The 57671-nt window shown below is 70.9% G+C and carries 44 protein-coding genes, 1 other RNA gene and 1 pseudogene (2 of these 46 only partly in view); 26 read left to right on the top strand and 20 right to left on the bottom strand.

Going from position 1 to position 57671, the window contains the following annotated elements; translation table 11 throughout:
• From efeB to ACFYWG_RS14525, 3 genes are all read left to right on the top strand, one after another.
• On the top strand, nucleotides 1-210 hold the final stretch of the coding sequence (gene efeB, locus ACFYWG_RS14535) for an iron uptake transporter deferrochelatase/peroxidase subunit (RefSeq protein ID WP_389201487.1). It extends 1029 nt beyond the left edge of the window; only the last 210 of its 1239 coding nucleotides appear in the window; its start codon lies beyond the left edge, outside the window; its stop codon occupies nucleotides 208-210.
• A 3-nt stretch (nucleotides 211-213) separates the two neighbouring features.
• The gene (gene efeU / locus ACFYWG_RS14530) at nucleotides 214-1053 is read left to right on the top strand and encodes an iron uptake transporter permease EfeU (RefSeq protein WP_385413019.1); all 840 of its coding nucleotides are present in this window, start codon (nucleotides 214-216) and stop codon (nucleotides 1051-1053) included.
• Between the two features lie 124 nt (nucleotides 1054-1177).
• Entirely contained in the window at nucleotides 1178-2170 is a 993-nt protein-coding gene (locus ACFYWG_RS14525; RefSeq protein WP_389201484.1) for a hypothetical protein, read from the top strand.
• Between the two features lie 53 nt (nucleotides 2171-2223).
• On the opposite strand, the gene ACFYWG_RS14520 is transcribed toward ACFYWG_RS14525, so the two are convergent.
• Nucleotides 2224-2958 (bottom strand): bifunctional DNA primase/polymerase, encoded by a 735-nt coding sequence (locus tag ACFYWG_RS14520; protein WP_376323455.1) that lies wholly within the window; start codon nucleotides 2956-2958, stop codon nucleotides 2224-2226.
• A gap of 209 nt (nucleotides 2959-3167) precedes the next feature.
• Between ACFYWG_RS14520 and ACFYWG_RS14515 the strand changes: the two genes are divergently transcribed.
• A complete protein-coding gene (locus ACFYWG_RS14515) occupies nucleotides 3168-4100 on the top strand; it encodes a glycerophosphodiester phosphodiesterase (RefSeq protein WP_389201482.1) in 933 nt (310 codons plus the stop codon).
• Here ACFYWG_RS14515 and ACFYWG_RS14510 read toward each other — a convergent pair whose 3' ends face one another.
• Nucleotides 4101-4742: a TetR/AcrR family transcriptional regulator gene (locus ACFYWG_RS14510; RefSeq protein ID WP_383502260.1), complete on the bottom strand. Its 642-nt coding sequence runs from the start codon at nucleotides 4740-4742 to the stop codon at nucleotides 4101-4103.
• A gap of 107 nt (nucleotides 4743-4849) precedes the next feature.
• Here ACFYWG_RS14510 and ACFYWG_RS14505 point away from each other — a divergent pair, with 107 nt between their 5' ends.
• The gene (locus tag ACFYWG_RS14505; protein ID WP_383502257.1) at nucleotides 4850-5056 is read left to right on the top strand and encodes a DUF6243 family protein; all 207 of its coding nucleotides are present in this window, start codon (nucleotides 4850-4852) and stop codon (nucleotides 5054-5056) included.
• A 251-nt stretch (nucleotides 5057-5307) separates the two neighbouring features.
• On the opposite strand, the gene ACFYWG_RS14500 is transcribed toward ACFYWG_RS14505, so the two are convergent.
• From ACFYWG_RS14500 to ACFYWG_RS14490, 3 genes are all read right to left on the bottom strand, one after another.
• Nucleotides 5308-6327: a small ribosomal subunit Rsm22 family protein gene (locus tag ACFYWG_RS14500; protein WP_389201479.1), complete on the bottom strand. Its 1020-nt coding sequence runs from the start codon at nucleotides 6325-6327 to the stop codon at nucleotides 5308-5310.
• A 405-nt stretch (nucleotides 6328-6732) separates the two neighbouring features.
• Nucleotides 6733-7926, bottom strand: coding sequence for a serine hydrolase domain-containing protein (locus ACFYWG_RS14495; protein ID WP_389201826.1), 1194 nt, complete (start codon nucleotides 7924-7926; stop codon nucleotides 6733-6735).
• Nucleotides 7854-9185, bottom strand: coding sequence for a multidrug effflux MFS transporter (locus tag ACFYWG_RS14490; RefSeq protein ID WP_389201477.1), 1332 nt, complete (start codon nucleotides 9183-9185; stop codon nucleotides 7854-7856). Before ACFYWG_RS14490 ends, ACFYWG_RS14495 begins: the two co-directional genes overlap by 73 nt.
• A gap of 85 nt (nucleotides 9186-9270) precedes the next feature.
• Here ACFYWG_RS14490 and ACFYWG_RS14485 point away from each other — a divergent pair, with 85 nt between their 5' ends.
• Nucleotides 9271-10305 carry a Gfo/Idh/MocA family protein gene (locus ACFYWG_RS14485; RefSeq protein WP_383502248.1) on the top strand — a complete coding sequence of 345 codons (1035 nt, stop codon included), beginning with the start codon at nucleotides 9271-9273 and terminating at the stop codon, nucleotides 10303-10305.
• On the opposite strand, the gene ACFYWG_RS14480 is transcribed toward ACFYWG_RS14485, so the two are convergent.
• Nucleotides 10292-11932, bottom strand: a complete 1641-nt coding sequence (locus tag ACFYWG_RS14480) for an alkaline phosphatase D family protein (protein ID WP_383502245.1) — start codon at nucleotides 11930-11932, stop codon at nucleotides 10292-10294. The genes ACFYWG_RS14485 and ACFYWG_RS14480 overlap by 14 nt on opposite strands.
• Nucleotides 11933-12066: 134 nt before the next feature.
• Between ACFYWG_RS14480 and ACFYWG_RS14475 the strand changes: the two genes are divergently transcribed.
• A complete protein-coding gene (locus tag ACFYWG_RS14475) occupies nucleotides 12067-12825 on the top strand; it encodes an SDR family oxidoreductase (RefSeq protein ID WP_385413040.1) in 759 nt (252 codons plus the stop codon).
• A gap of 363 nt (nucleotides 12826-13188) precedes the next feature.
• Here the strand turns inward: ACFYWG_RS14475 and ACFYWG_RS14470 are convergent, their stop codons facing one another.
• Complete coding sequence (locus ACFYWG_RS14470; protein WP_383502239.1) at nucleotides 13189-13515, bottom strand: nuclear transport factor 2 family protein; 327 nt, start codon at nucleotides 13513-13515, stop codon at nucleotides 13189-13191.
• A 189-nt stretch (nucleotides 13516-13704) separates the two neighbouring features.
• Between ACFYWG_RS14470 and ACFYWG_RS14465 the strand changes: the two genes are divergently transcribed.
• Together ACFYWG_RS14465 and ACFYWG_RS14460 are read left to right on the top strand one after the other, a co-directional pair.
• On the top strand, nucleotides 13705-14262 hold the full coding sequence (locus ACFYWG_RS14465; protein WP_389201474.1) for a DoxX family membrane protein: 558 nt from the start codon (nucleotides 13705-13707) through the stop codon (nucleotides 14260-14262).
• Between the two features lie 44 nt (nucleotides 14263-14306).
• A complete protein-coding gene (locus ACFYWG_RS14460) occupies nucleotides 14307-14675 on the top strand; it encodes a MazG-like family protein (RefSeq protein ID WP_389201472.1) in 369 nt (122 codons plus the stop codon).
• Between the two features lie 105 nt (nucleotides 14676-14780).
• Here the strand turns inward: ACFYWG_RS14460 and ACFYWG_RS14455 are convergent, their stop codons facing one another.
• A complete protein-coding gene (locus ACFYWG_RS14455) occupies nucleotides 14781-16370 on the bottom strand; it encodes an HNH endonuclease (RefSeq protein ID WP_389201471.1) in 1590 nt (529 codons plus the stop codon).
• Between the two features lie 221 nt (nucleotides 16371-16591).
• On the opposite strand from ACFYWG_RS14455, the gene pglW reads away from it, so the two are divergent.
• Together pglW and pglX are read left to right on the top strand one after the other, a co-directional pair.
• The gene (gene pglW, locus ACFYWG_RS14450; RefSeq protein WP_389201469.1) at nucleotides 16592-21286 is read left to right on the top strand and encodes a BREX system serine/threonine kinase PglW; all 4695 of its coding nucleotides are present in this window, start codon (nucleotides 16592-16594) and stop codon (nucleotides 21284-21286) included.
• A gap of 72 nt (nucleotides 21287-21358) precedes the next feature.
• Nucleotides 21359-25087: a BREX-2 system adenine-specific DNA-methyltransferase PglX gene (gene pglX, locus ACFYWG_RS14445; RefSeq protein WP_389201467.1), complete on the top strand. Its 3729-nt coding sequence runs from the start codon at nucleotides 21359-21361 to the stop codon at nucleotides 25085-25087.
• On the opposite strand, the gene ACFYWG_RS14440 is transcribed toward pglX, so the two are convergent.
• Nucleotides 25088-25741 carry an ATP-binding protein gene (locus ACFYWG_RS14440; protein ID WP_389201465.1) on the bottom strand — a complete coding sequence of 218 codons (654 nt, stop codon included), beginning with the start codon at nucleotides 25739-25741 and terminating at the stop codon, nucleotides 25088-25090.
• 196 nt (nucleotides 25742-25937) lie between these two features.
• Here ACFYWG_RS14440 and ACFYWG_RS14435 point away from each other — a divergent pair, with 196 nt between their 5' ends.
• The 5 genes from ACFYWG_RS14435 to pglZ all read left to right on the top strand — a co-directional run bounded on the left by ACFYWG_RS14435 (nucleotide 25938) and on the right by pglZ (nucleotide 35655).
• Nucleotides 25938-26822, top strand: a complete 885-nt coding sequence (locus ACFYWG_RS14435; RefSeq protein WP_389201463.1) for a helix-turn-helix domain-containing protein — start codon at nucleotides 25938-25940, stop codon at nucleotides 26820-26822.
• A complete protein-coding gene (locus ACFYWG_RS14430) occupies nucleotides 26819-27022 on the top strand; it encodes a DUF397 domain-containing protein (protein ID WP_389201461.1) in 204 nt (67 codons plus the stop codon). The genes ACFYWG_RS14435 and ACFYWG_RS14430 overlap by 4 nt, the downstream gene beginning before the upstream one ends.
• Before the next feature lie 139 nt (nucleotides 27023-27161).
• Nucleotides 27162-28607, top strand: a complete 1446-nt coding sequence (locus ACFYWG_RS14425) for an ATP-binding protein (RefSeq protein WP_389201459.1) — start codon at nucleotides 27162-27164, stop codon at nucleotides 28605-28607.
• A gap of 192 nt (nucleotides 28608-28799) precedes the next feature.
• Nucleotides 28800-32726 (top strand): phage resistance protein, encoded by a 3927-nt coding sequence (locus tag ACFYWG_RS14420; protein ID WP_389201457.1) that lies wholly within the window; start codon nucleotides 28800-28802, stop codon nucleotides 32724-32726.
• A gap of 49 nt (nucleotides 32727-32775) precedes the next feature.
• The gene (gene pglZ / locus ACFYWG_RS14415; RefSeq protein WP_389201455.1) at nucleotides 32776-35655 is read left to right on the top strand and encodes a BREX-2 system phosphatase PglZ; all 2880 of its coding nucleotides are present in this window, start codon (nucleotides 32776-32778) and stop codon (nucleotides 35653-35655) included.
• A gap of 53 nt (nucleotides 35656-35708) precedes the next feature.
• On the opposite strand, the gene ACFYWG_RS14410 is transcribed toward pglZ, so the two are convergent.
• On the bottom strand, nucleotides 35709-36761 hold the full coding sequence (locus ACFYWG_RS14410) for a CBS domain-containing protein (RefSeq protein ID WP_389201453.1): 1053 nt from the start codon (nucleotides 36759-36761) through the stop codon (nucleotides 35709-35711).
• 7 nt (nucleotides 36762-36768) lie between these two features.
• On the bottom strand, nucleotides 36769-38577 hold the full coding sequence (locus ACFYWG_RS14405; RefSeq protein WP_389201451.1) for a DUF262 domain-containing protein: 1809 nt from the start codon (nucleotides 38575-38577) through the stop codon (nucleotides 36769-36771).
• Between the two features lie 158 nt (nucleotides 38578-38735).
• Between ACFYWG_RS14405 and brxD the strand changes: the two genes are divergently transcribed.
• Nucleotides 38736-40073 (top strand): BREX system ATP-binding protein BrxD, encoded by a 1338-nt coding sequence (gene brxD, locus ACFYWG_RS14400; RefSeq protein WP_389201448.1) that lies wholly within the window; start codon nucleotides 38736-38738, stop codon nucleotides 40071-40073.
• Nucleotides 40074-40093: 20 nt separating this feature from the next.
• Nucleotides 40094-42208, top strand: a complete 2115-nt coding sequence (locus tag ACFYWG_RS14395) for a DEAD/DEAH box helicase (RefSeq protein ID WP_389201824.1) — start codon at nucleotides 40094-40096, stop codon at nucleotides 42206-42208.
• Between the two features lie 71 nt (nucleotides 42209-42279).
• Here ACFYWG_RS14395 and rnpB read toward each other — a convergent pair.
• The 4 genes and pseudogenes from rnpB to ACFYWG_RS14375 form a co-directional block, all read right to left on the bottom strand.
• Nucleotides 42280-42687, bottom strand: an RNA gene (gene rnpB, locus ACFYWG_RS14390) — RNase P RNA component class A.
• Nucleotides 42688-42802: 115 nt separating this feature from the next.
• A pseudogene (locus tag ACFYWG_RS14385) lies at nucleotides 42803-43519 on the bottom strand (DMT family transporter); the annotation flags it as partial.
• An 82-nt stretch (nucleotides 43520-43601) separates the two neighbouring features.
• The gene (locus ACFYWG_RS14380) at nucleotides 43602-44432 is read right to left on the bottom strand and encodes an AraC family transcriptional regulator (protein ID WP_389201446.1); all 831 of its coding nucleotides are present in this window, start codon (nucleotides 44430-44432) and stop codon (nucleotides 43602-43604) included.
• Between the two features lie 24 nt (nucleotides 44433-44456).
• Nucleotides 44457-44591: a hypothetical protein gene (locus tag ACFYWG_RS14375; protein ID WP_376323408.1), complete on the bottom strand. Its 135-nt coding sequence runs from the start codon at nucleotides 44589-44591 to the stop codon at nucleotides 44457-44459.
• Here ACFYWG_RS14375 and ACFYWG_RS14370 point away from each other — a divergent pair.
• The 4 genes from ACFYWG_RS14370 (at nucleotide 44590) to eda (ending at nucleotide 47474) form a co-directional block, all read left to right on the top strand.
• The gene (locus ACFYWG_RS14370) at nucleotides 44590-45345 is read left to right on the top strand and encodes a MerR family transcriptional regulator (protein ID WP_389201444.1); all 756 of its coding nucleotides are present in this window, start codon (nucleotides 44590-44592) and stop codon (nucleotides 45343-45345) included. The genes ACFYWG_RS14375 and ACFYWG_RS14370 overlap by 2 nt on opposite strands.
• On the top strand, nucleotides 45342-45917 hold the full coding sequence (locus ACFYWG_RS14365) for a hypothetical protein (protein ID WP_389201442.1): 576 nt from the start codon (nucleotides 45342-45344) through the stop codon (nucleotides 45915-45917). The genes ACFYWG_RS14370 and ACFYWG_RS14365 overlap by 4 nt, the downstream gene beginning before the upstream one ends.
• Before the next feature lie 46 nt (nucleotides 45918-45963).
• A complete protein-coding gene (gene yaaA, locus ACFYWG_RS14360) occupies nucleotides 45964-46746 on the top strand; it encodes a peroxide stress protein YaaA (RefSeq protein WP_385413080.1) in 783 nt (260 codons plus the stop codon).
• Between the two features lie 74 nt (nucleotides 46747-46820).
• Nucleotides 46821-47474: a bifunctional 4-hydroxy-2-oxoglutarate aldolase/2-dehydro-3-deoxy-phosphogluconate aldolase gene (gene eda / locus ACFYWG_RS14355; protein WP_389201440.1), complete on the top strand. Its 654-nt coding sequence runs from the start codon at nucleotides 46821-46823 to the stop codon at nucleotides 47472-47474.
• Here eda and ACFYWG_RS14350 read toward each other — a convergent pair.
• From ACFYWG_RS14350 to ACFYWG_RS14340, 3 genes are read right to left on the bottom strand one after another with little or no spacing between them, the layout of a single operon-like run.
• Nucleotides 47449-48954 (bottom strand): bifunctional RNase H/acid phosphatase, encoded by a 1506-nt coding sequence (locus tag ACFYWG_RS14350; RefSeq protein WP_389201438.1) that lies wholly within the window; start codon nucleotides 48952-48954, stop codon nucleotides 47449-47451. The two genes, eda and ACFYWG_RS14350, sit on opposite strands and share 26 nt — an antisense overlap.
• A gap of 18 nt (nucleotides 48955-48972) precedes the next feature.
• Nucleotides 48973-49716, bottom strand: a complete 744-nt coding sequence (locus ACFYWG_RS14345) for a zinc ribbon domain-containing protein (RefSeq protein ID WP_376323909.1) — start codon at nucleotides 49714-49716, stop codon at nucleotides 48973-48975.
• Nucleotides 49713-50576: a Nif3-like dinuclear metal center hexameric protein gene (locus ACFYWG_RS14340; RefSeq protein ID WP_385413088.1), complete on the bottom strand. Its 864-nt coding sequence runs from the start codon at nucleotides 50574-50576 to the stop codon at nucleotides 49713-49715. The genes ACFYWG_RS14345 and ACFYWG_RS14340 overlap by 4 nt, the downstream gene beginning before the upstream one ends.
• Nucleotides 50577-50774: 198 nt before the next feature.
• Here ACFYWG_RS14340 and ACFYWG_RS14335 point away from each other — a divergent pair, with 198 nt between their 5' ends.
• From ACFYWG_RS14335 to ACFYWG_RS14325, 3 genes are all read left to right on the top strand, one after another.
• Nucleotides 50775-52013 (top strand): hypothetical protein, encoded by a 1239-nt coding sequence (locus tag ACFYWG_RS14335; protein WP_389201435.1) that lies wholly within the window; start codon nucleotides 50775-50777, stop codon nucleotides 52011-52013.
• Nucleotides 52014-52110: 97 nt separating this feature from the next.
• Nucleotides 52111-52275 carry a hypothetical protein gene (locus tag ACFYWG_RS14330; RefSeq protein ID WP_376323394.1) on the top strand — a complete coding sequence of 55 codons (165 nt, stop codon included), beginning with the start codon at nucleotides 52111-52113 and terminating at the stop codon, nucleotides 52273-52275.
• 323 nt (nucleotides 52276-52598) lie between these two features.
• Complete coding sequence (locus tag ACFYWG_RS14325) at nucleotides 52599-53807, top strand: hypothetical protein (protein ID WP_389201433.1); 1209 nt, start codon at nucleotides 52599-52601, stop codon at nucleotides 53805-53807.
• Between the two features lie 25 nt (nucleotides 53808-53832).
• On the opposite strand, the gene ACFYWG_RS14320 is transcribed toward ACFYWG_RS14325, so the two are convergent.
• Complete coding sequence (locus ACFYWG_RS14320) at nucleotides 53833-54579, bottom strand: class I SAM-dependent methyltransferase (protein WP_383502206.1); 747 nt, start codon at nucleotides 54577-54579, stop codon at nucleotides 53833-53835.
• A 262-nt stretch (nucleotides 54580-54841) separates the two neighbouring features.
• Nucleotides 54842-56302 carry an MFS transporter gene (locus tag ACFYWG_RS14315; RefSeq protein ID WP_383502203.1) on the bottom strand — a complete coding sequence of 487 codons (1461 nt, stop codon included), beginning with the start codon at nucleotides 56300-56302 and terminating at the stop codon, nucleotides 54842-54844.
• A 235-nt stretch (nucleotides 56303-56537) separates the two neighbouring features.
• Here ACFYWG_RS14315 and ACFYWG_RS14310 point away from each other — a divergent pair, with 235 nt between their 5' ends.
• On the top strand, nucleotides 56538-57671 hold the 5' portion of the coding sequence (locus tag ACFYWG_RS14310) for an MFS transporter (RefSeq protein WP_383502200.1). It continues 606 nt past the right edge of the window; only the first 1134 of its 1740 coding nucleotides appear in the window; its start codon is at nucleotides 56538-56540; its stop codon lies beyond the right edge, outside the window.

Raw genomic sequence — 57671 nt, 5'->3', positions numbered from 1 at the left:
GACGGACTGGGCCGCCTGGACGCGGGCCTGTTCTTCCTGGCCTACCAGCGCGACGTGCGCGAGGGCTTCATCCCGATCCAGCGCAACCTGGCCGCGGACGCGCTCAACGAGTACATCCAGCACGTGGGTTCGGCGCTGTTCGCCGTTCCGCCGGGCGTCCGCGACCGGGACGACTGGTGGGGCCGGGCGCTGTTCTCCGAGGAGGCGTAGGGCATGTTCTCCAACTACCTGATCGGTCTGCGCGAGGGGCTGGAGGCGAGCCTCGTCGTCTGCATCCTCATCGCCTACCTGGTCAAGACCGGCCGCAGGGACGCCCTGAAGCCGATCTGGGCGGGCATCGGCGTCGCGGTGGCGCTCGCGCTCGGCTTCGGCTGCGCCCTCGAATTCGGCTCCCAGGAGCTGACGTTCCAGGCGCAGGAGGCGCTCGGCGGCTCCCTGTCGATCCTCGCGGTGGCCCTGGTGACGTGGATGGTGTTCTGGATGCGGCGCACCGCCCGGCACCTGAAGTCGGAACTGCACGGCCGGCTCGACGCCGCCCTGGCGATGGGCACCGGCGCGCTGGTCGCCACGGCGTTCCTGGCGGTCGGCCGGGAGGGCCTGGAGACGGCCCTGTTCGTCTGGGCCTCGGTCCACGCGGCGAGCGACGGGACCCCGAAGCCGCTGCTGGGCGTCGCCCTCGGCCTGCTGACGGCGGTCCTCCTGGGCTGGCTGTTCTACCGGGGCGCCCTGCGCATCGACCTCGCGAAGTTCTTCACCTACACCGGCGGCATGCTGGTCGTCGTCGCGGCGGGCGTCCTGGCCTACGGCTTCCACGACCTGCAGGAGGCCGACTTCCTGCCCGGCCTCACCGACAAGGCCTTCGACATCTCCGGCACGATCCCGCCGGACAGCTGGTACGGCACCCTGCTGAAGGGCGTCTTCAACTTCCAGCCCGACCCCACCACGCTCCAGGTCGCCGCCTGGCTGCTGTACCTGATCCCGACCCTGGCCCTGTTCCTGGCGCCGGCCAGGAAGGCCAGGACGGCCAAGGAGCCTGCGCCCGACCGGGTTTGACGCCGCCGGGTCCCCCCGTGCGCCCGCTCCTCGCGGGGCGTGCACGGGCCGGACCCACCCCGGTCCGGCCGCCGGAGGCACCCGGTAGGGTTCGGCTCCGGAAAGGGGAAGGTGAAGGAACCCGATGAGCAGGGATCGCGACCCTCGAACGCTCCGCAGGCCCGCCCGGAGCGCCCTCATAGCAGCCTCGCTGACCGCTTTGTCGCTGACCGCGAGCGGATGCGTCGTCGTGCACGGCGAACGCGAGGTCCTCCCGTCCACGACCCGGGCCGAAGCCGCCGAGGCGCTGCGGGAGTTCACCGCCGCGTACAACGAGGCCGACGAGGCCTACGACAGCTCCCTGGACGCCGACCGCACCACCGGCGCCCTCGCCGACATCGACGCGGCCCGGCTGAAGGCCGGCAAGGTGAACAGCCCGGACGGCAACCCGAACCACACGCCGCTGGAGCTGACGGACGCGAAGTTCACGATCCCGAAGAAGGCCGGCTGGCCCCGCTGGTTCCTCGCGGACGCCGCGGGCAACAAGGGCGGATCCGCCCGCTGGCTCCTCGTGTTCACCCGCAGCAGCCTCGACGACCCCTTCCAGGTGGCCTACCTGACCCTCGTCGCCCCGGCCGCCGTCCCGAAGTTCCGGCAGGACGCGGACGGCTGGGCCGAATCCGTCCCGGTACGCGCCGAGGACCTCGCCGCGGCGCCCGGCGAGCTGAGCCGGACGTACGCGACGTACCTCAAGAGCGGCGGGAAGGCCTTCGCCGACGGGCCGCACACCAGCCAGTGGCGTGCCCTGCGGGAGAAGAACAGCAAGCGGCCGGGCATGGTCACGCAGTACATCGACGAGCCGCTGGCCGGCGGCGACTACACGCCGCTGGGGCTGCGCACGGCGGACGGTGGCGCACTGGTGTTCTTCGCCACGCGGCACTACGAGAAGCAGACGGCGCACGCGGGCACGTCCGTGCCCACGCCGAACAAGGCCGTCCAGGCCCTCACCGAGGGCGAGATCAAGCAGACCCTGACGATGGAGTTCGTCTCCAACGAGGTCGCGCTGGACCCGCGGGGCCCGGGCAAGGTCACGATCCTGGGCCGGATCCAGGGCCTCACGGCGGCCCAGGGCTCGTAGGCGGGACGCCGGGCGCTCAGTGCCGCAGGGCTCGTAGGCGGGACGCCGGGGGGTCAGTGCCGCAGGGGCCAGGCCGTCCCGGCGTGGTCGCTCTCCTCGCCGGCGTACCGGGCGCAGACCTCGGTGAGCACCTCCAGCAGGCTCAGCGGGTCCGGCAGCGCGTGCTCCGGGCCGCGCACCCACCGCACGGCCTGCTCGTCGCCGGGCAGCCGCGCCGGCGGGACGAGCACGTAGGAGCCCCGGCAGTGCCAGCGCAGCCCGGGGTGCTCGTCCATCGTCTCGGGGTGGCAGTCCAGCTCGCACGGCCACCACTCGTCCTCGTCCTCGGGCGTACCGCGGGTGAGGGTGAAGAACAGCATGCGCCCGTCGTCGCTCTCGGCGACCGGCCCGACCTCGACGCCGTCGGCGAGCAGCCGCTCCAACGCGTCGCGACCGGCGTCGAGGGGCACGTCGAGGACGTCGTGCACCATGCCGGTCGCGGTGATGAAGTTGGCCTGCGGCTGGTGGCGGGCCCAGCGCTCGATCTGGCCGCGGTCGGTGGTGGACTGCGTCTGCCAGGCGAAGGACACCGGGTGGCGGGCCGGGGTGGGACAGCCGACGCGGTCGCAGGAGCAGCGGTATCCGGCCGGGTGCGCGGCGGGCGCCAGGGGCAGTCCCGCGTCGGCGGCGGCGAGCAGCAGGTCCTCACGGCCGCCGTCCCCGGCGGACTCCTTCGGCCGGCGCCCGGCGCGCAGCCACTGGGTGAGTCTGCCCTGCAGGCCGCTCCGACCGCCGAACTCCGCGCTCATCTATCTCCTCGCCTCGCCGTCGTGCCGAACAGCATGCCCTATCGTCCCATCTTCGCGCGCACCGGGGGGCCAGAGCCCACATCCGGGGCAGGACGGCCGAGACGGGTACCGGTGGGGCGAGGCATATGCCGCCGGGATGATACGCACTCCTCGTGCGATCTGGTGTCATTGCCTGCTTTGCCAGGACATGGCGCCCTACCGTGAACGCCATGGTCACTTGGATCGCGCTGACGGGTCTGGCCTCCGCGGCATCCCTCGCCTCGCTGACCCTGACGGGACCCGCCGGGGGCGCTCCGGTCCCGCTGGAGTGGGGCACGGGCCACCTCACGGCGTCGGCGCTGCCGCGGATCACCTACGTCGCCCATCGCGGCGGCGCCCGCGAGGTCCCGGAGAACAGCATGACGGGCCTGATGACCGCCTACGCCCGCGGGACGGCCCAGGTGCTCGACTTCGACACCCGGATGCTGCGCGACGGCACGCCGGTGGTCTTCCACGACGAGACGCTGAACCGCACCACCGCCCTCGGCGGCGAGGTGCGCGGCCTGGACACTCGCGAGTGGCAGGGCGTACGGCTGCGCCCGAAGGACCGGCTGCCGGGGAGCTGGCGCCCGGAGCGGCCGCCGACGGTCGCCGAGGTGCTGGATCGCTTCGGCGGGCGGATCGTGCTGATGCTGGAGGCGAAGGACCCGCGCAGCGTGGACCGGCTGGCCGCCCTGATCAAGGAGCGCGGCCTGACCCGCTCGGTGTTCGTGAACTCCAACGACCCCGTAGTCGCCCGGCGCGTCCACCGGCTGGGCCTGCTGACGCAGTTGTGGCGCTCGGCGGAGCAGTTGCGCACCGACCGGCCGGAGCGCTGGCGTTCGTTCGTGGACCTGCTGGACGTCGACTTCCGGGCGCGCGACGCGGACCTGCGGCGGGCGGTGCGGTCGGGCATCCCGCGGGTGTGGGCGCACACGGTGGTGACGGACGCGCAGCGCGACCGGGTGCTCCGGCTGGGCTGCGACGGCGTCATCACGGACGCCCCGGGACGCCTGGCCCGGGCCGCCCGCCGGGACGCACGGCGGAGCGCACGGCAGGGCGCACGGCAGGGCGCACGGCAGGGCGTCCGGGGTGACTTCTGGCGGGGCGTGCAGGGGGGCTGATCAGCGGGGGGCGAGGCCGTGGAGGGCGTAGTCGACGAGCGTGTCGGTGTACTCGTGGGAGATCGGGCCGGTGTGCTGCAGCCAGCGCTGGGCGAGCGGCGAGACGAAGAACTCCAGGGCGATGCGCGGATCGACGTCGGCGCGGACCTGCCCGGCCTCCTGGGCGGCACGCAGCCGTCCGATGTAGAGGTCGAGTGAGGGCTGCAGGAGTTTGGCCACGAGTTCGCGCCCGAGCTGCTCGTTGACGACGCCCTCGGCGGCGAGCGCGCGGGAGGGCGCCTCGAAGCTCGGGTCGCGCAGTTCGTCGACGGTGGCGCGCAGGACCGTCTTGAGGTCGGCGGCGATGTCCCCGGTGTCCGGGAAGACGTGGGGCACGGACCCGGCCTCTTCGGTGGACCGCTCCGCCAGGTCGAGGAAGGCCTCCATCAGCACGTCCGCCTTGGACGGCCACCACCGGTAGATCGTCTGCTTGCCGACCCCGGCCCGGGCGGCGATGCCCTCGATGGTGGTCTTCGGGTAGCCGGCCTCGACGACGAGCGCGAGGGCGGCGTCGTAGATCGCCCGGCGGGACCTCTCACTGCGGCGGGTGGAGTCGGGGGCGGGCTTACGGGACGTGGGCTGGGCGGAGTTCGGGACGGCCATGGGGCCGAATTTATCAGTTGACAAGACGCTGCGTCTCGCGGAGAGTGGAGAGCGGTTTAGCGAGACGGCACGTCTCGTTTTGTTGGAGGAAGAGGAAGGAGTCCGTCATGGCCCGAGGTGGAGCCGGAAACATGCTGGGGGTCGGCGGTGCGCGCCGGAACCTCGGCCGCGAGGCCCTGCGGGGCGGCGGCCGGGGCGGGCGGGTCGGCGGAGGACTCGACCCGCAGGCCCAGAAACGTGAACTGCTGCGCAAACTCCAGGAGAAGCGGCAGCAGCAAGAGGAGGCGGACGGTACGGCGCGACCCTCCCGGTGAGCCTCCCCCGGCCCGCGGGACGCGCAAGTGCCCTGCCGGGCGAGCACCGGAGCCGCCACCGCCCGCAGCCGCCCGTCGGCCTGGTGGACCTGCCCGCCGCGGACCGGGAGCCGGGATCGAGCGCCGTGACCGGGCTCCCTGGGGAGGGGACACTGCGGCGCTGGACGGACCGGGGGGCAGGCCGGGGGCCAGGCCGGGCGGAGGGGGCGGTCGGAGGGGCTGGGCCTCAGCCGTGAGTCGTCCGGCCGGGGTCAGGCGGTCGGGCCGGGGGCCGAGGCGGGGCCCGGGCCGGCGTCGGGCCAGGGGTCGCCCCAGTCGGCGTCGCGGGCGGACTTGTAGAGGTCGCCGTGGCGCTTGGTGACGGTGGCGCGGCGCAGGGAGGGATCCTTCTCGCACAGATCGAGCAGCACCTGACCCTTGCGGATCTGCGGGCGCCTAACGATCCGGGAGGGCGCGGGCTCGACGGGGAGGCGGCTCGCGGCGACGTAGCTGAACTTCTCGTCCTCGTACGCGAGGGAGCCGCCCTTGACCTGGCGGTGCAGGGAGGAACGGCTGACCCGGGCGGAGAAGTGGCACCAGTCCGAACCGGGCGCGATGGGGCAGGCGGCGCTGTGCGGGCAGGGCGCGGCAATGTGGAAACCGGCGGCGATCAGCCGGTCCCGGGCCTCGATGATCCGGGCGTAGCCGTCCGGGGTGCCGGGTTCGACGATCACGACGGCTCGGGCGGCGGACGCGGCGGCGTCGACGAGAGCGGTGCGGTCGGCGGAGGTCAGCTCGTTGAGGACGTAGGAGACCGTGACGAGATCAGTGCTCTCGAGTGTGAGCGCCGCTCCGATACGAGAGCGCTGCCAGCGGGCGTCCCGCAGGGCGGGGTTGGCCTCGGCGATCTCCCGTCCGAGGGCGAGGGCGGGCTCGGCCCAGTCGAGCACGGTGACGGGTCGCTCCCCGTCCCAGGTCGCGCTCACGGCCCACGCGGCGGCCCCGGTCCCGCCCCCGACGTCGGTGTGCCCGCCCGGCGCCCACGAGGGCACGGCGTCCACGAACGCCTCCAGCGCGGAGCGCACGGCCTCGAAGGTCGCGGGCATGCGGTACGCGGCGTAGGCGGCGACGTCGGCCCGGTCGCGAAGGATGGGGGCGTCGGTCGGGGTGGCCCCGCGATAGTTGGCGATCAGCCGCTCGACGGCCTGCGCGGCCTGCCGGGGCGGAAGACCGTCGAGCAGACCGGCAAGGGCGGAGCGGAGGTTCTCGGCCGGGAGTACGGGGACGTTCACCCGGCGATTCTACGAGGCGGGGCGGAACGGGAGAGCAGTGCTCTCGGAGTGAGCGGTGCTCGGCTGGGAGAGCGGCGCTCTCGGTGCGAGCGGTGCTCGGCTCGGAGAGCGGTGCTCTCGAAGTGCGCAGCGCTCGGACCGAGGGAGCAGCGCTCGACTGCGAGAGCAGTGCTCAGGGCGAATGCGGCGCTCGACCGAGTGAGCGGTGCTCAACCGGGAGACCGGTGCTCTCGAAGTGAGCGGTGCTCAACTCGGAGAGCGGTGCTCTCGAAGTGAGCGGCGCTCCACCAAGAGAGCGGTGGTCAACCGAGAGAGCAGTGCTCACCTCTCACCCCACCCCCACGCCACACCGACCCCCAGCGCCACACCGCCCCCACCCCCACACCGCCCCCACCCCTCCAAAAATCACCGCACCGCCCGCGCCACCCTCGACCCCGCCGCCGCCCTGGGCGCGCTGTCCGGGCGGCGCCGGCGGGGATGGACCGCGTTCGTGAGCAGGATCAGGAACGTGTCCGTCGCCCGGTCCAGCACCAGGGACGTGCCCGTGAAGCCCGTGTGCCCCGCCGCCCCGCGTCCCGCCAGGTCGCCCATGAACCACGGCTGGTCGAGCGAGAAGCCCAGCCCGGGCGGGGTGAAGAGGAGGTCGACGAAGTCGGGGCCGAGGATGCGGGCGGGGCCGTAGGAGCCGCCGGCGAGCAGGGTGCGGCAGAACACCGCCAGGTCCCGGCCCGTGGAGAACAGGCCCGCGTGGCCCGCCACTCCCCCGAGCGCCCAGGCGTTCTCGTCGTGCACCTCGCCCCGCAGCATCCCCCGGTCCGCCTTGGCCCAGGGGCGCCGCTGGTCCTCCGTCGCCGCCGCGCCCGGGCACGGCCCGAAGCCCGTCGCCGTCATGCCCAGCGGGCGGGTGATGCCGTCGCGGACGAGGACGTCCAGCGTGCGGCCGGTGAGGCGTTCCAGGACGTGCTGGAGGAGCAGCATGTTCAGGTCGGAGTAGCGGTAGGTGCCGGGCGCGTCGGCGGGCGCCTCGGCCTGGAGCATCGCGAGGCGCTGCCCGTCGTCGGCGCAGTCGTACAGCGGGAGTTCGGGGCGCAGGCCGGAGGTGTGGGTGAGCAGCTGCCGGACGGTGATGCCGTGCCGGGCGGCCGCGGTGAAGTCGGGCAGGTACGCCCCGATCTTCGCGTCGATGCCGAGCGTGCCGCGCTCGATCTGCTGCACGGCGGCCACGGAGGTGAACAGCTTGGTCAGTGAGGCCAGGTCGAAGGGCGTGCCGGTGGTCATGGGGACCCGCTGCCCGGGGGGCAGTTCGACTCCGGCGTCGGTGGCCGGGTCGTAGGCCGCGTAGCGGACGGCCCAGCCCGCAGCCTCCTCGACGGCGATCACGGCGCCGCGTCCGACGACCAGGACCGCGCCCGGCGCCCAGGGGCGCCGGCCCGTGGTGAGGACGTGGACCTCCCGGACGAGGTGACGCAGCTCGGCGGGGTCGAGTCCGGCGCGTTCCGGCGTGCCGTCGCGCAGTCTCGGTGCGCTCAGCTCTCCGCTCCCTCCGCCGGGGCCGCCGTCGGGGCCGCCGCGCTCGTGGGCCTGCTCTCCGTCCTCCAGGGTCGGCACATTCCCGTGAAGCAGCCCAGCGCCACCAGGGCGGCGGCCAGTTGGACGACGGCCATCGGGACGGCCGTGTCCTCGCCGGCGACGCCGACCAGCGGGGAGGCGACCGCGCCGATGAGGAACGAGGCCGTGCCGAGCAGGGCGGACGCGGAGCCCGCGGCGCGCTTGGTGCGCATCAGGGCGAGGGCCTGGGTGTTGGGCAGGGTGATGCCCATGGCGGACATCAGCACGAACAGCGCGACGGCGACGGGCCCGAGGCCGACCTCGCCGAAGACGCCGAGGGACATCAGCAGCAGCGCGCCGGCGGCGGTGATGACGAGGGTGAGGCCGATGCCCAGCACCCGGTCGAGGCTGACCCGGCCGACCAGGATCTTGCCGTTGATCTGGCCGACGACGACCAGCCCGACCGAGTTGACGCCGAAGAGCAGGCTGAAGGTCTGCGGGGAGGCGCCGTAGATCTCCTGGACGACGAAGGGGGAGGCGGCGATGTAGGCGAAGAGGGCGGCGAAGGCGAAGCCGCCGGTGAGCGTGTAGCCGGTGAAGGCGCGGTCGGCGAGCAGGCCGCGCATCGCGCGCAGGGCCTCGCCGACGCCGCCGCCGTGCCGCTTGGCGGGCTCCAGGGTCTCCGGCAGCCGGGTCCAGACGAGGACGCCGATCAGTACGCCGATGACGGTGAGGACGGCGAACACGCCCCGCCAGTCCGTCACGCGCAGGATCTGACCGCCGATCAGCGGGGCCACGACCGGGGCCACTCCGGAGATGAGCATGAGGGTGGAGAAGAAGCGGGCCATGGCCATGCCGTCGTAGAGGTCGCGGACGACGGCGCGGGCGATGACGATGGCGGCGGCGCCCGCGAGGCCCTGCGCGAGCCGGAAGGCGACCAGGGTCTCGACGCTCGGGGCGAGCGCGCACAGCACGGTGGCGGCGACGAAGAGGGCGAGTCCGGCGAGCAGCGGGCGGCGGCGCCCCCACCGGTCGCTCATGGGCCCGACGACGAGCTGCCCGAGGGCCATGCCGGCGAGGCAGGCGGTGAGGGTGAGCTGGACGGTCGCGGCGGGTGCGTGCAGGGAGCGGGTGACCTCCGGCAGGGACGGGAGGTACATGTCCATGGCCAGGGGCGGTACGGCGGTCAGGCTTCCGAGGAGGAAGGTGACCAGGAGCCCGGTGCGGCGGTGCGGGGTCCGGTCGGGCCGCTCCGTCCCGGCGGCGGCCTCCTGCGCGGACTTCGATATGGACGCCCCACCCTCGGGCATGAGTCCCTCCCTCGATACGTCGATCGCCACCTATGCTCTCAGCTCGTACGCAGTGCTCGGGGTCACGAGGTGGAGGCGGGGCGGTATGACGGCGGACACGGTGCGGTGGGGGATCCTGGCGACCGGCGGGATCGCGGCGGCGTTCACCGCCGATCTGATCGACCTGCCGGACGCGGAGGTCGTGGCGGTGGCGTCGCGGTCGCCGGAACCGGCGAAGGCCTTCGCGGAGCGGTTCGGGATACCCCGGGCCTACGGCGACTGGAGCGCGCTCGCGCAGGACGAGGACATCGATGTCGTCTACGTCGCGACCCCGCACACCGCCCACCGGGCGGCGGCCGGGCTGTGTCTGGCGGCGGGGCGGCACGTGCTGTGCGAGAAGCCGTTCACGCTGAACCTGCGCCAGGCGGAGGAACTCGTCGCGCTGGCGCGGGAGCACGGGCGCTTCCTGATGGAGGCGATGTGGATGTACTGCAACCCGCTGGTGCGGCGGCTGAAGGCGCTGGTCGACGACGGGGCGATCGGTGAGGTGCGCAGTGTGCAGGCCGACTTCGGGCTGGCGGGTCCCTTCCCGCCCTCGCACCGGCTGCGCAGCCGGGAGCTGGGCGGGGGCGCGCTGCTCGATCTGGGCGTGTACCCGGTGTCGTTCGCGCAGTTGCTGCTCGGGGAGCCGTCGGACGTCGCGGCGCGAGCGGTGCTCTCGGAGGAGGGCGTCGATCTGCAGACGGCAGCGGTGCTCTCCTGGGAGAGCGGCGCTCTCGCTTCGGTGCACAGCTCCATCGTGGGTGGTACGCCCAACTCCGCCTCGGTCAGCGGCACCCGGGGCCGTATCGACGTCCCGCACGGTTTCTTCTCCCCGGATCGGTTCGTCCTGCACCGGGACGGCCGGGACGCCGAGGAGTTCACGGCCGACCCGGTGGACGGCCCGCGCAACACCATGCGCCACGAGGCGCTGGAGGTCATGCGGGCCCTGCGCGCCGGTGAGACCGAGTCCCCGCTGGTCCCGCTCGACGGCACGCTCGCGGTGATGCGGACGCTCGACACGATCCGTGACCGCGTCGGCGTCCGCTACCCGGGCGAGACGCCGGCGGGTGACGTGCCGTCGGACCTCACGCCGGCTTGAGCCCCTGCGCCCCCACCTCCGTGACGAACGACGCGGCCGTCGTGACCGGCGCCCCCTGCCTGGTCACGTACGGCACGGTCTTGAAGTCGGCCCGTGCGGCGCGCTGTCCGAGGGTGACGGTGACGTAGCCGCGCCGGCCGTTGAAGAACTTCAGGTGCGGGTTTGCGGACATGTAGGTGTCCCAGGTGGCGGGCTTGTCGGCGCCGTCCCGGCCGCTGGAGACGGACGTCGTGACGATCTCGGTGCCCAGGGTGGCGGAGGCCGGGTCGTCGAAGTCGTCCTTGATGTCGAAGGCGTAGGCGGAGTGCACGTCGCCGCTGAGCACCATGAGGTTCTTCACGCCGGCGGCCTCGGCCCCGTCGAGCACGCGGCGGCGGGAGGCGCTGTATCCGTCCCAGGCGTCCATCGACACGCGGGCCGGGGTGGTGGTGTCCATGTTCCGCCGGGCGAAGAGGACCTGCTGCGGTACGACGTTCCACAGCGCCCGCGAGGAGCGCCAGCCGTCGAGCAGCCACCGCTCCTGCGCGGCGCCGGTCATGGTGCGCGCCGGATCGTCGGACTCGGGGCCGGGGACGTGCGCGTTGTCGCCGTAGGCCTGGTCGGAGCGGTACTGGCGGGTGTCGAGGACGTCGAACTGGGCGAGCCGGCCCCACGTCAGGCGGCGGTAGAGCCGCATGTCGGGTCCGGCCGGGCGCTGCGGCCGCCGGAGCGGCTGGTTCTCCCAGTAGGCGCGGTAGGCGGCGGCGCGGCGCAGCAGGAACTCCTCCGGCGGGACGCCGTTCTCGGGGATGTCGCCGGCGTAGTTGTTCTCGGTCTCGTGGTCGTCCCAGGTGACGACGAACGGGTGGGCGGCGTGGGCGGCGCTGAGGTCCGGGTCGGACTTGTAGAGGGCGTAGCGCAGCCGGTAGTCCTCCAGCGTCAGCGTCTCGCGGTTGAACAGGCCGGGCAGGGTGCGGTCGGTGTACTTGCGCTGCCCGCCGGCGGCGTCGACGGCGTACTCGTACAGGTAGTCGCCGAGGTGGAGGACGAGATCGACGTCGTCGGCGGCGAGATGGGCGTACGGGGTGTAGTAGCCGTCGTGGTAGGCCTGGCAGGAGACGGCGGCCAGGGTGAGGGACGGGACGCGGCTGCCGGGTGCGGGGGCGGTGCGGGTGCGGCCGGCCGGGCTGGTCCAGCGGCCCGCGCGGAAGCGGTAGTGGTAGACGCGGCCGGGGGCGAGGTGGCCGACCTCGACGTGGACGGTGTGGTGGAACTCGGGGTGGGCGGTGGCGGTGCCGCGCCGGGCGATGCGGCGGAAGCGTGCGTCGTGGGCCAGCTCCCAGTGCACGGTGACGCGTTCGGCGGGCAGTCCGCTGTCGGCCTGGAAGGGGGCGGGCGCGAGGCGGGTCCACAGGATCACGGAGCCGGGCTGCGGGTCGCCGGAGGCGACGCCCAGGGTGAAGGGGTCGTCGGTGATCCGCGCGGCGTCGAGTTCGGCGGCGGCCGCGACTCCGGGGGCGGGCAGGTTGGTCGCGAAGGCCAGCGCGGCGGCGGCGCCGGTGGTCGTGAGGAAGCGGCGGCGGCCGATGTGGCGGGCGGCGGCGCGGAGTTCGGGGGCGTGCTGGGACGGGTGTGCTGCGGGTGTCATCCGGTCCTCCCCTGGCGAATGGCTGCAGGGGGCATTGCAGTGGCCGGGGACGACACTGGGTTGACGCGTACACGGCATTCACATGGCGGGCGGATGAGTTCCGGACGGCGGGCCCTCCTTTACGCTGCGGCCCCATGAACGCCAAGGAGAATGCAGTCGCGGTGGTGACGGGCGCGGGTTCGGGCATCGGCCGGGCGGTCGCGGTGGAACTGCTGCGCGCGGGCTGGTCGGTGGCGCTGGCCGGCCGTCGCACGGGGACGCTGGAGGAGACGGCGGCCCTCGTACCCGGGGGCACGGCCCTCCCGGTACGGACGGACGTCTCACGCCCCGAGGACGTCGCCGCCCTGTTCGACGCCGTGGTAGGGCGGTTCGGCCGGGTGGACCTGCTCTTCAACAACGCCGGCACGTTCGGGCCCGGAGGCGTGCCCGTCGAGGAACTGCCCTACGACGCCTGGCGGCACGTGGTGGACACCAACCTCAACGGGGCGTTCCTGTGCGCGCAGGCGGCGTACCGGCAGATGAAGGAGCAGGACCCGCGGGGCGGCCGGATCATCAACAACGGCTCGATCTCCGCGCACACGCCCCGGCCGCACTCGGTGGCCTACACGGCGACCAAGCACGCCCTGACGGGCCTGACGAAGTCGCTGTCGCTGGACGGGCGGCCGTACGGGATCGCCGTCGGGCAGATCGACATCGGCAACGCGGCGACCGACATGACGGCCGGCATGCGGGCGGGAGTGCTCCAGGCAAACGGGGAAGTAGCCCCGGAACCGGTGATGGACGTCGCGGACGTGGCGCGCACGGTGCGGCACATGGCGGAGCTGCCGCTGGAGGCGAACGTGCAGTTCGCGACCGTGCTGGCGACCACGATGCCGTTCGTCGGACGCGGCTGAGCGCGAACACCGGTAGTCAACGCGTCAACTTGCACAAACGGAATAGGAACGTCCGGACTATTGCGGCCGGTCGGGCGCTTATGCTCAACTCTCCTACACCAAAGCTTCACACTTGGAGCAGAGGGCTTCCACTGGCCACATCCAGGGGGGAGGCGGCAGTCGTTCCACGGCACCGGGTGGGGGTGGACCCGCGTGGGATCGCGGAGTGCGCACCGGTGCGCGTGGAACGACTGCCGCACAAGGCCCGAGGGGAGCGGGCCTTGCGGGAGGGGACGTCGGCCCGGGGGGGGGGCGGGGCCCTGGTGACGGGTGCGGCCGTCACCACGCCTGGCCCCTCGGGGGCCGGCGGCGAACGGCCGGCCGTCAGGCCTGGCCGGTCTCGAAGCGGGAGATGCGGCCGTCGTCGTCCACGGTGAAGCTCCAGCGGGTGCGCATCTCGCCCCAGGTGTCGTTGCTGTAGCGGGCGATGAGCGAACGGCCGCCGTCGGACTCGTTGTCGACCTCCATGTGGCCGCGCGAGGAGAAGATCTCCTGGTCGACCCACTCGGCGAGGTCCCGGTCCGTGCCGTCGTCCGCCATGGTGGCGCCCGGCGCGAGGAGCTCCATGAAGCCGTCGCGGTCGTGGTTGTTGACGGCGGCGACGAAGGCCCGGACGGCCGGGTCGCTGAGCCGCGTGGTCTGGATCGTCATACGAGCCAGCGTCGGCCCACCCGCCGCGGCCCGCCACCCGTACCACCCGAACGGCGCTCCCCGCGGCGCCGCCGGATGTCGCCCGGAGCCGCCGGTGCCACGGTGGAGGAGTGCTGCGCACGAGGCCGCGGTGGAGCGTGCCTTCGCACGCGGCCTTTCCTGTTCCTGCTGCCCGCTCCGGGAGACGACGTGACGCGCTACGACCGACGTGATCTGGGACTGCTGCTCCTGCGACTGGGGACGGGCGGTGTCCTGGCGGCCCACGGCGCGCAGAAGCTGTTCGGCTGGTTCGGCGGCCACGGCATCGAGGGGACCGGGCAGTTCATGGAGTCCGTCGGCTACGTGCCCGGGAAGGCGAGCGCGACGGCGGCGGGCCTGGCGGAGACGGGCGGCGGCACGCTGCTGGCGCTGGGCCTGGCGACCCCGGCGGCCGGGGCGGCGGCGGCCGGCGCGATGGCGGGGGCGGCGGCGGTCCACACCCCGAACGGCTTCTTCGCCCAGGAGGGCGGCTACGAGTACGCGGCGACGCTGGCCCTCACGGCGGCGGGCCTGGCCGTCACCGGCCCGGGCCGCCTCTCACTGGACCACCTCCTCGGCCACGCGGTGAACCGCAGCTGGATGCTCCCGGCGGCGTTCGCGGCGACGGCGGCGGGCACGGTGCTGGTGATCGGCGCGCGGGCGAGGCGCCTGAGGAAGGCCAAGGAGGGCGAGCAGGACCCGCTCTTCGAGGAGGAGTACCTGGAGTAGCGGGCCCGGGGGCACTGTCGGACCCTCGTGGCAGGCTGCCGCCCATGAGTGATCACACGCCGCCCGTGCCCGACCTGTGGGCCACGATCGACACCCTGTCCGAGTGGCTCGACCACCACCGCCCGGCCGAGGGCCGCGAGGGCCTCCTCCTGCGCATCCTCAAACTGTCCGAGGAGGTCGGCGAGGTCTCCGAGGCGGTCATCGGCGCGACCGGCCAGAACCCGCGCAAGGGCGTGACCCACACGTGGGACGACGTGCAGGCGGAGCTGTGCGACGTCGTCATCACGGCACTGATGGCGCTGCGGACGCTGACGCCGGAGGCCCGGGAGGTGTTTGGGCGGCATCTGGAGCGGGTGACACGACGGTCCCTCGCGCAGGCAGCACAAGCGGACCCGCCATGTCCATCGCACTGATCACCGGATGTCGCGAGGGGAATGGCGATTCTGTGTCGTGGTGGTCGCGCAGGTCGTGTCGGCGCCCTACGCAGCGAGGCGGTGAGCGCCGACCTCGCTGAAGCGTCAGCCCGAGCCAAAAGTGTAGCGACTACGGCCGCAAAGCCCTCTGTGGTATTCGACGCATCCTTCGTCGATGACATGCTCGGGATGGCGTATCAGAGAACTGACGAGTTCCCCGTCTCTGCTCCGCCGCACGTTCCACTCCTCGTCGATGAAGAGGAAGAGCCTGTCGAACTGGACATGATGGTTGGGGCAGAGACACAACATATTGGACAGTCTGTCTGGTCCGTCGTGTGGGGTTCCCAGACCTTGGATGTGCGCAGCCTCACTGTAATAACCGAAACGTGTCTCCAGTTGAATCCCACATACCTGGCACTCGTGCTGATAGAGCAGCTTGATCTTCTCGACGAGGTGGGGATCGCGATCGGGGCGGGACGAATTAACCGGTCGACGCGTTCCGCGCCCAGTGGTCTCATCCGCGTCGTCTCGCCCCTCGGCCTCCTCTCCTGTGTTTCCGCTGGCATGGGCGTATCCGGCCAGGCCAAGGCGCGTCAGCAGGGCCTCCTGGTCGACATCCTGAAAGTAGGTGGTGCAGAGCAGGCCGATCGCTTCAGCACGCGTGCGCGGCTGCTTCAGAAGCCTCGCCACCTCGGGCCGAAGCCCTGCCGAAATTCCAGACTCAGCCGAGGCCACCGCCAATGCCGCGTCTAGCCCGTCGCCCTCTGCTCCTTCCACCTCCCACAGTCCGCTGCTCCGCAAGTGCCGAAACGGGTTCTCAGGTGCCGCTTCGGTCCCAGAGCCGCCGAACTCCAGCAGGAGTGGACCGATCTCGGCTTTGAAGTCGTGCCATGGCACAAGGCGGCTCTGCCCCGACATGAGACGACTGATCGACCACAACAACGTCAGTGATCCGTGGTGGGTACTCGACTCCTCCGGCAAGCTGGCGTCCAAGGTCCCGAGGGCACTAAGGAGCCCCTCGCGCCCCAGCTTGACTGCCGCCGACACAGCAGCCTCTCCGCTCGTGGGTCGGCCTACGGCGGTTACGTCCCCGCGCACCAGTCTGTTCAGCAGCCCAAGGTGTCGTCGCCGCTCCGCAGCCCGCACCAGTGTGAGGTAGCGCACCTCCTTACCCAGGGCCAGCGCGCTCAAGATGGGGGCCGCCGGTATCTTGAACTCCACGACATCACCCAGGGCCATGATGTGTTCCCAGGTCCGCCCGTCCTCGAGCCGCCCCCAGATGGCTCTGGCCAATTCCGGATTGCGGAGCAGCCTCAGAATGCGTGCTCTGGCGATGAACTCCTTCTCGGCGTAGAACAACACCTCGTCGCCGACCTTCTGCCCTCGCAATGCGGCGCCTTTGGGATGGCTTTCCTTCTTGACAGGCGTCGCGCCCCACAGCTGCGCCACCCCGTCGGGAAAGAGTTGCTTGAGTGGTACCGCGTCCTCGCCCAGGACGTGCTCATACTCCGCGAGCAGGATGCCTTTGCGGATCGAACGGTCGAAGTTCTGAGGCCCGCGGAGACTGGGCCCGCCCCTGGGCTGCAGTACCCACTGCACCGAGGCCTCAGCTTCCCCGACGGGATCCACGCCATCCCAATTGTCCGTTACTGCGCCGGCCTCGAAGCCCGGGCGGTCACCATGCTCATTCCCCATAGTGATCAGATTTTCATACTAACGAGGGTGGCCTGTCGGGGATTTGGACGAGCAGTCGTAAGCGGCTCCGCTCTAGCGGCGGAACGGGCGCTCCCGTGCCGAGGGTCGATCACTGACGCCAGGCAGCGCCTTCCGTGCCCCAGCCGCTACGATCTGAGCCGGGGATTTTGCTGCCTGAGCAGCAGCAATCGGTACAGAGCGACACGAAGCGGGGATGACACATGCGGGACGGCCGGTGGACCTCGGTCACCGACTCCGAGTTCCAGCATGAGCACCGGGGCCTGGAGGCCATCCGCGAGAAGCTTCCGGACAACGACCCGTGGCGGGCCTGGTCGAACTTCACCTTCACCGCCCACACCGGCCACGTTCGGGAAGTGGACCTGCTGGTGATCGCCCCGGGCGGTGTCCACCTGATCGAGCTGAAGGACTGGCACGGCTCCGTCGAGTCCCGCAACGGCACCTGGCTGCAGACCCAGCCCAGCGGCCGGCAGATCCCCCACGGCAACCCGCTGCACCTGGCCAACAAGAAGGCCAAGGAACTGGCGGCGCTGCTCAAGCAGCACGGCGAGAAGGTCTGGGTCTCGGAGGCCGTGTGCTTCACCGACTCGTCCCTGCGCAACCGGCTGCCCGCCCACGACCGCAACGGCGTCTTCACCGTCCACCAACTGGCCGAGATGCTGAAGGAGCCGCCGAAGGACGAGTACCGCCGGATCGACGCCGCGCGGTCGCGCCGGATCAAGGCGGCCATGGAGCGCATCGGCATCGCGCGCAGCGACGCCGAGTACAAGGTCGGCCCTTATCTTCTCAGCCGGAAGTCGTTCGACTCGGGCCCGACCTGGGCCGACTACCTGGCCCAGCACAGTGAACTGCCGGAGGCCGCCCGCGTCCGTGTCTATCTGCGCGAGCGCGGCTCGGACGCCGAACTGCGGGCATCCGTCGAGCGCGCCGCCCGCCGCGAAGCCGCTGTGCTGCGCCACTTCCGGCATCCCGGTGTCGTCCAGCTCAAGCAGTACGACCCCTCCGGCCACTCCGCCGGCCCTGCCCTGATCTTCGACTTCGATCCACGGACCCTGCGCCTGGACGAGTACCTGATCCAGTACGGCGAGAAGCTGGACATCCTCAGCCGGATGGCGCTGGTGCGGCAGCTCGCCGAGACGGTGCGCTCGGCGCACGGCCGACGGATCTTCCACCGCACCCTGGCGGCCCGCGCGGTCCACGTCATCCCGCGCGGCCGTACCCCCCGGGGCGACGCCGAGAGCGAGACCGGCGCCTGGTCCAGCCCGCACCTGCAGATCTCCGACTGGCAGGTCGCCGTCCAGCGCAGCTCCGAGCACGGTGTGGTCGGCAACGGCGAGCGGTTCGCCCCCACGACCTTCTCGCGCGCGGGCGCGCATCTCGCCGAGGGCGCGGACCCGTATCTGGCCCCGGAGCTGACCGCGCTCAGGCCCGATCCGGTCGCCCTGGACGTGTACGGACTCGGCGTGCTCACCTATCTCCTGGCCACCGGCAGGCCACCAGGCGCCAGCCAGGCCGAACTGGTGGCCCGCTACGAGGCGGGCGAGGGACTGCGCCCCAGCTCCGTCGTGGACGGCCTTTCCCCGTACATCGACGAGCTGGTGCAGGCGGCCACCGCCTACGACGTCTCCGCCCGGCTCTCATCGGTGGACGACTTCCTGGAGATGCTGGAGGTCGTCGAGGCTGACCTGACCGAGCCTGTGACAGACGAGGCCCCGCGTCCGGCCGCACCCGAGAAGGATCCGCTGGACGCGGTCGCGGGCGATGTGCTGGCGGGTCGCTGGGAGGTCAGGCGCCGCCTCGGTACGGGCTCCACGAGCCGCGCGTTCCTGGTGCGGGATCTGACCGCCGGCCCGGAGGTGCGCTTCTCGAAGTCGCTGGCGGTACTGAAGGTCGCGACGTCGGACAGCCGCGGCGAGGTGCTGCGCCGCGAGGCCGAGATCCTGGGGCGGCTGCGCCCGGACTCCCGTGTGATCCGGCTGGTCGAGCCGGAGCCACTGCGCATCGGGCCCCGCACAGTCCTGGTCATGGAGTACGTGGGCGACGAACGCGAGGAGGGCGCCGAGCCGTCCACACCGGGCGCGAAGCGTCGGCGCCGGGAGGAGACGGTCGCCCGGCAGCTACGCGAGTTCGGCCGCCTGTCCGTGGACCAGCTCGAGGCGTACGGCGACTACCTGTTCGGCGCGGTGGACTTCCTCGAGGGCGAGGGCGTGTGGCACCGCGACATCAAGCCGGACAACATCGCGATCCGTATCCGCCCGAACCGCACCCGCGAACTCGTGTTGATCGACTTCTCGCTCGCGGGCTACCCGGTGAACGAGACCGCGGCGGGCACGGACGGCTACCTGGACCCGTTCATCGGCACGCTCACCGACCGCTCGGTCTACGACGCCCACGCCGAGCGGTACGCCCTGGCCGTCACCCTGCACGAGATGGCGTCCCGAGAGCTCCCGGTCTGGGGCGACGGCAAGGTTTCGCCGCGCCAGACCGACCCGGAGAAGGAGCCGCACCCGAGAATCGCCGCCGACGCCTTCGATCCGGCTGTACGGGACGGCTTGGTCGCCTTCTTCCACAAGGCTCTGCACCGGGACGCCTCCCAGCGCTTCCCCGACCTCAAGCCGATGCGGGACGCCTGGAAGAAGATCTTCCTCGCCATGGACGAGGCGAAGCCCTCATCCCGCCGCCCGTCACGGCACGCGGCGTCCCCCGCACAGGGCGAGGCGGCGCAGTCCACTCCGGATGCCGCCATCCCGGAGGCCGAGGAGGAGAGCGCCGAGCAGCAGCGCGAGCGGCTGGCGGAGCGCGTCGACCGGGACACCCTGATCTCGTCGTCCGGCCTCAGCCCGGCCGCGGAGTCGTTCGTGTACGGCCTCGGGGTCAACACCGTCGGCGAGTTGCTCGACTACAGCCAGCGCCAGCTCGTCAACGCCCCCGGTCTCGGCGCCAAAACCCGCAAAGAGGTCCTGAACCGCATCAAGCAGTGGCGGCTCAAGCTCGCGGAGAAGCCCGCCGCGCCGCTCACCCCCGAGGGCCGCAAGGCCGCGAAGGAGGAGCTGTCGGCAGCCGAGGCTGCGGCGGCCAGTGCGGTGGCGGCGAACGGCGGTGCCGGTGCGGACTCGCTGCCGGAACGAGCGCTGCGCAGCGTCAGCCTCGACACCCTCGCCACGGTGTTCGTGCCGCCGCTGCGCAAGGACGGCTCGAACCACAACGAGTGCGAGATGGTGCGGCTGCTGCTGCGGCTGCCCAACGAGCAGGGCGTGCTGCCGTCGGAGGTCGGGGTCTGGCCGACACAGACGGAGGTCGCGCACGCGCTCGGGCTGTCGCGGGGCCGCATCCCTCAGATGCTGAAGAACCAGCGGACCCGCTGGAAGAAGCACCCTGCGGTACGGGCGCTGCGCGCCGAGGTCCTGGACCTCCTCCACGACTTGGGAAGGGTCGCTTCGGCGGCGGAGATCGCGGACGCGCTGACCGTGCGGCGCGGCACCCAGCTCCAGGAGCGCGATCAGCGCCGGGCGCTGGCCCTGGCCGCCGTACGGGCCGTGGTGGAGGTCGAGCAACTCGTCCCGGACGAGGCCGAGTTCCAGCACGCCCCGAACCGCGACGCGGCCGACGAGAGCATGGGCGCGGGCCTGCTGGCGCTGGAGGTGGGCCCGGAAGACGCGCCGGACACACCGTCGGCGCCGGGCCTGCTCCACTACGCCCAGAGGCTCGGCCGTATCGCCGACGACATGTCGAAGCTCGACACCCTGCCGACGGCTGCGACCGTGGTGGCCGAACTGGGTGCCGTTCCCCCGCCGAGTGCGGCCGTGCAGTGGGACGACCGGCGCTTGGTGGAGATCGCGGTGGCCGCCTCCCGCCATGCCGCCGCGACGCCCCGCCTGGAAATCTATCCACGCAAGCTGCCGCTGGTCCGCGCGCTGCGCCTCACCCAGGCCGGCCTGGTACCGCTCATCCCGGGGTTGCCGGAGGCCGAGCAGCCGGGTCTGACGGCCGACGACGTCCACGAGCGGGTACGGGCCCGCTTTCCGGAGCTGCTGAACGAGCGCGGCGGCCATGCCCTGCCTACCGGTGGTCCGCTGACGAAGGCCCTGAAGGACGCCGGTTTCGGGCTGGTGCTGTCGACGCGTAGAAGCACGGGGACGCTGCGGTATCTGCCGAGCAGTCCGGATGGCGCGTCGACCTATCTGTCGTCGGACGCCCGACGGCAGCCGACGGGCACCGTCTCCGCGCACCGCTACTCCGACGACCCGGAACTCGCGGCGGCGGGCACAGCCGAGGACCGGCTGAAGGCCTCGGCGCGGCGGGACGGCTTCCGCGTACTGACGGTGCCGACCGAATGGGCACGGGATGCGATCGACGAGCTTGGGCGGGATGACTTCGCCGGCGGGGCCGTCGTGGTGTCGGTGGCCGAGCTGTTCGTGCGGGCGCTGCACGAGTTGGTCGACCCGCGGCCCAAGCCCACGTGGGAGACGATCCTGCGTGCGGATGTGGCGAAGGCCGGTACGCCGGGTGCGATGAAGTTCGCCGAGTACGCGGGGACGGCGTGGGGACTGGTGGAGCCTCGGATCGGGGAGCTGCTGGTGCCGGGGGGCACGGGCTCTGGGAACAGTGACGGCGGGGGCGGGCCGGCTGCTCCGTTGCTGCTGACGGACGCAGGGGTTTTCGCCCGGTACGACGCGATGGGTGTACTGGAGCGGCTGGCGGAGCGGTCGCGGGGTGGTGGGCGTGCGCTGTGGCTGCTGTGTCCGCAGAGTGACCCGGCCCGGCCTCCGCGGCTGGGGACGGTGGCTGTGCCGTACCAATCGGGGCTCGGTGAGTGGATCGTGCTGAATGAGTTCTGGGTGCAGAACGCGCACCGCGCGAAGCCGGAGAGGGCCGGGGCCGGCGGCCTACGGGGGTAACGCGCTGAGCGCGTGTGCAGCATGCGGAACCGCTCGCGTGTGGGTGGGGATGACGACAGGAGATGTGACCAAGTGATCGACCGCAAGTCCAAGGCACTGCTGACGGACCTGATCAAGCAGGTGAAGGCGGTCGAGGTCGACCTCGGCCAGCAGGTACGGGACGGCGAGACAGTCCTGAAGCCGCTGCGCACGGAGTACGGCAAGCTGCAGAAGGCCGATCCCAAGGGAAGCCCGAAGTGGGATGCCTGGCTGGAGGAACGGCTGGCCGACTTGCCGGAGGAGCGTGCCGAGCGGGTGCGGGCGGCGGAGGCGGTCGCTGGGCGGCTCAGGGCCGAGTACGACCAGGCGTTCAAGCTCAGTCGTACGGGGGCGACGTGGAGCGCGTGGCTGGACGAGCGGGTCACGCAGGTCGCGGTGGCGTGGGTGCTGGGCACGGTGTTCGTACGGTTCTGCGAGGACAACCGGCTGATCCCGGAGCCGTACCTCACGGGCCCGGACGCCGAGCGGCGGGATCTGGCGGAGGCCCGGTACAGGCAGTACGTCGAAGAGGAGCAGGACCCGACGTACCGAGGGTGGCTGGAGCGGGCGTTCGCGGAACTGGGCTCCGGGCAGGCCGGCAAGTTGCTGTTCAACAAGCGGCGCAACCCGCTTTATCAGATCCCGATCTCGCACGACGGGGCGCGGGCGCTGGTGGAGTTCTGGCGGGAGCGGCGGGAGGACGGGGAGCTTGTTCACGACTTCACCGACTCGCTGAGCGAGGACGGTACCGAGGGCTGGGACACACGGTTCCTCGGTGACCTGTACCAGGATCTGTCGGAGGCGGCCCGGAAGACGTATGCACTGCTTCAGACTCCGGAGTTCGTGGAGGAGTTCATCCTCGACCGGACGATGAACCCGGTGGTGCGGGAGCTGGGCGGGCGCTTCGGCGAGCTGAAGATGATCGACCCTACGTGTGGGTCGGGGCACTTTGTGCTGGGTGCGTTTCGTCGAATGATTCGGCTCTGGGCGGAGCGGGAGCCTGGGCGGGATGTGCATGAGCGGGTGCGGGATGCGTTGAAGTCCGTGCACGGGGTGGACATCAATCCGTTCGCTGTGGCTATTGCGCGGTTCCGGTTGCTTGTGGCGGCGATGGCGGCGTCGGGGGTGCGGACTCTGACGGAGGCGGGGCGGTGCGACTGGCCGATCCAATTGGCGGTAGGTGACTCGCTCATCAAGGCTCGGCAGCTGGAACTTACGCTAGGGGGTGAGGAGTTTGGAGACTCTTTGGCAGAGTTCACATATGCCACGGAGGACGTGGATGAGTATCCGGGGATCTTGGAACAGGGGCGGTACGACGTGGTCGTAGGGAATCCGCCCTACATCACAGTGAAGGATAAACAGCTTAACGCGCTATATCGGGAGTTGTACGCCTCCTGCTCTGGGGCATACGCTCTATCCGTACCGTTCGCTGAGCGATTTTTCCAACTAGCGAAGGTCGGGTCACCGGACGGTCACGGATATGGCATGGTTGGTCAAATCACGTCGAACTCGTTCATGAAACGAGAATTCGGCACGAAGTTGATCGAAGAGTACTTCGCCCACAAAGTTGAACTAACGGAGGTAATCGATACGTCGGGGGCATACATCCCCGGACACGGAACTCCGACCGTAATCCTCGTCGGACGGCGGCGATCAGGGGCCCTCCGTGAGAACACAGTGCGAACCATCAGAAGTATCCGAGGCGAGCCTAGGACACCGAAGGGCGACGACAAGGGAGTCGTTTGGAACTCCATCGTAGACCAAATCGATAAACCCGGGTCGGCAAATGAATGGGTATCATCGGAAAACCTCGAACGCGTTCGCTACTTCGGCAAACAGCCTTGGATTCTCGCCGATGGTGGCCTTGAAATGGTAGAGCACCTAAATTCCCAGTCAGCAAATAAGTTGGGTGACATAAGCACAGAAATTGGCGCAGGGGCAGTAACGCGTGAAGACAACGCATATATGGTGGGCGCTGGCCATCTTCGCCGCCATCAAGTCGAGGACACCCATAGGCGTTACCTTGTAGAAGGAACGGATGTACGGGACTACACGGTCACCGACGCCACGATGTCGATTTGGCCGTACAATCCGGACACTCTGGAGGCCACAGCTTCTCCCTCCGTTGAGCATGCACTATGGCCATACAGAATACTACTTCGCAGTCGGGTAGCCTTCGGTAAGACCCAAATCTCCCGCGGCTTGACCTGGTTTGAGTATTCCATGTTCTTCAGAAGTAGATATCGCACCCCCCTTTCTGTTACGTTCGCAGAAGTCGCAACTCACAACCACTTCGTGCTCGATCGCGGTGGACGCGTTTTTAAGCAGACCGCACCTGTGATCAAGATCGAAAGCGGTTCGAACGAGGAAGAATACCTGCGAATCCTCGGGATCCTTAACAGCTCAGTCGCCGCTTTCTGGCTAAAAATGCGCTGCTACCCCAAGGGGGGCGACCCAATGGGTGATGACGGCGCGCGTGTGAGCGCTCAGCCTTGGTCTGATCGTTACCAGTTCAACGGAGCCAACCTCGCCGAGTTCCCGCTTCCGGCTACGGGACCCATCCAGGTTGCAACTGCCCTCGATGCTGTTGCCCAGGAACTAACAGCCACCAGGCCCTCCGCCCTAGCGCTTCCAAACGCTGCGGCCCTTCGCGAAGCCCACACCAAGTGGCACTCCACGAGAGCCCGCATGATCGCGCTACAAGAAGAACTGGATTGGCAGCTGTACTCCATCTACACCTTGCACTCGGAGGACCTTAGAGCCCCCGAATTTGAAGTCCCTGAACTCGCCCTCGGTGAACGGGCCTTCGAGATCGTGCTGGCTCGTCGGGTTGAGAAGGGTGAGGCGTCCGACGAGTGGTTCAAGCGGCACGGCTCCACCCCCATCACCACTCTCCCTGAACACTGGTCAGAGACATACAAGGCCATCGTCCAGAAGCGCATCGACGTCATCGAGTCGTCCCGCGCCATCGGCATGGTCGAGCGCCCCGAGTACAAGCGCCGCTGGGCGACCGAGGGTTGGGACGCGCTCCAGGAGAAGGCCCTGCGCTCGTGGCTGCTCGACCGGATCGAGAACCGCGAACTCTGGTTCGAGGGCGGCCAGCCGACCATCCTCACCCGTGCTCAGCTCACCTCCGCTCTGTCCCTCGACGAGGATTTCGTCTCCGTCGCCGAGCTGTACGCCCCTCGCAAGGAGCTGGCGACCGTCGTTGCGGATCTCCTCGCCAACGAGCACGTCCCCTTCCTCGCCGCTCTGCGTTACAAGCCCACCGGCCTGAGGAAGCGCGCCGACTGGGAGCACGTCTGGGATCTCCAGCGCCAGGAAGACGCAGCCCCGGACGAACCCTCCAAGCGGAGGATCCGGGACTCGATCCCCGTACCGCCGAAGTACGCGTCGGCCGACTTCCTCAAGGCGTCCTACTGGCGCGCCCGCGGGAAGCTGGACGTACCGAAGGAGCGGTTCATCTCCTACGCTACCGGTGCGATTTTCGGCACCCCGGACCTGTTCGGCTGGGCGGGCTGGGACCACCGTGAGCAGGCCCAGGCCCTCAGCACGTACTTCACGAACCACGACGAGCTGTCCGACGAGCAGATGAGCCCGCTGCTCGCCGGCCTCCTCGAACTCCAGCCCTGGCTCGACCAGTGGCACAACGAGTTCGACCCGCTGTACGGCGGCTCCCCCGCAGCCTTCTTCGCGGGATACCGGGCGACCAAGCAGGGCGAATACGGTTTGACCGACGACGACTTGCGCGCCTGGCGTCCCGGGAAGCCGACCAAGGGCTGATCACCCCGGCGTGCCCTCCCCGCCTTCCCGCACGGAGGGCACGTCACCATTCAGGACACTCAAGGGCTCGGCCGCGTGCACCCGTAGCGCCGGGCCCTTGTCCAGTCCGAGCACAACCGCGAGGCCACCAGCCGCGTACGACTCAGTGCGCACCATACGAACAGTGCGCCATTCACCCAACACTCGCACTCGCTGCCCAAGCCGCACCATGACAGCCGCGACTTCTCGACCGACGGGCTCGGGCACGATGTCCGGCGCCTTCAGCTCGGCCCACACGGTCTTGCCGATCCCACCCGCGCGCTCGTCCACTCCCCAGCGGTGAGCCAGCGCCTCCACGAGCAACAGTCCGCGCCCGCCGGTCTCGTCGTCACCAGGTGCCCACACTTCGGGCCTGCCCGAGCCCGCGTCGCTGACTTCTAGCCGTAGCAGCCCGTTCTCCAGCGATCTCGCGATCCGTACGCCAACCTGCCGGTCCCTCGGCACATGTACACGCAGCGCGTTGGTCACCAATTCCGAGAGCACCAACTCCGCTGACTCCAAGATGTCTTGGCTAACGCCCCACCCGCTGAGCACGGCATGCGCCAGCGCTCGTGTCCGGGGCACGCTGCGACGGCAACGAGTTAACCGGAAGGTGACTTCATTTGCTTCAGCCATGGCAGCCCCCAGAGGGTCGACGCGCGGCCGGAGCCCCATAGAGACAGCAAGCCGAGCCATGGGACGCCGATGTCCATGGCCAGGATGTATGCGCACCATCCGAATCTGCAACGTTGCCGACTAGCATGGTCTCAATCTTCCTCCTTTCGAGTTAACGCCACCTCGACGCATCCACGGCTCTGCTAAAGGTGTTGGCATGCTTGCGAAGAGCACCACTCCGAACCCCTCGACCGTGCTCGGCCGCCAACTTGGGGACGAGCTACGCCGGTTGCGGGAGGCCGCAGAGCTGACCACCGCTCAGGCAGCGGAAGCACTCGACTGCACCAAGGGCAAGATCAGTCGGATCGAGAACGGTCGGGTGGCGGTCCGCCTTCCGGACCTGACCGCGATGCTGCAAGCCTATGGGGTGGCGGATCCTGAGCTTCGTGTGCGACTGGGAGAGCTGGCCCGCAAAGCCAACCGCCGCCGCAGGCAAGGATGGTGGAACCAGTACGGATCCGTCCTTGCCGACACGTACCGCGACTACATCGCGCTGGAAGCCATGGCCGGAGAGATCCGCACTTTCCAGGCGCAGCTGGTCCCCGGCCTGCTCCAGACCCCGGAGTACGTCCGTGCCGTGACGGTGGCTTCACGACAGTGGCAGACAGCAGACGAGATCGAAAAGTTCGTCCAGGTTCGTCTCGCCCGCCAGGAACGACTCGGTGGCAACTCCCCCTTGCGTCTCTGGGCAGTGCTGTCAGAGGCCGTCCTCCTCCAACAGGTCGGGGGCCCTCAGGTGATGCAGGCACAGTTGGAGCACCTCCTGACGACATCCGAGCAGCCCAACGTGACCGTCCAGGTCCTGCCGTTCTCGCGCGGAGCGCACGCGAGTATGTTCGGCCCGTACGTAGTACTGGGTTTCCCTGAGGAGGCAGCGCTCGATGTGGTGCTGGCGGACAACCCAACCGGCTCCATCTGGCTGGAGCGGGAGGCGGAAGTCGCCCGTTACCAAGACCTGTTCGACGCCGCTCGCACGTCCGCGCTCTCTCCGATGGAATCCCGAGTCGTCATCCGACGCAGGGCCAAGGAGCACAGAGAATGAATAGCGCACGCCACAGCACGCCGAACCTGTCGGGGGCGAAGTGGCGCAGCAGCACCTACAGCGGCGGCAACAACGAGTGCGTTGAGATCGCCGTCGGTATCCCCACCCTCATACCCGTCCGCGACAGCAAGCGCCCCGCCGGCCCAGTGATCGCCTTCGGCTCCCACGCCTGGCACGCATTCATCTCCCACCTGGACTGAACCCAACCACCTCAAGGCCGGTCCGCCCTTCACTGCGGCACCCTCTACCATCACTCACGGCTACCAACCCAATACTCTGTTTCTCCATACTATGGTTCACTTGAGTATGTTCAACGTGAGCAAGCTCGAAAGGTGACCCATGCCAGGCTTCGTAGGCCGTACATCCGAGCTGGCCACCCTGAACCGCCACCTCACCTGGGTCCGCGACGGCCGAGGCGACCAGCGCGGCCGGGCCCTGCTGCTCCGCGGCCGACGTCGCGTCGGGAAGTCGCGGCTCGTCGATCTCTTCTGTGAGCGCGCCCAGGTGCCCTACGTCGTCCACCAGGCCACCCGAGGCGAGGACGTCAACCGGGAACGGGCCCGCTTCCTCGCCGAGGTCCGGGACTCCTCCCTGCCCAACACCACCCTCCTCGCCGGCGTCACCACCGTCGCCGAATGGGACACCGCCCTGCGCCAGCTCGCAGCCGTACTCCCGGACGACTCCCCCAGCATCGTCGTACTCGACGAGCTGCCCTGGATGCTCGAAGGCGATCCGGTCCTGGAGGGCACCCTGCAGACCGTGTGGGACCGCGTGCTGAGCCGGAAGCCCGTGCTGCTCATCCTCATCGGCAGCGACCTGGCCATGATGGAGCAGCTCTCCGCCTACGGCCGCCCCTTCCATCAGCGAGGGGTCGAGATGGTCCTCGCGCCCCTCTCCCCCTCCGAGGTCATGGCCATGACCGGGCTCCCGGCCGCCGACGCCTTCGACGCCCACCTGATCACCGGCGGTCTGCCCCTGATCTGCCAGGAGTGGCGGGAAGGCGAGAGCCGCACCGACTTTCTCTCCCGCGCCCTCGACGACCCCACCTCCCCCCTCCTCGTCTCCGCCGAGCGGGCACTGGCCGCCGAGTTCCCGACCGCCCTCCAAGCCAGGCACGTACTGTCCGTGGTCGGCAGTGGTGAGCGGACCTTCGGGACGATCGCCACGAAAGCCGGGGCGGCCGACCGGCCGCTCCCGCCCGGCTCGCTCACCCCCGCCCTGCGCACCCTCGCGGACAAGCGGCTCATCGCCGTCGACACTCCGCTCTCCACCCACCCCGGAGACCGCGACCGCCGCTACCGCGTCGCCGACCCCTATCTCCGTTTCTGGCTCGCCTTCCTGGAGCAGGGCATCCCGGAGATCGAGCGCGGGCGCGGCCGGATCGTGGTCGAGGCGGTCGAACGCGGTTGGACCTCGTGGCGCGGGCGGGCGATCGAACCCGTCGTACGGGAGTCCCTCGCCCGACTGCTGCCTGACGACACGTGGCCGCAGGTGCGGGAAGTGGGCGGCTGGTGGCCTCGTACGAACAATCCCGAGGTCGACCTCGTGGGGGCGGACCGGGCACCGGCACGCGAGATCGGGTTCGTCGGCTCGATCAAGTGGCACGAGCGCGGCTCCTTCGACCGTCGTGCCCTGGCAGCGCTGGCCCGTGACGCCCTGGCCGTACCCGGTGCCGATGAGGACACTCCCCTGGTCGCGGTGTCCCGCTCCGGGTTCTCGGTGGACGGGCTGGCGGCGACGTACGGGCCCGAGCAGCTGATGGAGGCCTGGGGGTCCGCTGCGTGAGCTCTCTCCCCCATGTCAGACACGCCCGATACGATCGAAGGCCGTCCCCACTCGTGTGAACAGTGGCGGACGGTGCCTCCGGGGCAGCGTGCGGTGCTGGGCATCCCTCGCCGTCCCGGTCGACGGGGGACGCACCGCGCTGCCCGGTGGACGTAGACGTAGTACACGGAAAACAGGAGACGCGAGACACAGATGGCACCGACCGCCGCCACAGCCCCCCTCCTCCGCGATGTCATCGACATCAAGACGTCCATCTCCACGTCCGACTTCGTCCTGAAGCTGGCCGAGGCCGTCACCAAGGAGGGCGCCGAGCGGGCGCTGCGGGACTACGTCGTCACCGAGCGCCTTCTCGAGAACTTCGACGAGGCGCTGAGTCTGATCAAGACCGCGTTGGACGGGCAGACGTCGAAGGCCGCGTATCTCCACGGCTCGTTCGGTTCCGGTAAGTCGCACTTCATGGCCGTGCTGCACGCCCTGCTCCGGGGCGACGAGGCCGCACGTGCCCGGACCGATTTCGATCCGGTGCTGGCCAAGCACGAATGGCTGAGCACCGACGGGAAGAAGTTCCTGCTCGTGCCGTACCACATGCTCGGGGCCAAGTCCCTGGAGCAGCGGGTGCTCGGCGGGTACGTCAGTCATGTCAAGGCGCTGCACCCCGAGGCGCCCACTCCGCAGGTCTACCGGACCGACTCCCTCTTCGCGGACATCCGCGCGCTGAGGGACCGTATGGGCGACGACAAGTTCATCGAAGGGCTCGCCGGAGCCACGGCCGACGACAATACCGCCGATGCCGACGACGAGTGGGGCGACTCCTTCGCCTGGACCCCGGCGCTCCTCGACACCGCTCTCGCCGCAGAGGAACTGGACGGCGCCGAGGTCAACCTCAACCTGGTCAACCCGACCACCCCGGCCGAGCTGCGCGCCAAGCTGGTGCACGACGCGAGCAGCAGTTGGTTCCCCGGCTTCGCGAAGAACGCCGCCGAGGACGAGCACGGCTTCATCTCGCTCGACGCCGGCCTCGCCGTCATCGCCGAGCATGCGAAGTCGCTGAAGTACGACGGGCTGATCCTGTTCATGGACGAGCTGATCCTCTGGCTCGCCAACCGCATCCACGACCAGAAGTTCGTCTCTCGCGAAGCAGACAAGATCACCAACTTCGTGGAGGGCGCCGACTCGCGCCGCGCCATCCCGATCGTGTCGTTCATCGCACGGCAGCGCGATCTGCGGGAGCTGGTCGGCCAGGAGGTGTCCGGAGCGGCCGAGACCGCCATCCAGGACAGCCTCAACCTGGCCTCCGGTCGCTTCGACAAGATCACCTTGGAGGACCGGAACCTCCCGCAGATCGCCCACGCCCGTCTCCTGAAGCCCAAGGACGCGGAGGCCGCCGCCAAGCTCGACGCGGCGTTCGCGAAGATCAAGCGGGTCGGGCCGCAGGTGTGGGACGTGCTGCTGGGCTCCGACGAGGGGACGACCGGTGCCGACGAGGCGTCGTTCCGGCTGACGTATCCCTTCTCGCCCTCGTTCATGGACACCCTGGTACACATCTCCTCGGCACTGCAGCGCTCGCGCACCGGTCTGAAGCTGATGGGCCAGCTGCTGGCCGACCATCGCGACGACGCGACGCTGGAGCAGCTCATCCCGCTGGGCGACCTCTACCCGGTCATCGCGGACGGGGGCGACCGGCCCTTCGTCGACAGTCTGAAGGTGGAGTTCCAGGCGGCGGACAAGCTGTACCGCACCAAGCTGCGGCCCTACCTCCTGGCGATGTACGACGTCACCGAGGAGGACATCGAGCGCTACCGCCATCGCCGCGAGACCATCACCGATCAGGGGCACTTGCAGCGGTGCAAGGCGTTCGTGGGTGACGACCGGCTGATGTGCACGCTCCTTCTGTCCGCGCTGGCGCCCAGCGTGCCCGCGCTGCGGGACCTGACCATCCGGCGGCTCGCGTCCCTCAATCACGGCTCGGTCATCTCCCCCATCCCGGGGGCCGAGGTCGGCGCCATTCAGTCGAAGGTCGACGAATGGGCGTCGCGCTTCGCGGAGATCAAGCCCACCGGCACCAAGGCCAACCCGGGCGTGCGGCTCGAGCTGGCCGGCGTGGACGTGGACTCCGTCATCGCCAACGCCAACGTCAACAACAACCGGGCCAACCGCCGCTCTCTCGCCAAGCGGCTCCTCGCCGAAGAGCTGGGCATCGAGCTCCAGGAGCGCCTCACCGCGGACGAGCTGAAGTTCGTCTGGCGTGGCTCGAACCGCACGGTGGAGGTCGTCTTCGGCAACATCGCCGACCACGACGACATGCAGGACCACGAGTTCGCCCCCAGCCAGGACGGGCTGTGGCGGATGATCATCGATCTGCCGTACGACGAGGGCGAGTACGGGCCGCGCGAGGACGCCAACCGTATGGCGGAGCTCCGTCGGCTCCCCGGCAACCGGCCACGGACGGTGGGGTGGATTCCCACGCACCTGTCCACCGGCCGTTTCCAGGACTTCCAGCGGCTGGTCGTCATCCACTACGCACTCGCCGACCAGCGGCGCTTCGACACCAGCTACGCGCAACACCTGAACGCCGACAACCGGGCCCGTGCCAAGGCGCTGTTGGAAGACCAACGCGAGACGCTCACCAAGACCGTGAAGGCTGCCTTCAAGCAGGCCTACGGCCTTGCGGCCAAGAAGCCCGGCGATGTGAACCCGGACTTCAACGAGCACCTGGAACCGCTGCCCGACGTGCCGGATCTGCGTGTCTCCATCGGGCAGTCCCTGCATGACGCGGTCCGGCACGTGGCGGGCAAACTGCTGGCCCACCAGTTCCCCGCGCACCCGGACTTCGACCCCGACGGCACGGGCACCGTCGTCAAACTCGCCGACGCGCGGACCGTGTTCGGGCACATCCGCGACGCATCAGAAGCCGGTGACCGGCAGGCGGAGATCCCGGGCAAGGAACGCGACCTCATGCGGCGCGTCGCCACTCCACTGGGGCTCGGCCAGCAGAAGGAGGCGTACTTCCGGCTCTCCACTCGCTGGCCGGAACACTTCGCCCTCCAGGCACGCGGCGAGGCCGGTCCCGGTGACCTGAGTGTCAGTCGGCTCACCGAGTGGATCGACCGTCCCGCGCCGATGGGCCTGGAGCCGTTTCTCGCCCACCTCGTCATCGCGTCGTACGCGGAGATGGACGACCGAGTGTGGGTACGGGCAGGTGCGCTGCTCGACCCTTCGCCCGAACTGTCGGCGATCAAGCCGCAGGACGCCCTGCGTTCTCAGCCGTTGCCGGAGGAACACGTCTGGGAGGAGGCGGGACGCCGTTACTGGGAGATCTTCGGTGAGGAGCCGCCCAGGCTCCGCAGGGGCCGGATGGTCGGACAATTCGCACGGCGGATCACGGAGCGGGCCCGGACGCATCAGCCGCACGCGGCCGATCTGGTGGCGCAGTTGGAGAAGCACGCGACGCTGCTCGGCCTGGACGGCACCGACGAGTCCGGCCGGCTGGCGATCGCCCGGCGGGCCCGGGACCTGCTGGACGAACTGCGCGGGCTGGATCAGGGCGCGGCCGGCGGTTCCGCGGCGGCCAAACAGGTCATCTCCGCCTTCGCCGGCTTCGATCTCGGCGACGTGCCGACGAGCCGCTACGGTGCGTCGATCAAGCAGGCCGAGGCCGTCGCGGCCGCCTTGGCCACCGCGGCCTGGGACATGCTCAAGCTCGCGCCCAACTACGGGCCGCAGGGCGAGGCAGTGCTGGAGGAGTTGCGCGGCGCGGCGCGTGTCGATCAGCGCACCAAGGACCTCAAGGAGGCGCTGCGGGAGGCACGGCGGTCCATCGTCGCCGTCATCGAGCGCAGCCAGGCACACACCCCCGACCCGCGCAGGGCATACGCCGCGCCCACGCAGACCGAACCTCTCACCAAGCCCGACGCGATCAGCCTGAACACCGGCACCGGCCAGCCGCCCGTGCCCTCCACCCACCCGGGCGCCGACAGCGGACGACGTGCGGGACGGCGCTCGGGCGGGGGCCGGACCACGGCTTCCCGTGCGCTGGCCCAGCTGAGGGCCGAACTGGCCGAACTGGCCGCTGCCGAGCCGGACGCGGAGATCGAGATCAGCTGGCGAGTCGTGGAGTGAGCGGTATGCGGCGAGCGAAGAAGGTGTGGGAACAGTGAGTGCGGCGGCCGTGACTACGACCAGCGCAGTGCGGCTCAACGCCGCGACCATCACCCAGTACCTGGCATCGCAGCCCGGTCTCGGGCCGGGCAAGCGCCGGGTCGTACTGCTGCGTGCCGCGCCCTCCTGGGACGGCCCTGACGAGCTGCCCTGGGGTGAGCAGCGGCGGGCCAAGGTCGCGGCGGCGCCCTCTCCTCTGGGCGTGTACGAGTTGCTCCTCGCGCACCAGAAGCCGTCGGCCAGCGGGCCCGATGTACTGGTGGTACTCACCGATCGCGAGGAGGCGGAGCTCGGGCCCGATCTGCTGGCCAAGGTGCACCGGCAGCGGGTCAACGCCGTCGACACCTGGGACGTCGTACGGGAGGCGTTCGGTGCGAGCCGCTCGGACCACCGGCTGTTCGAGGAGAACTGGGCTGCCGAGGCGCTGCTGGACGCCGCTCCGCCGCACGGCGGATGGCCGAAGCTGGCGGGCGGTGTGCTGTCGCGGCGCGAGGCACTGACGTCGCTCGCCCTGCGCAGGCTGGGAATCGGCCGCTACGACCCGGACGCCGAGACCTCCCGCGCCACAGCGGGCGGTGGTGACGAGCTGGACATCCACACCCTCCTGCGATGGTCCCTCGTGCCTGGTGGTCCTGAACGGCTCCTGGCGCTGCGAGCGCCCGAGCGAGCGGGACTCGTGCAGTTCCTCGGTGAAGAGGAGCAGGCCGGACGCGCGGGGCAGGCCCTGCTCGCCCTCGTGACGGCGGAGCACGGGCCGGACGCCGTCGCGTTCGGACTGGTCTGCGCTGCGCTGTGGAGACACGCCGACGCCACGGCGGACGCGGAGGACTACCGGGCCCGGGGGCGGGCCGAGCGCTGGTTCGGAGAGGAGCCGCCCGCCGAGGGTGAGCACCTGGACGCCCTGGCGGCGGCCTTCGGACGCTCCTGCGAGGAATTCGTCTCCGCCCTGCTGCTGACGGGACGATCGGACAGCGACGAGTCGGCGGCAGAGGCCAGGCGGCTGACCGGCTCCGTGCTCGACCGGGCGGCCGCCCTGGCGCGCCAGTTCGGAGCGGAACGGGCGGCAGGGACGAGTCCCGTACTGGCGGCAGGACTTGAAGCACGTTTCACGGCTGCCGGCGAGGCGCTGTCGAGTGGCGCCCCCGAGCGCATCCCGCCCGCGGTGAAGGCCCTCAGCGAACATCGGCTCGCCCGGGATCCCGACAACAACATCCGTATCGAGCGGGTGCGCATGGCGCAGCGGCTGACAGGTTGGCTCGCGACCGACCCGCCGGTGGAGACCGACACGGTGGCGGATGCCATTGCCCGTCACGTCACCGAGACGGGCTGGGTGGACCTGGCGCTGGAACACATCGAGTCGGGAGGCGATCCCGATCCGGCGCTGCGGTCCGCGTACGACATTCTGTGTGCCTCCGCGCGCGAGCGTCGGCGCGAGATCGACCGGCACTTCGCCCAGGTGCTTGCCGCACGGTCGGCGACCGACCGTGGACCCGGCTCGATGCTGGCCGTGGAGACGTTCCTGCCCGAGGTCGTCGCCCCGGTGGTGAAGGCCGGAGAGCGGAAAGTACTGCTCCTCGTGCTCGACGGGATGAGTGCCGCCATCGCCGCCGAGCTCGGCGAGCACCTGCGCGACCACTGGGTCGAGTACGACCCGTTGCCGGGAGCGAAGGGCACCCCACGGCGCCGCGCGATGGCAGCAGCGCTCCCCACCATCACGGCCGTGTCACGGACCTCTCTCTTCGCCGCGCGCCTGATGAAGGGCACGCAGGCCGACGAGAAGAGGCTGTTCCCCGCTCACCGCTTCTGGGGCGGAGAGGACGTGGCGGTCTTCCACAAGGACGACCTGCGCGCCGAGAGCAGCGGCGAGCCGTTCGGGCCCGAACTGCACGACGCACTCGTCGGCGACCGTACGCATGTGGCGGTGGTCCTCAACACCGTGGACGACCGGCTGGCCTCCGAGCAGAAGCTCGGCGACGGTGCCTGGCGGCTGTCCGACATAGGGGGGCTGCGAGCACTTCTCCGGTCTGCCGCGGACCAGGGACGTGCGGTGATCATCACCAGTGACCACGGACACGTCATCGACCGGCGGGCGGCGCGGGTCGACGCCGAGGACGTGCGGTCCGCCCGGCACCGTGCCCCCGGCGGACCGCTCTCGGAGCAGGAGATCGTGCTGACGGGTCCTCGGGTTCTCGACCCGGAGCCGGAGAGCGAGATCGTTGCCCTGTGGGACGCCGACTCCCGATACACGTCTCGCAAGGCCGGCTATCACGGCGGCGTATCGCTGGCCGAGTTCGCCATCCCGGTGCTGGCGTTGCTGCCCTTCGGGGCGAAGCCGCCGAGCGGCTGGAGGGAGCTGGGCGACCAGCGGCCGACCTGGTGGTCACTGACACAGCAGGGGGAGAAGCAGCCGCCACGGGCACACGCCGCCGTGGTCTCAGCACCTAGCCCGAAGAAATCGCCCAAGAAGGCCAAGAGCCAGGCGGAACTCGCCAAGAGCCACGAGGCACTGTTCGATGTGGCGTTGGTTCCCTCGACATCCGAGGACGGTGCTCTGCTTTCCGCAGCCACTGTGTCTCCGGAGGATGCCTTGGTCGACGCCCTCCTGACGTCCGAGGTCTTTACGGCTCAGGTGCAGCTGTTGGCCCGTAAACCGGACCTCGCTCGGGTGGAAAAGGCCGTACACGCTCTGCTGGACTCGGGCGGCACCCTGCCGATGACCGCTCTCGCCCAGCGCGTCGGACTCCCCGCGAGCCGACCGGCCGACGGCTTCGCCGCCGTGCTGCGGCAGTTGCTCAATCACGACGGTGTCCAGGTGCTGGAGACACTGCCGGACGGGCGGACCCTTCGGTTGCACATCGGACTGCTGCGAGATCAGTTCGAGTTGAGCTGAGGCGGAACGGTGAAGCCGACCCCGGTGGTGACCGGGGCCGGCTCCACCGAGCGTCAGGTGAGCTGCCGCAGCAACATCACGAACTGGCGCAACTCCTCGCTCCGCTGCGGCGCCAGCGGCTCGGGCCGGAAATGAGCGATCTGGTTGCGGATATCGCGCACCCGATCGAGCTGGTGCACGAATTGAACGCGGTTCACCCCGGTCCAGCCCAGGGTCTGCCAGTTCTGGTCGGCCGCGGTGCACAGCGCCTCTCTGCGGTTTCCCTGCCTGGTGCGCTGATCACCGTCGAGCAGCATCACGTACTGGCCGAACATGAGGTCGGCGATCTTCCCCGTTTTCCTGTCGTTGGCCTGGACGGCACGGATGGCGTCCTCATCGAGCTTCGCGCCAAGGCACTTACGCAGCCTGAACTCGATCTCGCCGATGACGAAGAACGGCCATGCGGTCGCGTCGAAACGCTGGGTGATGTCCGCAGCGGTGACAATGCCGCTGATGCGGCCGTTATGGGCTCTCACCAGCACGTATCCGTGCTCGCAGACGTTGGGGAGCATGGCGAAGAAGTCGTCGTGGGCGTGGGCGACCGGCGGGTCCTCCACGATCGCGTTGGCCAGCGCCGCGTTCGCGCCAGTGGCATACATCTTGGCCACCGAGCGCCAGGTGACGACGCCGGACACCGTGTACCGGTCCTCCAGGACCGGAACCTGGGAGTAGTTCTTCGTGTGCATGATGTACGTCGCCTCGGTGAGGTCCGAGGCGGGTGTGATCGAGTCGACCCCGGCGTGGGCACACGGCAGGTCGCCGATCCGGAACGGCTGCGTGGGCAGCGCACCGGGCAGCAGCCCGGCCTCGTCCTCCTGCTCCTCCTCGGCCGTGTCCCCCTGCTCCGCTGCTGCGGATTCCTGTGCAACGATGTGGATCTCGGACTGGCTGCCGCAGGTGGCGAAGTACGGCAGGGTCGCAAGACCGAGTTCCTTCAGTCTCTGCTCGATGACCAGGATCGCCTGGTCGTTGCGGAATCGGGTGTTGAAGCATGTCAGGAGTTCGACGAGGGGCATGCGGCGGCCTTTGAGCGCCAGCAGTTCGTCATCAGAGGGGTTCCGGAGCACGACCGCGTCACCCGGCCTTCGTGTCGCGGAAGACGGTGCGCTTGCCCATGGCTGACATGACCAGTTCCAGCAACTGCTTGGACCTGCTCGCGTAGAACTGCTCGAAGTCACCCGAGTGCAGCGTCGCCGGGTCGATGAGGTGAGTGCCGATGACGTCGTCGAACCACTCGGGGCGCATGCCCGATTCGAGGGTGAGCGTCTTGAGATATCCGGCGGGAGATCCGGTCATGCTCTTGCTGGCCCGGAGCGACAGAGGTGTCTTGTTGATGATCGAGTTCGCTCTGTTGCTATAGGCCCGGTGGTTCTTGTCGATCCACGGCTTGGGAAAGATCTGACGGACCTCCACGCTGTACTCGGCCAGGCGCGCCGCGTTCAGGGGTGCCTCGGTGAAGTACCAGTCCACCGCGCCCTGCTTGACGAGAAGGGCGTAAATCCCCTTGTAAGCGGCACTGTTGCGGGTACTCAGGGTGTCCAGCCGGTCGTCCAGGAAGGCTGCCTCGGCGATGGTGTCCGGGATAACCTCGGCGTTGCCCCGCAGACGTTCGACGAGTTGTTCCACATCGCGGGTGAAGCGGCTCTCCGTCGAACCGCCGTACATCTCGCCGAGCACACCGCACCAGTACCACTGGGTGAGCAGTTCATCGGCCGCCTCGGTGTCGGTCTCGTCGCCCAGGATGGTCCGAACGGCGGCCAGCGGAACGAGCTGAGTGCGATACGGCAGGTCGGGGGCCCGCACGATGCACTGCCGCTCCAGGAAAGCCCCCACCCACTCGAAGGCCTCGGCCACGCGCGGAGCGAGCGAACTGAAGTCGGCGAGCGGCAGTTCCAGCAGGTCACGGCGCTTACAGGAGACCGCGGCACGCGGCTCCTGCCGTTTGCGCTCCCAGGTCCTGACGAGTGCCACCGCCTGGAGGAAGTCACTGCTGCTGAGCCCGTCCTCGACGCCGGCCTCCATGCGCCCGAACACGGGGTACGACGCCGTCAGGCCCTTCTTGATGTCCAGCCATACGTCCGGCAGTTTGAAGTAGTCGCCGTGCCGGGCCACGTACTCCTGGTTGCCCGCATAGGTGGCCGTCAGCAGTTCGAAGACGTTGAGCGGCACACCGCCGGTGTTCACCCGCTCGAACACGGCACAGACCGCGTCCATGGTCGTAGAGGCCGCGAGCTTGATCATCGGCACCTGGAACGACTGCATGCGGCTGAGCACGTACTGCTGGAACTGTCCCCAGAGCCCCCAGTTCGTGACATCGACCTTCACGAACTCCTGGTGCCAGGCGTTCACACGCTGGGTGTCGAAGACGAAATGGAGCGGGAAGTAGCCGGCGGCGCACTCCCCCTCGACGCTTGTCAGGTCGATGGTGTCCCTGCGATTGAAGCCGGTCTTCAGGATCCGGTCCTCGGGCACGGACACGATGGCGTCGTCACGGTCGGCCGGCGACCCGATGGACTTGGCGATGTCGATGTAGTACCAGCGCCTCAGTTCCTTGCCCCGGGCGTCCACTGTCTCGACCGGCCGATCTCGATGCAGGGCCTGGAAGAGGGAGGTCAGCCGCTGCTGACCGTCGAGCAGCAGGAGATCCGGCACCCTGGCCTGCGCGTCCTCGGCGCCCTTGAGTGTCCGGGTGCGGAACGGTGAGGTGCCGTTGGTCTGCAGCGCCATCACCACGCCCAGCGGATAGTCGAGCGTCACCGTCGCGATGAGGGCCCTAATCCGCTCGTCGTCCCACTTCCACTCACGCTGGAAGTCGGGGAGCTGTAAGGCGCCGGAAGCGACGTCGGCGAGCGCGTCGCTGAGTTTCAGACTGTCGAGTGCCACGCTGTGTCTTCCCGTGTTGAACGTGAACGGTAAGTCGCCACCAGTCACCGGTGGTGAACCTGCAATTGCATCAACGTGGTTGCGGACAGTCAAGGTGGCGGCGGACGGTTCCAGGAGCCAGAAGGTCCGGGTCCGGGTCAAAATGGGAGACTGTCCGGGTGAGGAAAGACAGCCCTGAGGGAAGCGGACCTGTGAGTGCTGCTCGGCGCCGTGGCGTGATCGACGCCCTGCGCCGAGGAGCCGTTCCGGAAAGCGGACTGGATCTGCTGGCGACCGGCCTCGACCGGTTCGGTACCGCGCTCGACACGGAACTCGACGCAGTCGGGTCGGGAGCCTCGGTGTTCAAGGCGGTGCGAGGCGAATACGGGTCCGGCAAGACGTTCTTCGCACGGTGGCTCGGTGAGCGTGCCAAGCGGCGTAACTTCGCTGTCGCCGAGATCCAGATCTCGGAAACCGAAACCCCGCTGCACAGGCTCGAGACCGTTTACCGTCGCCTCACCGAGCGGCTGGCCACACCCGGGTTCCCACCGAGCGCGCTCCGGCCGGTCGTGGATGCGTGGTTCTACGCCCTTGAAGAGGACGCCCTCGCCGCCGGAGCTCTCGAGGAGGAACTGCCCGGCAGGGTCGAACAGCTGATGACAGCCCGCCTCACGGAGGTGTCCCGGCATGCCCCGTCGTTCGCAACAGCCCTGCGGGGCTACCGTGCCGCGGTCGAGGCCGGCGACGAGGCCACCGCCTCGGCCGTCATGGCCTGGCTGGGCGGGCAGCCGCACGTGGCCGCCGCTGCCCGCAGGGCCGCTGGCGTGCGTGGCGACCTCGATCACTTCGGTGCTCTCGGCTTCCTGCAGGGACTGCTCACCGTGCTGCGTGACTCGGGTCACTCGGGGCTGCTCGTCGTCCTGGATGAGGTCGAGACCCTGCAGCGGGTCCGCTCCGATGCCCGTGACAAGGCGCTGAACGCGCTGCGTCAGCTCATCGACGAGGTGCACTCCGGACGTTTCCCCGGTCTCTATCTGCTGATCACGGGCACACCGGCGTTCTTCGACGGTCGGCAGGGCGTGCAGCGTCTGGCTCCGCTCGCCCAGCGGCTGGCCACCGACTTCACCACCGACCCGCGCTTCGACAACCCGCGTGCTGTGCAGCTCCGGCTACCTGGGTTCACCCAGGACTCGCTGATCGGTCTGGGGAGGACGATCCGGGACCTGTACGCATCAGGTTCACCCGCCTCCGAGCGCATCAGGGAAGTCGCGGACGACGCCTATGTCGCCGACCTGGCCAAGGCCGTCGGAGGGGCGCTGGGGGGCAAGGTGGGGATCGCACCACGCCTGTTCCTCAAGAAGCTCGTAGGCGATGTCCTTGACCGTGTAGACCAGTTCGACGACTTCGATCCGCGCGAGCACTATGCGCTCACCGTGAGCACTTCGGAGCTGACCGAGGTAGAGCGCAACGCCGCGGCGGTCGACAGCGCCGACGATGTCGAACTGGACCTCCCGTGATCGAAGCCGCGCCCGACCCGATGGACCTGCTTCACCCTGGGTTGGTTCACCACATCGTGAACACCTTGGAATGGCCCGACCTGAGGCCACTCCAGGAAGAGGCGATCACCCCTCTGTCCGAAGGCGCGGACGCCGTACTGATCGCTCCCACCGCCGGAGGGAAGACCGAGGCCGCGTGTTTTCCCCTGCTGTCACGGATGGCGAAGGAAACGTGGGACGGCACCTCGGTCCTCTACGTCTGCCCGCTGAAAGCTCTGCTCAACAACCTGCTGCCCCGACTGGAGACGTACACCTCCTGGCTCGGACGCGCCGCCGCGCTCTGGCACGGTGACGTGACGCACTCGCGCCGCAAGCGCATCCTGCGTGAACGGCCAGATGTATTGCTGACCACCCCCGAGTCCCTCGAGGCCATGCTGGTCAGCACAAAGGTCGATCATCGGGCGTTCTTCTCCGGGCTGCGGGCGATCGTCGTGGACGAGGTACATGCTTTCGCAGGCGACGACCGAGGGTGGCACCTGCTGGCCGTGCTGGAACGGCTGGAACGGGTGGCCGGACGCCCGGTGCAGCGCGTGGGCCTCTCCGCGACCGTGGGTAACCCGGAGGAGTTGCTCGCCTGGCTGCAGGGGGCGAAGTCCGGGCAGCGTGCGGCACGGGTAGTGGCCCCGCATCTGCGGGAAAGCGCCCCGAAGCTTCCGCCCCCCGGGGAGATCCAGCTGGACTATGTCGGGTCTCTGGCCAACGCCGCCACGGTGATCGCGGCACTGCACAGGGGAGAGAAACGACTTGTGTTCTGCGAGTCGCGTAAGCAAGTCGAGGAACTTGGCGCAGCACTGCGCGTGAAGGGTGTGACCACGTTCCTCTCCCACGCCTCGCTGTCCGCAGATGAGCGGCGGCGAGCAGAAGAAGCCTTCGCAGAAGCTCGCGACTGCGTGATCGTCTCCACGAGCACCCTGGAACTGGGCATCGACGTCGGTGACCTCGACCGGGTCATCCAGATCGATGCTCCCAGCACCGTGGCCTCATTCCTGCAGCGCCTGGGCCGCACCGGCCGACGCCCCGGATCCAGCCGCAACTGCCTGTTCCTCACCACCGACGACGCCGGCCTGTTGTCCGCGTCGGCACTTCTGCTGCTCTGGTCGCGCGGCTGGGTGGAGGCGGTCGTTCCTCCTCCGGAGCCACGGCACATCGCAGCGCAACAGGTGCTGGCTCTCTGCCTCCAGGAGCACCGGGTCGGCGACCGGCTGTGGCAGCAGTGGTGGGGAGGACTCGGCCCCTTCGGCCCTTCCGCCGAGCCGATCGTGCGTCATCTGGTCGAGCAGGGCTATCTGGACCGGGACGGCGAGCTGTTGTTCATCGGCCCCGAGGCCGAACAACGCTTCGGCTATCGGCACTTCATGGACCTCACCGCGGTCTTCACAGCCGCGCCCGAGTTCACCGTGCTGTCCGGCCGTACCGAGATCGGTACGACCGATCCCGCGCTGCTCACCGACGAGGTCGTCGGCCCTCGCCGACTGCTGCTTGCCGGGCGCAGCTGGCAGGTGACGTACATCGACTGGTCACGCCGCCGCTGTTTCGTCGAACCCGTGGAAAGCGGTGGCCGGGCTCGCTGGGGCGGCATCGGTCTGGCCCGGACCTCCTCGTACGAGCTGACGCGGGCGGCCCGCGACATCCTGCTCGGTTCGACCCCTCCGGTCAGGCTCACACGCCGCGCCGAAAGCACTCTCGCTCGCGTGCGTGATGAGAACGCGGAGGTGGTGTACCGCAACGGCACCGTCATCACGCGAGGAGGCCACGACACCAATGTGCGGTGGTGGACATGGGCCGGCTACCGAGCCAACGCCACTCTGGCCGCCACGCTGTCCACCATTTCGGACCCCCTCCAACGCCCCACCGACGCATACGTGCGGCTGCGTGAGGACATCACGCCACAGGACTGGAAGCGGGCAACCGCAGGAGCGTCCGACCACCTGTGTCTCCCGACCGTTGCCCCGCGCGCACTGGCCGGGCTGAAGTTCAGTGCGGCTCTTCCACCCCGTCTGGCAGAGGCGACGCTTGCGGCTCGGTTGGCGGACTTGGACGGCGCAACAACTTCGCTCCGCGAGGCCGTCCGCTTCACGACTACACAGACGGGATGAACCCAGGTCCGACTGCCTGCAAGTGAGCCGCGATCTCAGTCGAGCGGCGGCTCACGTCACAACAGTGGCGGCAGACGAGTCGGGCTGTACGCCGGGTTCTGTTCCGGCGGGTCCTCGCGGTCCCGCCGGCGACGGCCATCCATCTAGGGCCGGCGTTGCCGCCGGCCTCGTGCGGTCTACCCGCGGACTCGGGCGGGCAGCCCTCGAACGTCCGCGCAGAGCCGCCTTTCACAGCGGCTCCTCTTGACCTTGCTCCGGGTGGGGTTTACCTAGCTGCCCAGGTCACCCTGGGCACTGGTGGTCTCTTACACCACCGTTTCACCCTTACCGAGGACCGAGGTCCCCGGCGGTCTGCTTTCTGTGGCACTGTCCCGCGGGTCACCCCGGGTGGCCGTTAGCCACCACCCTGCCCTGTGGAGCCCGGACGTTCCTCGGGAAGCCCCCTCACGGGGACTCCACGCGGCCGTCCGCCCGGCTCGTCTGCCGTGCCGACCATGGTACCCGGGGCACGTCCCGCTTCGGCGCCGCGGCCGTCGCCAGGACCGAGCCCGCCAGGATCAGCGTGAAGGCGACACCGATGCCGACCGTCAGCTCCTCGCCCAGGAGCACCGCGCCCGCGGCGACCGCCACCGCCGGGTTGACGTAGGTGATCACTCCGGCCCGGGTCGGGCCGATCTCCTTGATCAGCTCGAGGAACGCCACGAACGCCACCGCCGTGCAGACGGCGCCGAGGCCGGCGAGCGCCGCCAGGACCTCGCCCGAGGGCATCGTGTCGGGCCGGGTGAGGAAGGCGGCCGGTGCGTAGACGACGGCCGCCAGCGCCAGGCAGGGCGTGATCAGTTGCAGCGTCGGCACGTCCTTGAGGTGCCGGGCGGCGATCAGGGGGGCGGTGGCGTAGCCGACGACCGTCACCAGCACCTCGGCCAGGGAGCGGGCGTCGCCGCCGGTGAGGTGCGGCAGGGTCAGGACGGCGACGCCCGCCAGGCCGAGGGCGAGCCCCGCGATGCGGCGGGCCCCCACCGGCTCCCCCGCGCCGAAGAAGCGGGCCATGAGGAGGGCGACGATCGGCACGCCCGCGATGAGGAGCCCGGCGGTGGAGCTGGACAGGTGGCGTTCGGCGTCCGTCAGGGTCCACCAGGGGCCGATGATCTCGATGACGGCGAAGGCCAGCATCGGCTTCCAGTGCCTGCGCACGGTCAGGCCGAGTCCCCCCTGGCGCAGGGCGAACGGCAGCAGGAGCGCGGCGCCGAGCGCGCACCGCGCGAACACCACCACGGACGGGGACAGGTCGTCCACCGCCACCTTGATCATCAGGTAGGGGATGCCCCAGACCACTCCCATCAGGGAGAACAGGAACCAGCCGCGTGCAGTCATGCGGCGATTCTCGGCCGCGTCACCGGGGCGTGTCTTGAACGCTGTTGCGGTACGCCGCCGGGGTCACGCCCAGCACCCGGCGGAACCAGCGGGTGAGGTGCGCCTGGTCGGCGAAGCCCACGAGCGGCGCGACCTCGGCCGGGCGCAGGCCGGTCTCCAGCAGCCCCCGGGCCCGGGCCACCCGGTGCTGGGCGAGCCAGGCGTACGGCGGGACGCCCACCGTCGTGCGGAAGGCGCGCAGCAGCTGGTAGCGGGACAGGCCCAGGTCGGTGGCGAGGGCGGCCAGGGACGGCGGGTCGAGGACCTCGTCGGCGAGGCGGTCGCGGACGGTCCTGGCGATGGCGGCGGCGCCGGGCACGGTGTCGCTCGCGGCGCGCGCGGTGGAGTGGCGGCGGGCCAGGGCCGTGAGGAGCCACGGCAGCCGCGACTCGGCTTCGAGAGGGTCGGGGCAAGCGCTGATGTCGGTGTGCGCGGCGCGCAGGGCGGCGGCGAGCTCCGGGTCGTGCAGGACGGGGTCGCGGAAGTGCGGCAGGCCGCCGAGGGTGCCGTCGCGGAGCAGGGCGGTCCCGGCGTAGAGGGCCTGGTAGGCGTAGCCGTCGCAGGCGGCCGGTCCGCCGGTGTGCATCTCGCCCGGCTCCAGCACGACGATCGAGCCGGGAAAGGAGTGGATGTGTCCGCCGCGGTAGGCGATGAGCTCGGACCCGCCGACGGTGACGCCGACCGTGAACTCCTCGTGCGCGTGGGGCGCGTAGACGTGCCGGTCGAAGCACGCGGTGAGCAGGTCGAGTGTGGGCCCGTCCCGCCCCAGCCTTGCCCTGGTCCAGCTGGCCCGCTCCTGTGGTGTCCCCATGTCGTACCCCCCGCCCCCAGGGGATCAGAGGAGGCCGGCGGTGTCCAGGTCGAGGGCGAAGGGTGCGGGCAGGGTGACGGATGTGCCGAAGGGGCGGGCGCAGTGCTCGCGGTGGTCGTCTTGACCTTGTCGCGGCGTCAGCGTTTTCACTGGTGGCATGCGGATCGGAGAACTCGCCCGGGTCGTCGGCGTCACCACGCGGGCCGTGCGGCACTACCACCATCTGGGGCTGCTGCCCGAGCCGGAGCGGCGGGCCAACGGGTACCGGGAGTACGCCCTGCGGCACGCCGTCGTGCTGGCGCGGATCCGGCGGCTGACCGAGCTGGGGCTGGGGCTCGCCGAGGTGCGGGACGTGCTGGCCGACGAGGAGGGCAAGGACCTCGTCGAGGTGCTGACCGAGCTGGACGAGGACCTGGCGCGGCAGGAGGAGGAGATCCGGGGGCGGCGGGCGCGGCTGAGGACGCTGCTGGAGGCGGAGGGCGGGCTGCCCGCCGAGGGGCCGGTCTCGCCGGAGCTGGCGGCGCTGTTCGCCGGGACCGTGCATCTGTCCGACTCGCCGATGGCCGCCAAGGACCGCGAGATCATCGCCTTCCTGGAGACCGCCATGCCGGCCGGGGAGCGGGAGCGGATGGTGGCGTCGATCGGCGAGGCCCTCGGCACTCCTGAGGCGGTGGCGGGGGCGGCAGCCGCGTACGCGCTGCTCGACGCGCTCGCCGGGGCCGAGCCGGACGACCCGGGGGTCGAGGAGGCGGCCCGGGCGCTGGCCCGCTGCGTTCCGCCCGGCCTGTTCCCGCAGGCCGGGGAGGTCGACGAGGACGACCACGTCCTGCGCGCCCTGTACGCCGACCTCGCCCCGGCGCAGGCGGAGGCCGTACGCCGCACCATGCGGCTGCTCGGTGAGGAGCGGCGGTGAGGGCCGTGCGGCGGCTGGCCGGGCACGAGCTGCGGTTGCTGTGGAGCCTGGTGCTGTGGGCGGCCCGGCGCGGGCAGGGGCCGGCCGGCGGGCAGGGCTTCGGGTACGCGCGGGGGCAGGGTCCCGTGACGGCCGGGTTCGCGTTCGTGTGCGTGGTCGAGACGGTGGCGATGTCGGTGCTGCTAGAGGACTGGCCGACCGTGCACGCGGTGGTCCTCTTCCTGGACGTGTACACGATCGTGCTGGTCGTCGCGCTGCACGCCTCCGCGGTGGTGCGTCCGCACGTGCTGGACCCGGACGCCGGCTCCCTGCGGATCCGGCGCTACGTCCACGTCGACCTGGAGGTGCCGCTGGAGCGGATCGCCTCGGTGCGGCGGGAGCTGCGGACGACGCACGAGCGGGCCGAGGGCGAGCTGGACCTGGAGGTCGGCTCGCGGACCACCGTGACGCTCGAACTGACCGAGCCGGTCACCCACGTCACCTTCCTCGGCCGCCGCCGCGCGGTGCGGGTCGTCCGCTTCCACGCCGACGACGCCGGCGCCCTGGTCCGCGCCCTCGGCCGGGCCCGCTAGTGACGTCCCCGTACGCTGTCGGCGGAGTTCGATCGAAGGAGTACCCGTGCTCGTCCTGCTGCCGCCGTCCGAGGGGAAGGCCGCTTCCGGCCGCGGTGCCCCGCTCAAGCCGGAGTCGCTGTCCCTGCCCGGGCTGGCCGGTGCCCGTGAGGCCGTGCTCACCGAGCTGGTCGAGCTGTGCTCCGGCGACGAGGAGAAGGCCCGCGAGGTGCTGGGGCTGAGCGAGGGCCTGCGGGGCGAGGTCGCCAAGAACGCCGCGCTGCGCACCGCGGGGACCCGCCCGGCCGGGGAGATCTACACCGGCGTGCTGTACGACGCCCTCGGCCTGGCCACTCTCGACACGGCGGCCAAGCGCCGCGCCGCGCGCTCGCTGCTGGTGTTCTCGGGGCTGTGGGGCGCGGTGCGGGTGACGGACCGGATCCCGTCCTACCGCTGCTCGATGGGCGTGAAGCTGCCGGGTCTGGGCGCGCTGGGCGCGCACTGGCGTACGCCGATGGCGTCGGTGCTGCCGGAGGTGGCCGGGCAGGGGCTGGTGCTGGACCTGCGTTCCGCCGCGTACGCCGCCGCGTGGAAGCCGAAGGGCGAGGTCGCGGGGCGGACGGCGTCGGTGCGGGTGCTGCACGCGCCGACCCGGAAGGTCGTCAGCCACTTCAACAAGGCCACGAAGGGGCGGATCGTACGGAGTCTGCTGACCTCGGGGGCGGCACCCGAGTCGCCCGCCGCACTGGTCGAGGCGCTGCGGGATCTCGGGTACGTCGTGGAGGCCGGGGCGCCCGCGAAGTCCGGGCAGCCCTGGTCGCTGGACGTGCTGGTCGACGAGGTGCACTAGCGACACCGGGGGAGCCGTTGCATGCACTGCAACGCCCTTTGCGTGCTGTGCATCACGACGGCAGGATGAGGCGCATGGTCTCCTCCTCCCCTCCGCCTGCCTCCGTGCTGGACCTCGCGCCCGTCCTTCCCGTCGTGGTCGTCGAGGACGCCGGCGACGCCGTACCGCTGGCCCGGGCGCTGGTCGCGGGCGGGCTGCCCGCGATCGAGGTGACCCTGCGCACGCCCGTGGCCCTGGACGCGATCCGGGCGATCGCCCGGGAGGTGCCGGACGCGGTGGTCGGCGCGGGGACGGTGATCAGCCCGGGCCAGGCCGCCGACGCGGTGGCCGCGGGCGCGCGGTTCCTGGTGAGCCCCGGCTGGACGGACCTGCTGCTGGAGGCGATGCGGGCGTCCGGGGTGCCGTTCCTGCCGGGGGTGTCGACCACGTCGGAGGTGGTGGCCCTGCTGGAGCGCGGGGTGCGGGAGATGAAGTTCTTCCCGGCCGAGGCGGCGGGCGGCACGGCGTATCTGCGGTCGCTGGCGGGGCCGTTGCCGCAGGCGCGGTTCTGCCCGACGGGCGGGATCGGCCCGGACTGCGCCCCGGACTATCTGGCCCTGCCCAACGTCGGCTGTGTCGGCGGCAGTTGGATGCTGCCGGCGGACGCGCTCGCCGGGCGCGACTGGGGGCGCGTCGAGGCGCTGGCCCGGGCGGCGGCGGGGCTCAGCGCAGGTACGACGTGTCGTTGAGGAGGCGGACGCTGGCGTTGCCGTCGGCGTAGTAGGCCACGACCGAGAGGGACGCGGCGGACAGTTCCATGCGGAAGAGGGACTCCGGCGGGGCGCCGAGCGCGAGGCGCACCAGCGTCTTGATCGGGGTCACGTGCGTGACGAGCAGGACCGTGCGGCCCGCGTGGGCCGCGAGCAGCTTGTCGCGGGTCGCGGCGAGCCGGGTGGCCGTCGCGGCGAAGCTCTCGCCGCCGCCGGTGGGTTCGGCGTCCGGGGAGGCCAGCCAGGCGTTGAGGTCGTCGGGGTGGCGCTCGCGCACCTCGGCGAAGGTGAGCCCCTCCCAGGCGCCGAAGTCGGTCTCGCGCAGGCCGTCCTCGATCTGCACGTCGAGGCCGAGCCGGGCGGCGACGATCCCGGCGGTCTCGCGCGTCCGGGCCAGGGGTGAGGCGACGACGGCCTGGATCGTCCCGCGCCGGGCCAGCATCGCGGCGGCCCGCTCGGCCTGCTCGCGCCCCACGTCGGACAGGGAGGGGTCGGTCCCGCCGCTGCCCGAGAACCGCTTCTGCGGGGTCAGCGGGGTCTCGCCGTGCCGGAGCATGACGAACGTGGCCGGGGTCCCCATGTCGGCGGGAGCCCACCCGGGGCTCGCCACGGCCTGCGCGGCCCGGGCATCGGCACCGCCCTTTACATCACGGGCCGGGGCAACGGCGCCGCCCTGCGCACCGCCGTCCCGGGCAGCGGCACCGGCCTTCACATCGCCATCCCGGGCAGCGGCACCGTCCTGCGCACCGCCGTCCCGGGCAGCGGCACCGCCCTGCGCACCGCCGACCCGCGCGTCCGCACTGTCCTCACCGTCACCGTCACCCTCACCGTCACCGGCCGGGGCGAAGGAATCGGTCTCGGCGTCACCGACCTGGCCACCGGCACCGTCCCCGGCGGCGGTGGGAACACCGCGCGCGGCCGCGCGTCCCGCGGCCAGCGCGTCGCGCACCCGGGCCGCGCCCGCTGCCGCGTCGCCGGGCGGCTCCGCCGCCGAGGCTCGGGGTGGCGCGTGCAGTTCGGCGGTCGACGCCGACTCGGACCACTGCCGCCCCTGCGCGCCCGCGTCCATCGCCTCGTTGGCCAGGCGGTCGGCGTGCTTGTTGCGGTCCCTCGGGATCCACTCGTAGGTGACGCTGCCGGGCGGGAAGACGCGGGCGGCCTCCGCCGCCAGCGGCTTCATGTCGGGGTGCTTGATCTTCCAGCGGCCCGACATCTGCTCGACGACGAGCTTGGAGTCCATCCGGACGTGGACCGTCGCGGCCGGGTCCAGTGCGCGGGCGGCGCGCAGCCCGGCGAGGAGTCCGCGGTACTCGGCGACGTTGTTCGTGGCGACGCCGATGTACTCGGCGGTCTCCCGCAGCGTCTCCCCCGTCGCCGCGTCGCTGACGACGGCCCCGTAGCCCGCCGGTCCCGGGTTGCCCCGCGACCCGCCGTCGGCCTCGACGATGAACTCCCGCACCGGCACCGCTCCCGCGACCTAGATACCGGACTCGGACGTGCGCACCAGGATGCGGCGGCAGTTCTCGCAGCGGACCACCGTGTCGGGCGCCGCCCGGCGGATCTCGTTCAGCTCGGTGATGGCCAGTTCCTGCCGGCAGCCCTGGCAGGAGCGCGCGTACAGCTTCGCCGCGCCGATGCCGCCCTGCTGCTCGCGGAGCTTGTCGTAGAGCTTGAGCAGGTCCGCCGGGACGGAACCGGCGACCACCTCGCGCTCCTTGGTGACCTGGGCGACCTCGGCGTCGATCTGCTCGACCGCGGCGTCGCGGCGCGCGGTCGCGTCGTCGACCTTCGCCTGGACGGCGGCCACGCGCTCGGTCAGCTCGGCCACCCGCTCCTGCGCGGACTCGCGGCGCTCCATGACCTCCAGCACCACGTCCTCCAGATCGCCCTGCCGCTTGGCGAGGGAGGCGATCTCGCGCTGGAGGTTCTCCAGGTCCTTGGGCGAGGTGACGGCACCGGAGTCCAGGCGCTGCTGGTCGCGGGCGGCGCGCTGGCGCACCTGGTCCACGTCCTGCTCGGCCTTGGTCTGCTCGCGGGCGGTGTCGCTCTCCTCGGTCTGCGCGGCGACGAGCAGGTCGCGCAGCTGGGTGTGGTCCTTGGTCAGCGTCTCGATCTCGGCGTGCTCGGGCAGCGACTTCCGCTTGTGCGCGAGCTGCTGCAGGCGGACGTCGAGGTCCTGGACGTCGAGGAGTCGGATCTGGTCGGCGGGCGCGGCGTTCAGTTCGGGGCTCCAGGGGATTCAGAGGTGGTCGAGGCCGCGTGGGCGGTCCAGGGGTCGGTGACCGTCTTCGAGACGTGGACGCGCAGGTCCCATCCGTGCCGGTCGGAGATCTCGTCGAGCTGGCTCGCGGCCAGCTCGCACCAGGGCCACTCGGTGGCCCAGTGCGCCGCGTCGAGCAGCGCGAGGGGGCTGTGCGCGCGATCCGCGAGGAACTCGGACGCGGGGTGGTGGCGCAGGTCCGCGGTGAGGAAGGCGTCGACCCCGGCCGCGCGGACGTGGTCGAAGAGGCTGTCGCCGGAGCCGCCGCTGACGGCGACGGTCCGCACCGGGGCCTCGGGGTCGCCGGCGACGCGGATGCCCTGCGCGGTGGCGGGCAGCCGCTGGGCGGCGAGGGCGGCGAACTCCCGGACGGTCAGCGGGTGGTCCAGGGCGCAGACGCGGCCCAGGCCGCGGCGGCCCCCGGGGTCCGTCGGGTCCGGTACGAGCGGCCCGGTGACGCGCAGGCCGAGGGCGCCCGCGAGGGCGTCGGAGACGCCCGGGTCGGCGGTGTCGGCGTTGGTGTGGGCGACGTGCAGCGCGATGTCGTTCTTGATGAGGGTGTGCACGACCCGGCCCTTGAAGTGGGTGGCCGCCACGGTCGTCGTGCCGCGCAGGTAGAGCGGGTGGTGGGTGACGAGCAGGTCGGCGCCCAGCTTCACCGCCTCGTCGACGGTCTCCTGGACCGGGTCGACGGCGAACAGGACCCGCGTGACCTCCTGGTCGGGGTCGCCCGCGACGGTGCCGACCGCGTCCCAGGACTCGGCCCGCTCGGCGGGCCACAGGGTCTCCAGCGCGGCGATGACTTCAGACAGACGGGGCACGGGAGCAAGGCTACCCGCCTGATCTGTGGCGTTGCACCGCAACCGGCCGGGCCGGTCCGCAGGGGCGGCGCGCAGCACAGTCATGCCACCCACCTCAGGCGAATCGTTCCTTGAACACCCTTATGTGTGAAGTCGCGGCCCGAGGATTCCCCGCCCGCGCGTACGAAAACTACGTTCCTCACCGGAGGTGACCGAACGATGACGGTCTGTGCGATCGAGCCTTCGGCGGGGCACGCGGACGGGGACGGTGAGGGTGCCGCGCCGCCGGGCTGCGTCCTCACCGCGGACGGTGCCTACGCCGCCCGTCTCGCGTCGGCCGGCGGCTCCTGGTTCCCGGAGCGCTGGACCCTGGACGGTCCCGAGCCCTACGCGGTGCCGCTGCCCCGCAATCAGCCGGAGGAGCCGGGCACCGAGGTGCAGCCGATGGGCGACGGGCGGGTACTGATCCACCGGCTGGTGGCCGGGCGGCACGCCTTCTCCCTGCTGTATCCGACCGGGCCCGGCACGGGTGAGCTGCCCCTGGGCGCGGTCGAGTGCCGCGACGGCGCGGCCCGGTTGCGGCTGCTGCCGCCCGCCCCGGGCGGGGAGCGGGCGTACGCGCTGGCCGTCGGGGAGCGGTGCACGTCGGTGTGGCTGGTGGCCGGCGGTGCCTTCGGGCCGGAGCGGCTGGCGGAGCTGCCGGGCCGCTGCTCGGGCGGGGTGTGGCTGGACGGTGCGGGACGGATGCTGGCGCTGGACCGGGAGACCGGGGGGCGCACCAAGGCGGTGGTGGTGGACCTGGAGTGCGGCGGGGAGGTGTCGCCGCTGCTGCAGATCGCCGCCGACAGCGACGACCGGGTGCTGCTCGCCGACCACGACAGCGGTCTGCTGCTCGTCCGCTCGGACGCGCCCTCGCCCGGGCAGGACCGGCTGGGCTGGGGCGTGCTGGGCAGCACGCTGCCGGTGCGGTTCCCCGAGTGCCTGCGCCTGCGGGACTGTGCGGTGACGCCGTTCGCGATCCAGCCGGGGCAGGTGCTGACGCCGGAGAGCTGTGCGGTGGCGCTGCGGGTGGACGGGCCGGCGGGCAGCTGGGTCGGGGTGTGGCGTCCCGCGGAGCGGCGGCTGCATCATCTCCCGGCGCCGCAGGGGTGGTTGGCGGGTACGGGGCTGTGGACGGCGGACGGTGTGCTGCGGCTGCCGTACGCGTCGGAGGCCGTGCCGTGCGGGGTGGCGCAGGTGAGCCCGCCGCCCCCGGCCGAGGCAGCGGGGCCGGCGCAAGCGGAGGGTGGCGCGGTGCCGGATCCGGAGCCCGGCGCGCCGGGTGCGGAGCGCTCCGGTCCGCTCCCGGACCCCGGGCAGGCGCCCTCGCCGCCCCCGCCCGGGCGGGCTCCGGCGCCTCCCGCCGCGCGCCCCGTCCCGCTCGCGCAGGCGCCGTTGGGGCGCCTTGTAACGAACTAGTGCCGGTCGGCGTGGCCGCCTGGAATCGGGGTGCGGGAGGCCGGTTAAACTCGCCCGGCTGTAGAGAAGATGATGTTGACGGGGTGAATTCCATCCGATGAACGACGCCAGCACGACCCAGCGTACTGCCGACGTCCAGGAGACCTCCGCCGGTCACGGCCGGCACCGTGGTGAGGTGTCCACGCAGGACAGTCAGACGGCTCCGCGCGGCCGTCACCGCAAGCCGGTGGCGGAGAGCGAGCAGGCCGGGACGGCGGCCTGACGGACCGTGGGCCACCACTCGGTGCAACGGCCCTTCCCGGCGTGCGACCTACGCCGGGAAGGGCCGTCGCCGTGTCCGCTCCCGGCGCCGCGGGGGCTCACGCGTGTGCGACGTACCGCTCATGGCCCTCTGTACAGCTGGAACTGCCTCCGCTGCGGAATAATGTGACGGCACGTCAGATGCGGCGGACGAGTCGGGCCGGCCGTGGCGCCGGCCCCGGGGCGGGAGGGCCGCGGGGCGGTGCCGGCGTGTACGTTGGCCGGGGGGTCCGCGGCTCGCGCCGGGGACTGGGCAGTCCGCGCCGACCAGGGGAAACGGAGCACATGGCACGCGTCGCCGTCATCACCGCGCCGAACATCGGGTACCGCAACACGGGCATGCTGACGGTGGACTTGGCGTTCGAGTCCCTGCGGCGACGGGCGGGCGGCGCGTTCGACGCCACCTGGTACACGCTGCACACGCCGGACACCGTGCCGCTGCGCGAGTGCGCGCGCGGCACGCGGATGCCGTTCGCATTCCTCCCGCTGGCCGAGCACCTCCACACCCTCGGCGACCACGACGCGGTTGTCTTCTGGGGCGACTTCCTGCACACCCGCCACTACCTGGCGCAGGACGCGACGAACCGCCTGACGGACTTCGGGATCGCCGCGGACCGGGACGCGGCCCGCGCCCTGCTCAACCGGACCCTGCTGCTCGCCGACCAGCCGGACGCGCTGCTGGCCCGGACCCTCAGCTACGGCGGAACGATCCTGCACAACACCCAGTCCGACTACGAGGACAAGGAGTACGGCCCGCTGTTCACCCGCCTGGTGCGGCGCGGTCACCGGATCTGGGTGCGCGACCCGCTCTCGGCGGCGAAGATCGCGCACCTGCGCGGCGACCGCGCCACCGACCACTTCGGTTCGGACGCGGCCCTGCTGAACCGCCCGGGCGACCTCGCCCACCTGCCCGTCACGGACTGGTCCCGGTCGGTCCCGGACGGCGGCGCGATCGGTGTGTTCCTCGGCGCCCGCACGCCCGTCCCCGACTGGCTGCCCGCCACCTGCCGGGAGCTGTCCGACCGGCTGGGCGCCCCGCTGGAGTGGCTGCCGTGGTTCGACCGGGACGTCCCGGCCGTGGTCGCGCACATCCCGCGGCGTCCGGGCGAGCACACCGTCGGCGACCTGCTCGGCGTCCTCCCCCGCTACCGCCTCGTCATCACCGACACCTACCACCTGGCCGTCAACGCCTGGGGCGCCGGCACCCCGGCGGTGTGCGTCGGCGCGCCCGAGCCGACGCACAAGACGCACGACGACTACCTGACGCTGAGCGACGTGAAGAAGCACGTCTTCCACATGGCGTACGACGCGACGGACTTCTACCTGTCGACCCGGCAGGGGCACGGGGGCGACGCCGAGCGCATCGTCCGGCTGGTCGAGGGCGGCGGGGCGGCGGCGGTGGCGGCGCGGATCCGCGAGCACGCCGAGTACTCGGCGGCGTCGTTCCTCACCACCCTGACGTCGCTGCTGGACACGCCCCGCCCCGGCGCCTGACCGGCGCACCCGCCGGACGCCCCCGTCAGTCCCGGTCGCGCCGGAACAGGGCCGTCCACAGGAAGGGCTCCCCGAACTGCCCGGACTCCTCCGGCTCGTCCCGCATGCGGCGCAGTTCCAGTTCCGTCAGGCCGGAGAAGATCAGCCGCAGGGAGGCGGGCGTGTACGCGAGGCCGCCGAGCAGCCCGCCGCCCTCGCGGTAGAAGTCGGCGTCGGACACCTCCGAGCCCATCCCGCCCTCCCCGGCGGCGAAGCAGGTGAGCCCGAACAGGCCGCCCGGTGCCAGCAGCCGCTCCAGCAGGGCCAGGTAGCTGACCCGGCGGTGCGGGGCCAGGTGGTGGAAGCAGCCCGAGTCGTAGATCAGGTCGTACGGGCCGGTCAGTGCCGTACCGGCGAGGGCGAAGGCGTCGCCGCGGTGGAACCGCACGCCGTCCGCGCCGGCCTCGCGGGCCCGCTCCCGGGCCCAGGCGACGGCCCGGGGCGACAGGTCGACCGCGTCGACCTCGAATCCCCGCTGTGCGAGGTGGAGGGCGTTGCGCCCCGGGCCGCAGCCCAGGTCGAGCGCGCGGCCCCGGCCGGTGCCGTACCGCTCGATCCAGTGCACGAGGTTCTCGTCGGGCTTGGCAACGAAGAACGGCACCGGCTTCGAGCGGTCGGCGTAGAAGCCGTCCCACCAGTCCGCGCCCCGCCCCGACCAGCGGTCGGCCCCGGGTGCGAACAGGCCGTCCAGAAGGGTGAGTACGTCGTCGGCGGTGCGTATGGTCCGGTCCATCCGGTCCCCCTTTCCCCGGCCGCCCACGCTAGGCGGCGTGAGGGAAATTGACCAGGTCAGCGCGTTTCTGATTCGGCGTCAGGGACGTCCTCACGGGGCGCTCAGGGCACGCACGGGCACCCCCTCGGCGCCCCGGTCCGGACCGGGGCGCACACACCGGTGGCGCGCTCCTGGAGGGCCCGCACGGGCCCTTCGCGGAGCACGCCACCGCCGTCGATCCGGAGAAGTCGACCGCCACAGGCGGGAACCGGCCCTCCGGCCCTCACACAGCCCGCGGCTGCCGCTCCGGCCGGGGCAGCCACACCCACATCAGCACCACCCCGGCCGCCAGCACCGCCGCCCCGACCCGGAACGCCAGGGCATAGCCCTCGGTCAGCGCCTGCGGACTCGCGCTGCCGCCCGAGCGGGCCGCCGCCAGGGTCGACAGGACGGCGAGGCCCAGCGAACCGCCCATCGTGCGGGAGGTGTTGACGAGCCCGGAGACCAGCCCGGCCTCCTCGGGCGCCGCCCCGGACGTGGCCAGGGAGGCCAGCGGAGTGGCCGCCAGGCCCGCGCCGAGCATCATCAGGACGCCGGGGACGAGGATCCCGGTCAGGTAGGGGCTGCCGGCGGTCAGGGTGGACTGCCAGGCGAAGCCCGCCACGGCGACCAGCGTGCCCAGCACCGCCACCGTGCGCGGTCCGGCCGTGCGCATCAGCCGGGGCGCGAGCTTGGAGCCGAGGATGACGGCGAGGGAGCTGGGGACCAGGGCGAGTCCGGCCTCCAGCGGGCTGTAGCCGAGGACGTTCTGGGCGTAGAGGGTCATGAAGAACCACATGCAGAACATCGCGGAACCGCACAGGAACATGGCGGCGTTGGCGGAGGACACCGAGCGCAGGCGCAGCAGGCCCGGCGGCATCAGCGGGCTCGCGGTGCGCGCCTCGACGGCGAGGAACGCGGCGAGCAGGACGAGTCCGGCGAGCAGCGGGAGCAGGGTGGCCGCGGCGGTCCAGCCCGCCGCCTCCGTCTGGGAGATGCCGTAGGCGAGGGTGCCGAGCCCGGCGGTGACGAGGAGGGCGCCGGGCAGGTCCAGGCGCCGTCCGTCCCCGGCCCGGCCCTCGGTGAGGAACCAGGCGGCGGCGCCCAGCACCACCGCTCCCACGGGCACGTTGATCAGCAGCACCCAGCGCCAGGACAGTGTCTCCACGAGCAGTCCGCCGACGAGGCCGCCCGCCGCCCCGCCGCCGGCGCCGACCGCCGTCCAGGTGCCTATCGCCCGGGCCCGTGCGGCCCCCTCCGGCACGGAGGCGGTGAGGATGGTCAGGGTCGAGGGAGCCAGTACGGCGGCGCCCAGGCCCTGCACGGCCCGCGCGAGCAGCAGCTGCCACTCCTGCTGCGCGAACCCCCCGGCCAGCGAGGCGAGGGTGAACAGGCCGAGCCCGACGAGGAACATGCGCTTGCGGCCGTACAGGTCACCGGCCCGGCCGCCGAGCAGCATGAAGCCGGCGAAGGCGATGGCGTAGGCGTTGACGACCCACTGCAGGCCCTGCTCGCTCAGGCCGAGGCCGGTCCGCATCGACGGCAGCGCCACGTTGACCACGGACACGTCCAGCACGACGAGGAACTGCCCGGCGCAGGTGAGCGCCACGACGAGCCAGGTCGGCGGCGTGCGGCGCGGGCGCGGGCGGGACGGCCGGGGTGAGCGGTCGGTGGCGGGGCGGGCGGATTCGAGCATGGGTGTCATGCTCTCAACCCGCTTGCGACCCTTGCATCGGGATTTCGCCGGGCCGGGGCCTCGGTCCCGGGTCCTAGGACCCGCCGTCCGCGGGCGGGCTCTCCCGCCGAGTCCCAAGGGAGGGTCAAGAATTCGTTAGAGTGCCGAAGCAACGGAATAGTTGCCCGGACGAACGAGGTTCGTACTCCACGTAACGGCCCGACCCCTCGTTCCCGTGCAGTTCCCGGCCTGGAGGCCCTCCTCGATGACGCAGACGACGACAGACGGTCCCGCCGGCAGAGCGAGCGGGGCCCTGGTGCCGGTGCTCGCCTTCGCGGGCATCGTTGTCGCGGTGATGCAGACGCTGCTCGTCCCGGTGATCAAGGACCTGCCGCAGCTGCTGGACACCGCTCCCTCCGACGCCACCTGGGTCCTGACCTCGACCCTGCTGTCGGGTGCGGTGGCGACCCCGATCATGGGGCGCCTCGGGGACCTCTACGGCAAGCGCCGCATGCTGATCCTCAGCCTCGCGGTCATGGTCGTCGGCGCCCTGGTCAGCGCCCTCACCAGCGATCTGCCGGCGATGATCGCCGGCCGCACCCTCCAGGGCTTCGCGATGGGCGCCATCCCGCTCGGCATCGGCCTGATGCGGGACATGCTGCCGCGCGAGAAGCTCGGCTCGGCGATGGCCCTGATGAGCTCCTCCATCGGCGTCGGCGGCGGCCTCGCCCTGCCCGCCGCCGCCCTGGTGGCCCAGCACAGCGACTGGCACGCCCTGTTCTACGGCGCCGCCGGCCTGGGCGTCCTCTCCATCGCCCTCACCCTCCTCGTCGTCCCCGAGTCGCCGATGCGCGCCGCGGGCTCCTTCGACCTGCCGGGCGCGCTCGGCCTGTCGGCCGGACTGGTGCTGTTCCTGCTGCCGATCACCAAGGGCAGCGACTGGGGCTGGACCTCCGGCACCACACTCGGCCTGTTCGCCGCGTCGGCGGTGGTGCTCGTGCTGTGGGGCGTGATGGAGCTGCGCCTGAAGGCGCCGCTGGTGGACCTGCGCACCACCGCCCGGCCGGCCGTGCTCTTCACCAACCTCGCCTCGATCATGGTCGGCGTCTCCTTCTACGTCGTCTCCCTGGTCCTGCCGCAGCTGCTGCAGCTGCCGACGTCCACCGGCTACGGCCTGGGCCAGTCGATGGTCGTCGCGGGTCTGCTGGTCGCGCCGCTGGGCCTGACGATGATGTTCACGGCGCCGGTGTACGCCCGGCTGTCCGCGGCGTACGGCCCCAAGGTCACCCTGATCCTCGGCCTGCTGATCATCGCCGTCGGCTACGGCGCGGGTCTGGGCCTGATGAGCGCCGCCTGGCAGAGCCTGGTCGTCTCGGTGCTGCTGGGCGCGGGCATCGGC

This window comes from Streptomyces sp. NPDC003456 (genome assembly GCF_042878735.1).
Lineage (GTDB): Bacteria > Actinomycetota > Actinomycetes > Streptomycetales > Streptomycetaceae > Streptomyces.
Note: the sequence above shows the minus strand (reverse complement) of the source record. Positions and strands in the feature narration are given on the sequence as shown.

What these genes read in the sequence shown, in the direction of transcription:
- ACFYWG_RS14470 (WP_383502239.1), bottom strand. Translation starts at nt 13,515, where the DNA reads ATGACGATCCAGACCACGCGGCTCAGCGACCCGGCCGTCCGGGCCTTC.
- ACFYWG_RS14525 (WP_389201484.1), top strand. Translation starts at nt 1,178, where the DNA reads ATGAGCAGGGATCGCGACCCTCGAACGCTCCGCAGGCCCGCCCGGAGC.
- ACFYWG_RS14320 (WP_383502206.1), bottom strand. Translation starts at nt 54,579, where the DNA reads ATGGACCGGACCATACGCACCGCCGACGACGTACTCACCCTTCTGGAC.
- ACFYWG_RS14435 (WP_389201463.1), top strand. Translation starts at nt 25,938, where the DNA reads ATGCTTGCGAAGAGCACCACTCCGAACCCCTCGACCGTGCTCGGCCGC.
- ACFYWG_RS14440 (WP_389201465.1), bottom strand. Translation starts at nt 25,741, where the DNA reads ATGGCTGAAGCAAATGAAGTCACCTTCCGGTTAACTCGTTGCCGTCGC.
- ACFYWG_RS14475 (WP_385413040.1), top strand. Translation starts at nt 12,067, where the DNA reads ATGAACGCCAAGGAGAATGCAGTCGCGGTGGTGACGGGCGCGGGTTCG.
- ACFYWG_RS14315 (WP_383502203.1), bottom strand. Translation starts at nt 56,302, where the DNA reads ATGACACCCATGCTCGAATCCGCCCGCCCCGCCACCGACCGCTCACCC.
- ACFYWG_RS14380 (WP_389201446.1), bottom strand. Translation starts at nt 44,432, where the DNA reads ATGGGGACACCACAGGAGCGGGCCAGCTGGACCAGGGCAAGGCTGGGG.
- ACFYWG_RS14490 (WP_389201477.1), bottom strand. Translation starts at nt 9,185, where the DNA reads ATGCCCGAGGGTGGGGCGTCCATATCGAAGTCCGCGCAGGAGGCCGCC.
- ACFYWG_RS14425 (WP_389201459.1), top strand. Translation starts at nt 27,162, where the DNA reads ATGCCAGGCTTCGTAGGCCGTACATCCGAGCTGGCCACCCTGAACCGC.
- ACFYWG_RS14520 (WP_376323455.1), bottom strand. Translation starts at nt 2,958, where the DNA reads ATGAGCGCGGAGTTCGGCGGTCGGAGCGGCCTGCAGGGCAGACTCACC.
- ACFYWG_RS14430 (WP_389201461.1), top strand. Translation starts at nt 26,819, where the DNA reads ATGAATAGCGCACGCCACAGCACGCCGAACCTGTCGGGGGCGAAGTGG.
- ACFYWG_RS14455 (WP_389201471.1), bottom strand. Translation starts at nt 16,370, where the DNA reads ATGGGGAATGAGCATGGTGACCGCCCGGGCTTCGAGGCCGGCGCAGTA.
- efeU (WP_385413019.1), top strand. Translation starts at nt 214, where the DNA reads ATGTTCTCCAACTACCTGATCGGTCTGCGCGAGGGGCTGGAGGCGAGC.
- ACFYWG_RS14485 (WP_383502248.1), top strand. Translation starts at nt 9,271, where the DNA reads ATGACGGCGGACACGGTGCGGTGGGGGATCCTGGCGACCGGCGGGATC.
- ACFYWG_RS14515 (WP_389201482.1), top strand. Translation starts at nt 3,168, where the DNA reads ATGGTCACTTGGATCGCGCTGACGGGTCTGGCCTCCGCGGCATCCCTC.
- ACFYWG_RS14330 (WP_376323394.1), top strand. Translation starts at nt 52,111, where the DNA reads ATGAACGACGCCAGCACGACCCAGCGTACTGCCGACGTCCAGGAGACC.
- ACFYWG_RS14375 (WP_376323408.1), bottom strand. Translation starts at nt 44,591, where the DNA reads ATGCCACCAGTGAAAACGCTGACGCCGCGACAAGGTCAAGACGACCAC.
- ACFYWG_RS14370 (WP_389201444.1), top strand. Translation starts at nt 44,590, where the DNA reads ATGCGGATCGGAGAACTCGCCCGGGTCGTCGGCGTCACCACGCGGGCC.
- ACFYWG_RS14420 (WP_389201457.1), top strand. Translation starts at nt 28,800, where the DNA reads ATGGCACCGACCGCCGCCACAGCCCCCCTCCTCCGCGATGTCATCGAC.
- ACFYWG_RS14510 (WP_383502260.1), bottom strand. Translation starts at nt 4,742, where the DNA reads ATGGCCGTCCCGAACTCCGCCCAGCCCACGTCCCGTAAGCCCGCCCCC.
- ACFYWG_RS14335 (WP_389201435.1), top strand. Translation starts at nt 50,775, where the DNA reads ATGACGGTCTGTGCGATCGAGCCTTCGGCGGGGCACGCGGACGGGGAC.
- ACFYWG_RS14395 (WP_389201824.1), top strand. Translation starts at nt 40,094, where the DNA reads ATGGACCTGCTTCACCCTGGGTTGGTTCACCACATCGTGAACACCTTG.
- ACFYWG_RS14460 (WP_389201472.1), top strand. Translation starts at nt 14,307, where the DNA reads ATGAGTGATCACACGCCGCCCGTGCCCGACCTGTGGGCCACGATCGAC.
- ACFYWG_RS14480 (WP_383502245.1), bottom strand. Translation starts at nt 11,932, where the DNA reads ATGACACCCGCAGCACACCCGTCCCAGCACGCCCCCGAACTCCGCGCC.
- ACFYWG_RS14505 (WP_383502257.1), top strand. Translation starts at nt 4,850, where the DNA reads ATGGCCCGAGGTGGAGCCGGAAACATGCTGGGGGTCGGCGGTGCGCGC.
- ACFYWG_RS14325 (WP_389201433.1), top strand. Translation starts at nt 52,599, where the DNA reads ATGGCACGCGTCGCCGTCATCACCGCGCCGAACATCGGGTACCGCAAC.
- eda (WP_389201440.1), top strand. Translation starts at nt 46,821, where the DNA reads ATGGTCTCCTCCTCCCCTCCGCCTGCCTCCGTGCTGGACCTCGCGCCC.
- pglW (WP_389201469.1), top strand. Translation starts at nt 16,592, where the DNA reads ATGCGGGACGGCCGGTGGACCTCGGTCACCGACTCCGAGTTCCAGCAT.